This window comes from Mogibacterium kristiansenii (genome assembly GCF_009695905.1).
In the GTDB taxonomy this organism is placed as follows: Bacteria; Bacillota; Clostridia; order Peptostreptococcales; family Anaerovoracaceae; genus Mogibacterium_A; species Mogibacterium_A kristiansenii.
In genome coordinates this window covers 1-57,671 of sequence record NZ_VUNA01000011.1, presented here as the reverse complement: position 1 = coordinate 57,671, position 57,671 = coordinate 1, and the positions used below count along the sequence as shown (strand labels likewise).

General features: G+C 50.9%; 45 protein-coding genes and 1 tRNA gene (1 of these 46 running past the window's edge). 39 read left to right on the top strand and 7 right to left on the bottom strand.

Annotation, left to right across the window (positions count from 1 at the left end):
- From FYJ65_RS06595 to FYJ65_RS06540, 12 genes are all read left to right on the top strand, one after another.
- Positions 1-412, top strand: partial view of a Ppx/GppA phosphatase family protein gene (locus FYJ65_RS06595; protein WP_154554554.1) — the end only. 527 nt of this gene lie to the left of the window's left edge; 412 of the gene's 939 nt are visible here — the last part of the coding sequence; its start codon lies off the left edge, out of view; the stop codon is at positions 410-412.
- Between the two features lie 14 nt (positions 413-426).
- Positions 427-2,565: a polyphosphate kinase 1 gene (gene ppk1, locus FYJ65_RS06590; protein ID WP_154554553.1), complete on the top strand. Its 2,139-nt coding sequence runs from the start codon at positions 427-429 to the stop codon at positions 2,563-2,565.
- A gap of 334 nt (positions 2,566-2,899) precedes the next feature.
- A complete protein-coding gene (locus FYJ65_RS06585) occupies positions 2,900-3,748 on the top strand; it encodes an energy-coupling factor transporter ATPase (RefSeq protein WP_154554552.1) in 849 nt (282 codons plus the stop codon).
- Positions 3,733-4,593: an energy-coupling factor transporter ATPase gene (locus FYJ65_RS06580; RefSeq protein WP_154554551.1), complete on the top strand. Its 861-nt coding sequence runs from the start codon at positions 3,733-3,735 to the stop codon at positions 4,591-4,593. The genes FYJ65_RS06585 and FYJ65_RS06580 overlap by 16 nt, the downstream gene beginning before the upstream one ends.
- Positions 4,590-5,396 (top strand): energy-coupling factor transporter transmembrane component T family protein, encoded by an 807-nt coding sequence (locus FYJ65_RS06575; RefSeq protein WP_154554550.1) that lies wholly within the window; start codon positions 4,590-4,592, stop codon positions 5,394-5,396. The genes FYJ65_RS06580 and FYJ65_RS06575 overlap by 4 nt, the downstream gene beginning before the upstream one ends.
- Positions 5,397-5,450: 54 nt before the next feature.
- On the top strand, positions 5,451-7,346 hold the full coding sequence (gene trmB / locus FYJ65_RS06570; RefSeq protein WP_154554549.1) for a tRNA (guanosine(46)-N7)-methyltransferase TrmB: 1,896 nt from the start codon (positions 5,451-5,453) through the stop codon (positions 7,344-7,346).
- Between the two features lie 509 nt (positions 7,347-7,855).
- Positions 7,856-7,929: transfer RNA gene (locus tag FYJ65_RS06565), tRNA-Gly, on the top strand.
- 82 nt (positions 7,930-8,011) lie between these two features.
- Positions 8,012-8,893 carry an EamA family transporter gene (locus FYJ65_RS06560; RefSeq protein WP_154554548.1) on the top strand — a complete coding sequence of 294 codons (882 nt, stop codon included), beginning with the start codon at positions 8,012-8,014 and terminating at the stop codon, positions 8,891-8,893.
- A 93-nt stretch (positions 8,894-8,986) separates the two neighbouring features.
- Entirely contained in the window at positions 8,987-9,865 is an 879-nt protein-coding gene (locus FYJ65_RS06555; protein ID WP_154554547.1) for a DUF445 domain-containing protein, read from the top strand.
- 38 nt (positions 9,866-9,903) lie between these two features.
- A complete protein-coding gene (locus FYJ65_RS06550; RefSeq protein ID WP_154554546.1) occupies positions 9,904-10,317 on the top strand; it encodes a PaaI family thioesterase in 414 nt (137 codons plus the stop codon).
- Positions 10,318-10,363: 46 nt separating this feature from the next.
- A complete protein-coding gene (locus tag FYJ65_RS06545; protein WP_154554545.1) occupies positions 10,364-11,641 on the top strand; it encodes an L-cysteine desulfidase family protein in 1,278 nt (425 codons plus the stop codon).
- A 19-nt stretch (positions 11,642-11,660) separates the two neighbouring features.
- Positions 11,661-13,709, top strand: a complete 2,049-nt coding sequence (locus FYJ65_RS06540) for a SulP family inorganic anion transporter (RefSeq protein WP_235898221.1) — start codon at positions 11,661-11,663, stop codon at positions 13,707-13,709.
- Positions 13,710-13,767: 58 nt separating this feature from the next.
- Here the strand turns inward: FYJ65_RS06540 and alr are convergent, their stop codons facing one another.
- The gene (gene alr / locus FYJ65_RS06535; protein ID WP_154554544.1) at positions 13,768-14,937 is read right to left on the bottom strand and encodes an alanine racemase; all 1,170 of its coding nucleotides are present in this window, start codon (positions 14,935-14,937) and stop codon (positions 13,768-13,770) included.
- Between the two features lie 268 nt (positions 14,938-15,205).
- Between alr and feoB the strand changes: the two genes are divergently transcribed.
- The 5 genes from feoB (at position 15,206) to FYJ65_RS06510 (ending at position 20,915) form a co-directional block, all read left to right on the top strand.
- A complete protein-coding gene (gene feoB, locus FYJ65_RS06530) occupies positions 15,206-17,554 on the top strand; it encodes a ferrous iron transport protein B (RefSeq protein ID WP_154554543.1) in 2,349 nt (782 codons plus the stop codon).
- Positions 17,555-17,725: 171 nt separating this feature from the next.
- Entirely contained in the window at positions 17,726-18,373 is a 648-nt protein-coding gene (locus FYJ65_RS06525) for a phosphatase PAP2 family protein (RefSeq protein WP_154554542.1), read from the top strand.
- Positions 18,370-19,401 carry a lysylphosphatidylglycerol synthase transmembrane domain-containing protein gene (locus FYJ65_RS06520; RefSeq protein ID WP_154554541.1) on the top strand — a complete coding sequence of 344 codons (1,032 nt, stop codon included), beginning with the start codon at positions 18,370-18,372 and terminating at the stop codon, positions 19,399-19,401. The genes FYJ65_RS06525 and FYJ65_RS06520 overlap by 4 nt, the downstream gene beginning before the upstream one ends.
- Complete coding sequence (locus FYJ65_RS06515; protein ID WP_154554540.1) at positions 19,398-20,081, top strand: CDP-alcohol phosphatidyltransferase family protein; 684 nt, start codon at positions 19,398-19,400, stop codon at positions 20,079-20,081. Before FYJ65_RS06520 ends, FYJ65_RS06515 begins: the two co-directional genes overlap by 4 nt.
- Before the next feature lie 27 nt (positions 20,082-20,108).
- The gene (locus FYJ65_RS06510) at positions 20,109-20,915 is read left to right on the top strand and encodes a phosphatidylserine decarboxylase (RefSeq protein WP_154554539.1); all 807 of its coding nucleotides are present in this window, start codon (positions 20,109-20,111) and stop codon (positions 20,913-20,915) included.
- Between the two features lie 64 nt (positions 20,916-20,979).
- On the opposite strand, the gene FYJ65_RS06505 is transcribed toward FYJ65_RS06510, so the two are convergent.
- Positions 20,980-21,669, bottom strand: coding sequence for a helix-turn-helix domain-containing protein (locus FYJ65_RS06505; RefSeq protein WP_154554538.1), 690 nt, complete (start codon positions 21,667-21,669; stop codon positions 20,980-20,982).
- A gap of 245 nt (positions 21,670-21,914) precedes the next feature.
- On the opposite strand from FYJ65_RS06505, the gene FYJ65_RS06500 reads away from it, so the two are divergent.
- The 3 genes from FYJ65_RS06500 (at position 21,915) to FYJ65_RS06490 (ending at position 26,818) form a co-directional block, all read left to right on the top strand.
- On the top strand, positions 21,915-23,963 hold the full coding sequence (locus FYJ65_RS06500; RefSeq protein WP_154554537.1) for a CocE/NonD family hydrolase: 2,049 nt from the start codon (positions 21,915-21,917) through the stop codon (positions 23,961-23,963).
- A gap of 84 nt (positions 23,964-24,047) precedes the next feature.
- Entirely contained in the window at positions 24,048-25,508 is a 1,461-nt protein-coding gene (locus FYJ65_RS06495) for an APC family permease (protein WP_154554536.1), read from the top strand.
- A 38-nt stretch (positions 25,509-25,546) separates the two neighbouring features.
- Positions 25,547-26,818 carry an MFS transporter gene (locus FYJ65_RS06490; protein WP_154554535.1) on the top strand — a complete coding sequence of 424 codons (1,272 nt, stop codon included), beginning with the start codon at positions 25,547-25,549 and terminating at the stop codon, positions 26,816-26,818.
- Between the two features lie 97 nt (positions 26,819-26,915).
- Here the strand turns inward: FYJ65_RS06490 and FYJ65_RS06485 are convergent, their stop codons facing one another.
- Positions 26,916-27,605 carry a helix-turn-helix domain-containing protein gene (locus FYJ65_RS06485; RefSeq protein ID WP_206157343.1) on the bottom strand — a complete coding sequence of 230 codons (690 nt, stop codon included), beginning with the start codon at positions 27,603-27,605 and terminating at the stop codon, positions 26,916-26,918.
- A gap of 317 nt (positions 27,606-27,922) precedes the next feature.
- Between FYJ65_RS06485 and FYJ65_RS06480 the strand changes: the two genes are divergently transcribed.
- A complete protein-coding gene (locus FYJ65_RS06480) occupies positions 27,923-29,104 on the top strand; it encodes a metal-dependent hydrolase family protein (RefSeq protein WP_154554533.1) in 1,182 nt (393 codons plus the stop codon).
- Positions 29,105-29,116: 12 nt separating this feature from the next.
- Positions 29,117-29,371, top strand: coding sequence for a hypothetical protein (locus FYJ65_RS06475; protein ID WP_154554532.1), 255 nt, complete (start codon positions 29,117-29,119; stop codon positions 29,369-29,371).
- 90 nt (positions 29,372-29,461) lie between these two features.
- Here FYJ65_RS06475 and FYJ65_RS06470 read toward each other — a convergent pair whose 3' ends face one another.
- From FYJ65_RS06470 to FYJ65_RS06460, 3 genes are all read right to left on the bottom strand, one after another.
- Positions 29,462-30,193, bottom strand: a complete 732-nt coding sequence (locus FYJ65_RS06470) for a FadR/GntR family transcriptional regulator (RefSeq protein ID WP_154554531.1) — start codon at positions 30,191-30,193, stop codon at positions 29,462-29,464.
- A gap of 54 nt (positions 30,194-30,247) precedes the next feature.
- On the bottom strand, positions 30,248-31,156 hold the full coding sequence (locus FYJ65_RS06465) for an NAD(P)-binding domain-containing protein (protein ID WP_288796568.1): 909 nt from the start codon (positions 31,154-31,156) through the stop codon (positions 30,248-30,250).
- A 1,262-nt stretch (positions 31,157-32,418) separates the two neighbouring features.
- Positions 32,419-33,111 carry a response regulator transcription factor gene (locus FYJ65_RS06460; RefSeq protein ID WP_154554529.1) on the bottom strand — a complete coding sequence of 231 codons (693 nt, stop codon included), beginning with the start codon at positions 33,109-33,111 and terminating at the stop codon, positions 32,419-32,421.
- 779 nt (positions 33,112-33,890) lie between these two features.
- On the opposite strand from FYJ65_RS06460, the gene FYJ65_RS06455 reads away from it, so the two are divergent.
- The 16 genes from FYJ65_RS06455 to FYJ65_RS06380 all read left to right on the top strand — a co-directional run bounded on the left by FYJ65_RS06455 (position 33,891) and on the right by FYJ65_RS06380 (position 52,933).
- Positions 33,891-34,844 carry a glycosyltransferase family 2 protein gene (locus tag FYJ65_RS06455; protein ID WP_154554528.1) on the top strand — a complete coding sequence of 318 codons (954 nt, stop codon included), beginning with the start codon at positions 33,891-33,893 and terminating at the stop codon, positions 34,842-34,844.
- Between the two features lie 50 nt (positions 34,845-34,894).
- Entirely contained in the window at positions 34,895-37,546 is a 2,652-nt protein-coding gene (locus FYJ65_RS06450; protein ID WP_154554527.1) for a YfhO family protein, read from the top strand.
- 116 nt (positions 37,547-37,662) lie between these two features.
- Positions 37,663-39,192: an alanine/glycine:cation symporter family protein gene (locus FYJ65_RS06445; protein ID WP_154554526.1), complete on the top strand. Its 1,530-nt coding sequence runs from the start codon at positions 37,663-37,665 to the stop codon at positions 39,190-39,192.
- A 202-nt stretch (positions 39,193-39,394) separates the two neighbouring features.
- Positions 39,395-40,285, top strand: a complete 891-nt coding sequence (locus FYJ65_RS06440) for a Fic family protein (RefSeq protein ID WP_154554525.1) — start codon at positions 39,395-39,397, stop codon at positions 40,283-40,285.
- A gap of 302 nt (positions 40,286-40,587) precedes the next feature.
- A complete protein-coding gene (locus FYJ65_RS06435; protein WP_154554524.1) occupies positions 40,588-41,817 on the top strand; it encodes a class II D-tagatose-bisphosphate aldolase non-catalytic subunit in 1,230 nt (409 codons plus the stop codon).
- Positions 41,814-42,881: a galactitol-1-phosphate 5-dehydrogenase gene (locus tag FYJ65_RS06430; RefSeq protein ID WP_154554523.1), complete on the top strand. Its 1,068-nt coding sequence runs from the start codon at positions 41,814-41,816 to the stop codon at positions 42,879-42,881. Before FYJ65_RS06435 ends, FYJ65_RS06430 begins: the two co-directional genes overlap by 4 nt.
- Positions 42,882-42,900: 19 nt before the next feature.
- Positions 42,901-44,577, top strand: a complete 1,677-nt coding sequence (locus tag FYJ65_RS06425) for a LicD family protein (RefSeq protein ID WP_154554522.1) — start codon at positions 42,901-42,903, stop codon at positions 44,575-44,577.
- On the top strand, positions 44,570-45,313 hold the full coding sequence (locus tag FYJ65_RS06420; RefSeq protein ID WP_206157341.1) for an IspD/TarI family cytidylyltransferase: 744 nt from the start codon (positions 44,570-44,572) through the stop codon (positions 45,311-45,313). The genes FYJ65_RS06425 and FYJ65_RS06420 overlap by 8 nt, the downstream gene beginning before the upstream one ends.
- Positions 45,314-45,323: 10 nt before the next feature.
- Positions 45,324-46,460, top strand: coding sequence for a glycosyltransferase family protein (locus tag FYJ65_RS06415; protein WP_206157340.1), 1,137 nt, complete (start codon positions 45,324-45,326; stop codon positions 46,458-46,460).
- 70 nt (positions 46,461-46,530) lie between these two features.
- Positions 46,531-46,971: a C-GCAxxG-C-C family protein gene (locus FYJ65_RS06410; RefSeq protein WP_235898220.1), complete on the top strand. Its 441-nt coding sequence runs from the start codon at positions 46,531-46,533 to the stop codon at positions 46,969-46,971.
- A 4-nt stretch (positions 46,972-46,975) separates the two neighbouring features.
- Entirely contained in the window at positions 46,976-48,016 is a 1,041-nt protein-coding gene (locus tag FYJ65_RS06405; protein ID WP_331469440.1) for a phosphotransferase family protein, read from the top strand.
- Between the two features lie 54 nt (positions 48,017-48,070).
- The gene (locus FYJ65_RS06400) at positions 48,071-49,894 is read left to right on the top strand and encodes an ABC-F family ATP-binding cassette domain-containing protein (protein ID WP_154554519.1); all 1,824 of its coding nucleotides are present in this window, start codon (positions 48,071-48,073) and stop codon (positions 49,892-49,894) included.
- Positions 49,895-49,917: 23 nt separating this feature from the next.
- Positions 49,918-50,109 carry a hypothetical protein gene (locus FYJ65_RS06395; protein ID WP_154554518.1) on the top strand — a complete coding sequence of 64 codons (192 nt, stop codon included), beginning with the start codon at positions 49,918-49,920 and terminating at the stop codon, positions 50,107-50,109.
- 11 nt (positions 50,110-50,120) lie between these two features.
- Positions 50,121-51,101: a glutaminase A gene (gene glsA / locus FYJ65_RS06390; RefSeq protein WP_154554517.1), complete on the top strand. Its 981-nt coding sequence runs from the start codon at positions 50,121-50,123 to the stop codon at positions 51,099-51,101.
- Positions 51,102-51,131: 30 nt separating this feature from the next.
- On the top strand, positions 51,132-52,337 hold the full coding sequence (hydF, locus tag FYJ65_RS06385; RefSeq protein WP_154554516.1) for a [FeFe] hydrogenase H-cluster maturation GTPase HydF: 1,206 nt from the start codon (positions 51,132-51,134) through the stop codon (positions 52,335-52,337).
- A 26-nt stretch (positions 52,338-52,363) separates the two neighbouring features.
- Positions 52,364-52,933, top strand: a complete 570-nt coding sequence (locus FYJ65_RS06380) for a histidine phosphatase family protein (protein WP_154554515.1) — start codon at positions 52,364-52,366, stop codon at positions 52,931-52,933.
- 21 nt (positions 52,934-52,954) lie between these two features.
- Here FYJ65_RS06380 and FYJ65_RS06375 read toward each other — a convergent pair whose 3' ends face one another.
- The gene (locus FYJ65_RS06375; protein ID WP_154554514.1) at positions 52,955-54,247 is read right to left on the bottom strand and encodes a Gfo/Idh/MocA family protein; all 1,293 of its coding nucleotides are present in this window, start codon (positions 54,245-54,247) and stop codon (positions 52,955-52,957) included.
- Positions 54,248-54,418: 171 nt separating this feature from the next.
- Between FYJ65_RS06375 and FYJ65_RS06370 the strand changes: the two genes are divergently transcribed.
- On the top strand, positions 54,419-56,503 hold the full coding sequence (locus tag FYJ65_RS06370) for a CocE/NonD family hydrolase (protein ID WP_154554513.1): 2,085 nt from the start codon (positions 54,419-54,421) through the stop codon (positions 56,501-56,503).
- Positions 56,504-57,671 lie beyond the last annotated feature (1,168 nt).

Here is a 57,671-nt window from a genome sequence, read left to right as displayed (position 1 = left end):
GGAAATCGACCGTCTCATGCGGAAGCATTTCGAGAAAATCCAACTTCCGAAGCGCAGCTACCACCTGCCTCTCTGCGTGGAAGGCGGCGCCGGCCGAGCTTTTGTGAAGGTGCTTCAGCGGAAATATCCGGAAGCTGTGCATGACGGAAAGTATGGCCGAAAGTATTTACAGAAGATGCTGGATTTCTACAAAGAGAATCCGTCCCAGTTCTCGGACCTGATTCTTCGGTCCGCACCGGAGCGGATACACACTTTGCTTCCGGGAATGGCGGCGCTGAATGCGGCAGCCGATGTTTTCGGGGTAAAAGAAATCGTTACTGTGGAATACGGCGTCCGAGAGGGTTTCCTGATGGAAGAAATCCTGAAGAAAAAGGAAAACAAACCAAAATTAGAAGAGGAAACTGCAAAATAGGGGGATAGAGTAAAATGTTAAGTTGTACGCAGGAAGACCATGAAAGCGGAAGATACATGCAGAACCGGGAACTGTCCTGGCTTCAGTTCAACGAGCGATGCATGCGCCAGGCAAAGGATTCGAGCAATCCGTTGCTGGAACGGCTCCGCTTCCTATCGATTTTTACGTCTAATCTGGACGAATTCTTTATGGTCCGGGTGGGCAGCCTGATCGATATGCTGCCGCTGGGAAAGAAATACACCGATGATAAAACCGGAGAGACCGCGGAGGAGCAGCTGACAAAGATCTACGACCGGGTACGGATTCTGTACGCACAGCGAGATGCCATCTATCAGGAACTGGAGAAGGAATTCCGAATCAAAGGCGTTTTCCGTCTGAAGTATGAAGAAATGACCGCCTCCGAACAGGAATACGTGGAGAACTACTTCAGCAATTCCATCTTGCCGATGCTTTCCCCGATGCTGGTGGATCCCCAGCATCCTTTCCCGCACCTCAGCAACAAGGGCGTTGAAATCTGCGTGCGATTGCGGAAAAAGAAGGGCGAAGAATACTTTGCCTTCTTGCCGGTGCCGGTGGACCTGCCGCAGATTCTGTACCTGCCGGGTCCGGGGGTTCGGTACATCGGCATGGAAGACCTGCTTTTAGAACTGGCGGACGTGGTCTTTGACACCTACACGGTGGAAGAAAAGATTCAAATCTGCATCACCCGAAATGCGGATATCCACGCAGAAGATGAGGACTGCGAGAAAAATGAAGATTTCAGAAAAGTCATGCAGAAGCTGCTGAAGGATCGGCGCCGCTTGGCCCCTCTTCGCCTGGAAATGACCGACCATCCGAGCTCGAAAATGCTGAAGTTCCTGCAGAGCCGCCTGCGCCTCAGCGACAGTCAGATTTTCTATACCGGCGGTCCGTTGCAGATGAAGTATGCCTACAGGCTGGAAAACAAGCTGAACCCGGAGCAGAAGAAGGAGATGCTTTTTGAGCCGTACACTCCGAAAACTCCGGGGGAACTTGCCGGAAAAGAATCCATGTTTGATCGGATTCGTAAGCAGGATCGTCTGCTGTCCTATCCGTACGAAAGCATGAAGCCGTTCCTGCGCCTTCTAGAGGAATCGGCATCGGATCCGGATGTCCGTTCCATCCAGATTACCATTTACCGATTGGCGGGTAAAAGCAAGTTGGTCAAATACCTGTGCCGGGCGGCCGAAAACGGCAAGAAGGTCACGGTATTGATCGAACTCCGCGCTCGTTTCGATGAGCAGAACAACATTGACTGGTCCAAGGAATTTGAAAAATCCGGATGCACCATCATGTACGGCATGGCCAATTTCAAGGTGCACTCCAAGCTGTGCCTGATTACCCGAAATGAGGGGGGGACCCTTCGTCGGTACACCCAGATCGGAACCGGCAATTATAACGAAACCACCTCCAAGCTGTACACGGACTTTTCCCTGATGACCGCCGACCCGGGAATCGGAGAGGATGCGGCGTTGTTTTTCCGGAACATGGGAATCGGAAACCTGGAGGGAAGGTACGATCACCTGCTGGTGGCACCGTTAGAGCTGCAGGAGAAAGTCATTGCGGGAATCGAGCGGGAGATGCAGAAAGGCCCGGAGGGATACCTGTTCTTCAAGCTGAATTCCCTGACGGATCGCCGCATCATCGAAAAACTGCGGGACGCTTCCTGCGCCGGCGTGAAGATTCACATGATGGTGCGCGGTATCTGCTGCCTGGTTCCGGGCATTCCGGGGGAGACGGAGAACATCGAGGTTCGAAGCATCGTGGGCCGGTATCTGGAGCATTCACGGATTTATGTTTTTGGAAAGGGTTCGACGGAAAAGATGTACATCGCCTCGGCGGACTTTATGACACGAAATACTCGCCGAAGAGTGGAAGTGGGATGTCCGATTCTGGATCCGAACGTTCGGGCAAAAATATGGGAAGTCATCCATCTTCAGTGGTCCGACAATACGAAGGCCATGAAGCTGCTGCCGGAGTGTAAGTACGAGCCGGTGATTGGTGAGGACGGTGTGAACAGCCAGGAGGAGCAGATGAAGCTGGCAGAGGAATCCCGACGCAAGACAGAAGGCGGCGAGGAAAAGAAAGAGCCGCAGAAAAACCTGTGGCAGCGCATCATCCACTGGGGAAAATAATATGGGAACTGCGGGGGCCCCAATTGCACTTTCATTAAAACAATCAAAAATACCGTAAAAGTTTGTAATTAAATACAAAAGGATTATTGACATCCCATCATGGGATGAATATAATATTACCATCGAGTCGTAAAAGGGGATAATATAGAATCGATAGTCGGGAAAGGGGATTCCTGCAAACAGAAAGGTCGTTTGATCTGAAGTCAAAGAGTCGGAGCTTGCTCCGGCTCTTTGTTGTATGATGGAAGTTGGGAATCCCTTGTCGAAAAGGTGCTTTTCTTGAACACTACGGAATATCTGTGATATAATGAGCCGGTTAATGCGAGGAGGAAATATGGAACCGATTATCCGGGTGGAGAACCTGACATTTGAATACCGAAAAGTATCCCCGGAAGGACCGGCGACGTCTTTTCGTGCTGTCGACGGGGTGACTTTTGAGGTGCCGTCCGGTGAATTCGTGGCGGTTCTGGGGATGAACGGCTCCGGAAAGTCCACCTTGGCAAAGCATTTGAACGGCCTTCTCCTTCCCACTGAGGGAGATGTATGGATTGAAGGGATGAATACCCGGGAAGACGATCATATCTGGAATATCCGAAGCACGGTTGGAATGGTTTTTCAGAATCCGGACAATCAGATTGTGTCCTCCGTGGTGGAGGACGACGTGGCTTTCGGCCCGGAGAATTTGGGGGTGGACCCGATGGAGATTCGTCGGCGGGTGGACGAAGCCCTTCAAGCGGTAGGTATGTATGAGCAGCGGCTGAAAGCGCCCCACATGCTGTCCGGAGGACAGAAGCAGCGAATCGCCATTGCGGGAGCCATCGCCATGCGGCCGAAGTGCATTGTGTTCGATGAACCTACTGCCATGCTGGATCCCAAAGGGCGCCATCAGGTGATGGACATCATTCATCGCTTGCACGAAGCGGGAATCACGGTAATCCTCATCACTCATTTTATGGAAGAGGCGATGCAGGCGGACCGGCTGATTGTCATGAAGGACGGCCGGATCACTGACGATATGCCGCCGAGAGATTTTTTTGCAGATCGCGAGAGAATTCAGCGCGCCAGATTGGAAATGCCGGCCATCATTGCGCTGAGAGAAGAATTGATCCGGCAGGGATTGCCGGTGGATGCTTCGGTGCAGACCGAAGAGGAATTGATAGAGGCCATATGTCAATTACAGTAGAGAATCTTACATATACATATTCGAAGGGACTGCCCAACGAGACGCGGGCGCTGGAGAATGTCTCCTTTCAGTTGGAACCGGGGGAGTTTGCGGCGGTGATCGGCCACACCGGTTCCGGAAAATCCACGTTGATGCAGCAGCTGAACGGGTTGCTCCGTCCCGACTCCGGTAAAATCACGGTGGGGGAGGTGTGCATCACCGACCCGTCCACCAAGATGACGGAAGTGCGCCGGAAGGTGGGATTGGTATTTCAGTATCCGGAATACCAGCTGTTCGAGGAAACGGTGGCCAAGGACGTGGCTTTTGGCCCGAAGCAGGTCGGTATGACCGGCGAGAAACTGGACCGGGTGGTGGAGGAATCCATCCGTCTGACGGGACTGGATTACGAAGAAGTGAAAGAACGGTCGCCTTTCGAACTGTCCGGGGGACAGAAGCGGCGAGTGGCCATTGCGGGAGTGCTGGCCATGAAGCCGGAAATCCTGATTCTGGACGAACCCACCGCCGGGTTGGATCCTTCCGCCCATCGGGATGTTCTGGAGTTGATTCGGAGGATACATCGGAAGGAGCGCATGACCATTCTGCTGGTTTCTCATAACATGGGAGATGTTGCGGAGCTGGCGGACCGGGTGCTGGTGATGAATCGGGGGAAGCTGGTGATGAACGGAACGCCGGCGGAGGTGTTTTCTCGAGGAGAACCGCTTTGGGAAATGGGCCTGGGGCTGCCCCCGGCCACGGAATTTATGGAGCGGCTAAAGGATCGGATGCCGGGAATCGATACGGCACAGTTGAGTATTGAAGATGCGGCGAAGGAAATCTGCCGGTATCTGAAAGGCAGGAAGAAATGATTCGGGATATCACGTTAGGACAATATTATCCGGAACAGTCGGTGATTCACCGGCTGGATGCCCGAACGAAGATTCTGGGAACCCTGCTGTATATCATTGAGCTTTTTTTGGTGAATTCCTTTGCGGGGTTTGGCCTGGTGATTCTGGCACTGGGGGTGCTCATCGGAATCTCAAAAGTGCCGGTGCGATTTATTTTCAGGGGATTGAAGGCGGTGGTCTTCATCATTCTGCTGACCTTTTTGCTGAACCTGTTCATGTTCGACGGAACGGTACTGTGGCATTGGAAATTTCTCACCATCACCTATGAAGGGCTGTATCGGTCCTGCTTTATGGCGCTGCGGCTGATCCTTCTGATTATCGGGACCTCCATGCTGACCCTGACCACCAAACCCATGGAACTCACCGACGGTCTGGAGAAATTACTGAAACCGTTTAACCGGTTCGGGTTGCCCAGCCACGAGATTGCACTGATGATGAGCATCGCCCTGCGTTTTATTCCGACTCTCTTGGAGGAGACGGATAAAATCATGAAGGCCCAGCAGGCCCGGGGGGCGGACTTCGAATCCGGGAATCTGATTCAGCGGGTGAAGAACATGATACCGATTCTGATTCCCCTGTTCGTGGGATCCTTTCGGATTGCACAGGATTTGGCGCTGGCCATGGAGGCACGGTGCTACCATGGGGGTGTCGGACGCACCCGCATGAAGGAAATTGTTTTTAGCCGAAGAGATGGGGTGGCCGGAGTTTTGCTGGCGGTCTTTCTGGGAATCGTAATCGCATCCCGGTGGATGCCGCTGCCTTAGAGGAATGTTATTGTTTTTATTAAAATTTAAATTATAGAATAGAGAGAGAACGGCGTGAGACAGAGAAAAGTTAAAAATCTGGAAGAGAAATATGCAAAGTATGAGGAGTTTCTGGTGTACCATCCGGAGGCTTGCAAGGGAAATTGGCAGGAACGGGTGCGGAAAGCGGGATGCACCGGGTTGTATCTGGAAGTGGGCTGCGGAAAGGGCAAGTTCATTTCGGAGATGGCGGAGCGGCATCCGGAGAATTTCTACATCGCGGTGGAAGGCAACCGCAGCGTGCTTCTTCGGGCCATGGAGAAGATTCGGGAGAAGGGGTTGACCAACGTGGTGTTCGTGCCGGATTTCATCGTGGATCTCACGGACTGGTTCCGGGACGAGGAAGTGGACGGCATCTATCTGAATTTCAGCGATCCGCTGCCGAAGAATTACAGTGCGAAGAAGCGACTGACCCATCGGTCCAAGCTGGTGCAGTACGAGCGAATTCTGAAGGACGACGGCATCGTGACGTTCAAAACCGACAACACCGGGCTATTCGAGTTCACCATTCAGGAGATTCTGGCCAACGACATGAAGATCCATGAGCTGACCCGGGACCTGCATCACTGCGAATACAACGAAGACAACATCATGACAGAGTATGAAGCCAAATTCAGCACTCTGGGTGAAAATATTAAAAGGGTAAAATTCGGAAGAAGAGAAGGGAGAAAGAAAATGGCAGACACGAGTTTTGCAGCGTATAACGGAAGAACGGTTCCGAAGGAGGACAAGATCTTTGGAATCAGCGGAAGAGCGAAGGCGGCCATCGCCGCAAAGGGAAAGGAGAACGTAATCAACGCCACCATCGGCGCCCTGCTGGACGATGAAGGTAAGCTGATTGTGCTCTCTTCGGTGGACGAAGCGGTAAAATCCCTCACCCCGGCGGAGTATGCGGAGTATGCACCGATTGCCGGAACGCCGGCATTTAAGGAGGCTATCGTAAAAGCAGCTCTGGGTGATTATCAGCCGAAGGGTTATGTGGGCGTTGTGGCATCGCCGGGCGGTACCGGCTCCCTGAGAAATGCCATTGCCAACTATTCCTGCCCGGGCGATAAGTTCCTGACCCACGATTGGCACTGGACTACCTACAAGAACATCGCCATGGAAATGGGCCGGGATGAAGAGACCTTCGATATGTTCGACGCAGAAGGAAACTTCAATCTGGAAGACTTCGAATACAAGGTAAATAAACTTCTGCGGATTCAGGACCGCCTGGTAATCATCATCAACACACCGGCCAACAATCCGACGGGATATTCCCTGTCCGGCGAAGACTGGGACGGCGTGGTTCGCGTGCTGAACAGCACCGACCCGGCCAAGAAGGTGGCTTTAGTTGCGGACGTAGCCTACATCGATTTCGCAGGAGATGAAAAGGAAGTCCGTTCCTTCCTGCCGAAGCTGGAGGAACTGAACAGCAATATCCTGCCGATGCTGGCCTACAGCGCATCCAAGACCTTCACTTTCTACGGATGCCGCTGTGCAGCAACCATCTGCCTGGCAAAAACCGAGGAAGTTCGGGACGAATTCGTTCGGGTCCTGTCCTTCTCCGCACGGGCAAGCTGGTCCAACTGTCCGAGAGGACCGCAGGAAGTTATCGCAAAAATTTACAATAATCCGGAACTCCTGGCCAGAGTGGACGAGGAGAGAGCCGGGTTCCGGAACATGCTTCTCAGCAGAGGCCACGCTTTCGAGGAAGAAGCGGCAAAGGTGGGACTGAAGATGGTTCCGTTCCGCGGCGGATTCTTCTGCTCTGTTCCTTGTGAGGACCCGGATGCGGTAAGCAAGAAGCTGGAAGAAGCGGATGTCTTCGTAGTACCGTTCACCAAGGGCGTTCGGGTATCCATCGCCTCCATTTCCGAAGCGAAGTGCCGCAAGCTACCAAAGCTGATTCTGGAAGCACTGGAAGCGTAAGGAATTAAAGGCACGCTTATCGGTTGAATGGAATGGTGGGACACTCCGTCAGGTTATTCCATCCGGTTGCTCCGTTAGGTGGTTCTGAAAATTAGAACTATTTTCACAGAATAAATTAAATATGCCTAGATTCTTCGGGCGACTTCACGCTAATTTGACAATTTTCGGTGATTAGCGTGAATGGATTTCCGTCCATGTCCAGTTTCGTTGTGAGATTACTCGTATGCAAAAAAAACTGATGAAAAAAGTTCACGCTTTTTGAAAGGAAAGGCTCTTTCAGCGTGAACGGATGGCGGTAAGTGACGCTGCAAAATTAGAATTCCGCAAAAGCGGCGAATTGCATTCACGCTAAATCGTCGTTTGCTGGCAAAAAGCGTGAATCGCCTTCGAAATTCTAGGCATATGAGATTTTATATGAAAGCTGGACGAATTAATTAGACCTGTGCAGCCGTCAAACCAAAAGGTTTGACGGTTGTTCGTAATTGGAGTATAATAAGCGAGTAAGTTTTGCGGGTGTAGTTTAATGGCAAAACTCGAGCTTCCCAAGCTCGCGTCGAGGGTTCGATTCCCTTCACCCGCTCCATAGGAAAAGGCGGTGCGCGGCACCGCCTTTTTAAATAAGCTGACTGAAGCGACGACAGGATAAAACAATTTGGAGGACCCCCATGATAAATCTGATTCTGGCGATAATCTGCAGCAGCGGAAATTCGCTGATTATGAAATTCCATGAGAAGCACAGCGAGAACCGGGTGGCACTGTTACTGATGAATTATGTGATGGCGGTGATTTTCGGAGGGGCACTTGTGGTGAAAGAAATTGCCCACCTGAATTTTCACCGGATGGGCATGACGCCTCTCCTGGGAATGGTGAACGGATTCTTTTACGTGTCGGCTTTTCTTTTATTGCAGCTGAGCATTCGGAAAAACGGAGCGACGGTGTCCGCGTCACTGAGCCATATGGGCTTGCTGATTCCGGTACTGCTGTCCATCGTGCTTTTTCGGGAGTATCCGGGAAGCACTCAGTGGGGCGGCGTGATTCTGGCGGTGGCTTCCCTGACGGTGGTTTCCATCCCAACCGGCGGATTTTCTGTCGGCAAGGGAAGCCGGGCGATCGGCGCATCGTCCGCAGAGGGCACTTCCTACCGGTGGCTGCTGATTCCCATGCTGGTGTGCAGCGGGATGGCGGATACCATGTCTAAGGTGTTCGAAGCCTTCTGTCCCCATGAGATGGAGGACTTCTTCATTTCCATCACCTTTGCGATGGCGTTGGTTCTGTGCATCCTGGCGTACTTCTTTAGTCACGAGCACATGAATCGGGTGGATCTGGTGTGCGGAATGCTCCTGGGAATCTCCAACTACCTGTCCACCAAATTCCTGATTCGGGCAATCTACGACATCCCGGCATTTATTTCCTACATCGTGTTCGGGCTGGGCGTGGCGCTGTTCATCAACTGCATCAATTGGACAGTGCTGCACGAGAAACTGACTCGCCGGGATTATATCGGAATGGCATTATCCATGGGGGCAATTGTGCTGCTGAATCTGTGACGAGATACTGTTCAGATTAACAATTGAAATTCTCCACCTCATGGAGTATTATACTTAGGTGTATTTTTGTTAAAGAAAAGGAGACTTATAAATATGTGGCATTACATTATACCGCCGCTGATCGGTGCGGTAATCGGATACTGCACGAATTACATCGCCGTGAAAATGCTTTTCCGGCCGAGAAACGAAATCAAGGTGCTGGGGCACACACTGCCTTTCACCCCGGGTGCCATCCCGAAGAACAAGCCGCGCCTGGCAAAAGCCATCGGTGAAGTGGTGGAAACCACTTTCTTCGGAGAAGAGACCATCTCCGCCCAGTTCCTTTCCGGGGAAGCGGAGGACAACGCGGTGGCGCAGATGGTGCGGGGGATGGACCGCCCTATTTCAGATCTGGGTATCAGTGTTCTGGGTTCCGAAGAGAAATACGAGAAAGGGCTGGATCGGCTGAGTGAAATCCTCTCTCAGCAGCTTCTGCAGAGCCTGCGCAGCGGGGAAACCATTCGAATGGTTTCCGACACCGTCATCGACAAGCTGGTGAACCAGTTCCGGGGCGGCATGCTGGGAATGTTCATCACCGACAGTTTCGTGGAATCGGCGAAACAGATGGTGGAGGCTGGAATCCAAGGTGAAATAGAGGATAAAGGGGAGGAGTTCCTGAATCGGATGGTTCGCAGCCAGATGGATACCTGGAGCCGCGACACACTGTCGGAAATTGCCTTTGAAGCAGGATATTCCGACGAGCGCGTGGAGCGAATTCTGCGGAAGGCCTATCGCGGTGCGGTAAAGTCCGCGGTTCCGGCGCTGATTGACCGCATCAACGTATCGGGAATGATTGAAGAGAAGGTCAACGACATGTCCAACGAACAGCTGGAAGAGTTGGTACTTTCCGTGATGAAACGCGAGCTGAACCTGATTGTCAATCTGGGCGCACTGATCGGATTGATTCTGGGATGCTTGAATCTGCTCTTCTAATAAAAAAAGAAAAACGACAAGGATAAAGGAGACCGAAAATGACATACGAAGAAATAAGGGATTACTTAAACCATAAGAATCCTTTTCCCAACAAGTTGGGTGTGGTGATTACGGAGATTCGGGAAGGATATGCCACCGCAGAGGTGCCGGTACAGGACTATATGACCAACGGCGCATCCTCGGTGCACGGCGGAATGCTTTTCACCCTGTGCGATACCACCTGCGGTGCGGCCGCCGCTTCTTATCAGTATAAGACGACAACCGTGGATACTTCTTTTTATTACCTGCGGCCGGCGCTGCACTGCAGCAAGCTGCGGGCGGTGGCAAAGGAAGTCAAGCACGGAAAGCGGATTATGGTATTCGATTTGGAAGTGTTCGACGACGAGGACACGCTGCTGTGCAAGGGAACTTTCACCATGATGCAGCTGAAGTTCCCAATCGTGAACGAATAGAAGGTTAAAAACTGTAAGGTAAGGATTGGATTAATGGTGAATTACAATGAACAGAGAAGACATTAAGTATCAGGCCTACGTGCAGATTCTGAAGGAGGAGCTGGTTCCGGCTATGGGATGTACGGAACCGATTGCGCTGGCCTATGCGGCGGCTAAAGCTCGGGAGGTGCTGGGCAAAATGCCGGAGCGGGTGCGCATCGGTGCCAGCGGCAGCATTATCAAGAACGTAAAGAGCGTCATCGTGCCCCACACCAATCATCTGAAGGGAATCCCGGCAGCGGCTTCCGCCGGCATCGTGGCGGGCGACGCCTCCCGGGAACTGGAAGTGATCGCGGACGTGTCGGAAGAGCAGGCGGCGGAAATTGCGGCATACCTGGGACAGACGGAATTTACGGTGGAGCACGTGGACAACGGATGCGTGTTCGACATCATCGTGGATGTTTTTGCGGGAGGAGATTCCGCCAAGGTTCGAATTGCCAACTACCACACCAATATCGTGCGCATCGAAAAAAATGGCGAAATTCTCCACTACGTACCGGTGGAGGCAGACTCGGAAGAGGGCTTGACGGACCGGACACTGCTGGACGTGCAGTCCATTTGGGATTTTGCCACTACCGTGGACGTGGAGGATATCCGGGAGGTCATCGGCCGGCAGATTGAATACAACACGGCGATTGCCAAGGAAGGTCTGGCGGGAAACTACGGCGCCAACATCGGCAGCGTGCTTTTGGCCTGCTACGGAACAGACGTGCGCACCCGAGCGAAAGCCATGGCGGCGGCGGGTTCCGATGCCCGGATGAACGGCTGTGAACTTCCGGTTGTCATCAATGCGGGAAGCGGAAATCAGGGAATGACCTGTTCCCTTCCGGTGCTGGAATATGCCAAGGAACGAAAGGCGACGGAAGAGGAGACCTACCGGGCGCTGGCGCTGTCCAACCTGATTGCCATCCACCAGAAGACCGGAATCGGCCGACTCTCCGCATACTGCGGTGCGGTGAGTGCCGGAGCGGCAGCGGGTGCGGGAATCGCTTACCTTTGCGGTGGCGGTTACAAGGAAGTAATTCACACCGTGGTCAATGCGCTGGCCATCGTGTCCGGTATCATCTGTGACGGTGCTAAGGCTTCCTGCGCGGCCAAAATCGCATCTGCCGTGGATGCGGGAATCCTGGGATATAACATGTACCTGAATGGGCAGGAATTCTATGCGGGAGACGGAATCGTCACCCGAGGAATCGAGGCCACCATTCACAACGTAGGCCGTCTGGGAAGAGACGGCATGCGGGAGACCAATGAAGAAATCATCAAAATGATGATTGACGAATAGTATGAACCCTGAAAAACGAATGGAAGAAGCCGAAAAGGAGGTGGATATGTTCCTGAAAAATTACAACTGGATGAATCTCCGGAAAGATATTCCGGCGGGAATCATTATTGCGCTGGTATCCATCCCGATATCCATGGGCTATTCCCAGATTGCCGGACTACCGGCCATCTACGGATTGTACGGATCGGTTCTGCCGATTCTCCTTTTCGGATTGTGCTCCTCCTCGCCGCAGTTCGTCTTCGGCGTGGACGCCGCACCGGCCGCACTGGTGGGGGGAATGCTCGCCACCTTCGGAATCGCCGGTGGAACCAAGGAAGCCATGGCCTTCGTGCCGGTGGTCACCCTGATGGTCACCCTGTGGCTCCTGCTGTTCGCACTGCTGCGGGCGGGACGCTTCACCAACTTCATCTCCACTCCGGTTATGGGCGGTTTTATCAGCGGCATCGGCTGCGAAATCATTCTGATGCAAGTCCCAAAACTCTTTGGCGGGACGGCTTCCACCGGAGAGCTGTTCGAGCTGTTGCACCACATCCTCCGGGAAGCGATGCAGCACTTCAACCTGCTGTCCTTCGTTCTGGGGATGTGCGCCATCGCCCTCATCCGTTTTTGCGGAAAGCGCTGGCCCAAAGTCCCGATGCCGGTGATCCTCATGTTTGCCGGAGCGCTGATGTCCTATTTCCTTCCGCTAAAAAAATACGGCGTCACGATGCTGCCGCCGGTGGAGCCGGGGCTTCCGTCCTTCTCCGTTCCGGATTGGGGTGTCTTGATGAGCGTGGACCGGCACATGGTGCTGGCCAGCATGACCATCGCCCTGGTGATTGTGGCGGAAACCCTTCTGGCCACCAATAACTTTGCCATGAAAAACAATTACAAGGTGAACAACGACCGGGAATTATGGGCCTACATGCTGGGCAACTTGGCGGCGGCTTTTACCGGCTGCTGCCCGATGAACGGCAGCGTGTCCCGAACGGGAATCGCCGCCCAATTCGGGGGAAAATCTCAGATGATGTCCTTGGCAGCATCGGGAACCATGGTGCTGATTCTCTTGTTCTGCACCGGGTTTATCGGATACCTTCCGGTGCCGATTCTCTGCGCCATCGTCATCTGTGCCCTGATGGGCATCCTGGAATTCGATCTTGCGGCAAAACTTCGGAAAACCAATCGGGCGGAGTTTATTATTTTTATGGCGGCATTCTTAGGCGTACTGCTTCTGGGCACCATTTACGGGGTTGTGATCGGCGTCATCTTGTCCTTTATCGATGTGTTCGTTCGGGCGGTGGTTCCGCCGAGAGCTTACCTGGGGTGCATTCCGGGAAAGGATGGATTCTACGCCTTGGATCGGAACCGGAATGCCCGGCGAATCCAGCACACGGTCATCTATCGGTTCAGCGGAACCCTGTTCTTCGCTAATGTGGGCACCTTCCAGGAGGATATCGAACGGGCGGTAACGCCGGATATTCGGCAGGTTATCGTGGACGGAAGAGGCATTGGCAGCATCGATATCACGGCGGCGGAACGGCTGCCGGTAATCTACCGAAACCTGGAAAAGAACGGAGTTCGCTTCTACATGACGGAGCATCCCGGCGTGGTGAATGACCTCCTGTATAAATACGATGACGAAAAACTCCTGGAGGCGGGTATGTGCCGCCGCCACGTGGAGGATGCTTTGGCGGAATGCGGGCTGGTGCGCCCGTACCCGATTGTGGCTCACGAAGGGGATGAGCAACGGATTCAGATTCCGTACATCGACGAGAAGGTGGCGGAATACGAGTGGATCTTCGGAGAAGCCGCTAACGGAAAGCTGATTGAGGCGGCGGAAGAAATTGCGGAAGCGATTGTGGAACTGGGCACTTTTGATGAACACCAAATGCTTCGGGGTCTGAGAAAACAGGCGGCGGGAAACTGGGACGAGGTGAACGACCGGGAAATCCTGCACCATGTGGCAGAGGTGCTGCACCGACTGGCAGAGGAGTCCCGGGAAATGCATCGGGATGCCCACGGCATAGAGGAACTTCAGCACGAGGTAGAGGAAAGCCTGGAAGAACACCTGCGTCATCCAAAAGAATAAAAAAACCTGCATCCGGGAGGCAATCTTGGCTTGCCGACCGCATGCAGGTTTTCTTTTTTTACATTCTTAACAGCAGTTCCTTGGAAACCACCTGCCCGTTCTCGATGAAGAGACGGGGAACCCGCTTGCTCACGCTGCAGGTCAGCTCGTACGGGATGGTGCCCGCCATTTCCGCCATGTGCTCCAGGGAATTGTCCGGTCCGAAGATGGTCACCTCGTCGCCCACATCCACACCGGGTGCATCGGAAAGATCAATCATGCACATGTCCATGCAGATTTTGCCCCGTACCGGTGCCGGACCTTCTGCCGTCATCAGAGCGTAGCGGTTGGAAAGGCAGCGCAGGAAGCCGTCCGCATATCCGTAAGGCACCACGCCGATTCGCGTGGAATGGGTAGTCTCGAAAATTCCGCCGTAGCTGATATGGGTGCCGGCCGGGTAGATTTTGATGGTGCTGACAACGGTCTTCAGGGACATTACCGGACGGAGTCCCAGCTGCTTCGCATAGTCTCCGTATCCGTACAGCAGCAGGCCCGGGCGAACCATGTCCAGATAGGTTTCCGGATATTTTGCCGTGGCTCCGGTATTGGCACAGTGGCGAATCCGGAACTCATGCCCCCATTGTTCTTCCGCGCTCCGAATCACATCGGTGAACAGCTGAAACTGGTGCCGGGTGTATTCCAGCTCATCCGCACCTTCTTCATCCGCCACCGCAAAATGAGTAAAGATGCCTTCCGCATCCAGGCCCGGAAGGTTGCAGGCATGAACGATGCCGTTTACGCCGTGCTGAAAATAATCCCCCTCGCAGAGGTATCCCAGCCGGGACATGCCCGTATCCACCTTGATATGAACCTTCAGGGTGCCGCCGTATTTCACCGCCTCCTCGCTGTACTCCAGCGCCTTGGCCTCACAGGTCACCGCCTGGGTGATATTAAAGCAGATCAGCCGATCCACCTGTTCCTTCGGCGTGTGTCCCAGAATCAGAATCGGCATGGTGATGCCGTTGAAGCGAAGCTCCAAAGCCTCGTCGATGCTGCTCACCGCCAGGTAATCCGCCCCCAGCTCCTGCAGCTTTGTGGCCACCTGCAGGGAGCCGTGGCCGTAGGCATCCGCCTTCACCACGCCCAGGAAGCGCACATCCGGCCCAATGTGTTTCCGAATCGTGTGATAATTATATGTGAGGGCGTCCAGATCGATTTCCGCCCACGTCCGTTTCAATGTTGATTTCATATTTTTGCTCCTGTGAATCATATAAAAAAATATTCTTTTCGCCAGGGCACTTCCGATTGTTTCCACAGATCGGGAGCACTCAACAACAAAATATTTTAGCACGGGAATACCGGGGCTTCAAGGGACGTGATGAAAAACCTGCGTCCGGTCCGCAACCGCTTGCCGATAGGAAGAAAAACAAAGTTTCATTGGGATAAAAGACACGATTTGACGGAAAATGTGGTATTATAGGGGAAGTGTTTTTAGTGTAAAGTAGGAGGAAGATTGTATGACGATTTGCGATTTAGAAATCGGACAGTCTGCAGTAATATCGGCTGTGGGAGGCGAAGGAGCCCTTCGGCAGCATTTTTTGGATATGGGATTGATTCCCGGAATTGAAGTCACCCTGATTAAATACGCGCCCATGGGCGATCCTATGGAACTGATGGTATCCGGCTATTCCTTGACCCTGCGTCTGGCGGATGCGGCGCAGATTGACATCACTAACGTGCACGAACATCCCGGCGGCCGGGGAGAAGTGCTGGAACCCATTCAACCCAGCAAGGACATTCCTCACCCGGGAATCGGTGAAGAGGGCAGAGGAAGAGAACGAGACCGAGATGTATCGGAAGATCATATCGTTTTCGCATTGGCGGGAAATCAGAATTGCGGCAAAACCACCCTGTTCAACCAACTGACCGGGTCCAATCAGCACGTCGGAAACTTTCCGGGGGTAACAGTGGATCGAAAGAGCGGGATGATCAAAGGATATCCCGGCACGGAAGTAGTGGATTTGCCGGGCATCTACTCCCTTTCCCCGTACACCAGCGAGGAAATCGTCTCCCGGCAGTTTATTCTGGAAGAGAAACCATCGGCGATCATCAACATCATCGATGCTACCAACATTGAGCGAAACCTGTATCTCACCATGCAGCTGCTGGAGCTGAACGTTCCCATCGTCATCGCCCTGAACATGATGGATGAGATGACGGGAAACGGCGGCTCGGTGCTGATCAATGAGATGGAAGAAATCCTTCAGGTGCCGGTCATTCCAACCTCGGCGGCGAAAAACCAAGGGGTGGAGGAGCTGGCCGAGCACGCCGTGCGCATTGCGCGTCTGGGTGAGACTCACGGCCGGGTGGATTTCTGCAATCCGAAGGATCACAACGGTGCCGTGCACCGGGCGATTCACGGAATCATGAGTCTGGTGGGCGATCACGCAGAGGCGGCCGGCATTCCGGTTCGGTTTGCGGTCACGAAGCTGATTGAAGGGGACCCGCTGGTAACGAAGGCGCTGGCGCTTACAGAGAATGAAGAGGAAATGGTGGAGAAAATCACTTGCCAGATGGAAGAGGAGTGCGGCATGGACCGCAGCGCCGCCATGGCGGATATGCGATATACCTTTATTCGCCGGCTGTGCCATCAGACGGTGATTAAACCGAAGGAAAGTAAGGAGCGGATTCGAAGCCAGAAACTGGACCGCTTCCTCACCGGCAAGTGGACCGCCATTCCGGCTTTCGTGGCCATCATGGGATTGGTGTTCTGGCTCACCTTTAACGTCATCGGGGCCTTCTTCCAGAACCTGCTGGATGAAGGGATCCAAATAATCACCCACTGGACGGATCAGTGGCTCACCGCCATGGACGTGGCGACGCCGATTCATTCGCTGATCATCGATGGCGTTTTTACCGGCGTAGGTTCGGTGTTGTCCTTTGTGCCGATTGTTGTGGTGTTGTACCTGTTCCTGTCCCTGCTGGAAGACAGCGGGTACATGGCGCGGGTAGCATTCTTTATGGATAAACTCCTGCGCCGGGTGGGACTCTCCGGGCGCAGTATCGTGCCGATGCTGGTGGGCTTCGGCTGCAGCGTTCCCGCAATCATGTCTTCCCGCACCCTGCCGTCGGAGCGGGACCGGAAGATGACGCTGCTGCTGATTCCTTTTATGAGCTGTTCCGCAAAGATGCCAATTTACGCATTCTTTGCCAACACGTTCTTCCCGAAGTACGCGGCGCCGGTGATGATTTCGATGTATTTTATCGGAATTCTCATGGCTATATTAATTGCCCTCATCGGCAAAAACACGGTGTTCAAAGGGGAGGCGGTTCCTTTCGTCATGGAGCTGCCGAACTACCGGATGCCGGGGGCGAAGAGCGTTCTGCAGCTCATGTGGGACAAGGCGAAGGACTTCCTGCAGCGGGCGTTCTCCGTCATCTTTATCGGCACTATCGTGGTGTGGTTCCTGCAGAACTTCAACTTCTCCATGAACATGGTTTCGGACCCGCAGTCCAGCATGCTGGCGGCACTGGCGGGATTCCTGGCACCGCTGTTCATCCCGCTGGGCTTCGGAAACTGGCAGATGGTAACTGCCTTGATTTCCGGTTTCCTGGCGAAGGAAAGCGTGGTATCCATGATGGCGGTGGTATACGGCGGAACCGCAGCCGTTCGTTCGGCCATCACTCCGCTGGCGGCGTTCACTTTCATGGTGTTCTGCCTGCTGTACACCCCGTGCATTGCGGCGGTAGCCACCATTCGGAAGGAGCAGGGCCGAGGAGCCGCCATCCTCATGGTCATCTTCCAGTGCATCGTGGCCTGGCTCGTTGCGTGGGCGGTGCACCTGATTGGAAGCATTCTTCTGTAAAAACAAAAAAACACTCACCGGCAGCGTCCGGTGAGTTTTAGATAGTGGGAAAAAACGGAATTTCTTAATAATTATTAAGATTTCTTTAGGATTTGCGGGAATGGTTGAAACAAAAGCGGATTATATATATAATTACATCATTGCGGAAAAGTAATTCTGAAGATATTTGTCATGATAAAAGAGAAACTGAAAAAAATTGCGCCGGAGTACTCCTGGGGATTGCTGACGGCGGTGGTTATTTTAAACTGCATAACGTATTTCGGAACTCGCCTGTTCACCTCCGGGATGAAACACCATTCCATCCAGCTGGCGGTGGATCGGATGATTCCATTCTGCCCGCACTGGATTGTAGTTTACTTTTTGGCGTTCCCCTTCTGGGTCTGTGGATTTATTCTCATTGCCCGGGAGAGCCGGGAGATGTGCCGCATTTATCTGATCGGAGAGATGATTGCGAAAACAATTTGCCTGATCTGTTTCGTGGTGTTTCCCACCACCCTGGTGCGGCCGGTCATCGATGCCGACGGGTCCTTCTGGGAACAGTTGGTGGCGATGCTGTACCGAATCGATTCGCCGGACAATTTGTTTCCGTCCATCCACTGCCTGGAAAGCTGGATTTGCTTTCGCAGTGCACGGAAGATGAAGAAGGCGCCGCCCCGGTATCGGAATGTGGCGGCGGTGGCAACGATAATGATTTTCGCGTCCACCCAGCTGCTGAAACAGCACGTGCTGCTGGACGTGGCGGGCGCAATTGCCGCAGGAGAAATGGGGCTCCTGCTGGCGCATAAATTGTATGTTCAAAGAGAGGGTGCGACTGTATGAACAAAAAGAAAGCAGTGTGGGGTTTCCTTTCTCTGGGAATTGCCATACTGACGATAATGATGATTGCATCGGGAAGCAAGGAGTTTTCCTTGGATACCATGATGGCGTATCTGAGCCGGGCGAACAAGCTGTGGCTGGCGGCCGGCTTGCTGTGCATGTTCGGCTACATCTGGTTTGAAGGATATGCACTGGTGCACATCTGTCGGACGCTGGGATACCAAAGTGCGAAACGGCAGGGGACGGTGTACGGGGCGGCGGACGTCTTTTTTTCCGCCATCACTCCTTCCGCCTCCGGCGGACAGCCGGCCAGCATGTTCTTTATGCTTCGGGATGGAATGAACATCCCGGCATGTACCACCGCATTGCTGATTAATTTGGTAATGTACACCTTGGCGACGCTGACCATCGGCAGCCTGTCCGTGCTGTTTCACTTCAATCTGTTTCGCAGAATGTCCCTGTTCTCCAGAATTTTAATCGTGGTGGGCTGCTTCATCATGACGGGACTGTCCCTGCTGTTCTACATGCTGCTTCGCCGGGGAGAGATCTTGTACCGGCTCTGTGACCGGGTGATGGAGATGCTGGGAAAGCGAAAGCTCCTGAGCAACCTCACGAAGAAGCAGGCGAAGCTGAAAAAGAAAATGGCGGAATACCAACAGTGTTCCGATGAAATCGCCGGACACGGGTGGATGCTGATTCGTATTTTTATCATCAATCTGCTGCAGCGGCTGTCCCAGATCGGCGTGACATTTACGATTTTTATGGCGCTGGGAGAAGGGCTTCGAACTTCCGTGGAAGGATTTGTGGTTCAGGCCTTTACCGCGCTGGGATCCAACAGCATCCCGATTCCGGGCGGAATGGGCGGTGCGGACTACCTGATGCTGGACGGATTCGGAGAGATTCTGGGCCGGGATGCGGCATCCATCGAGATGCTGTGCCGGGGCTGTTCCTTCTACGTATGCATTATTACCAGTGCACTGATTGTGCTGGCAGGGTATTTTATGGGAAGAAAAAGGAGTTTGAGAAAATGATAGGATTTTACAATTACACGGTGTGGCTGACATACCTGTCCCTGATTTCGGCCGGGACGGGAATTATGATTTCTCTGTACAGCCACGCCCATCCCTTCATAGGCGTGTTCTTTCTGCTGGTCAGCGGACTGTGTGATGCCTTCGACGGAAAGGTGGCTCGGAGCAAGAAGAACCGCACGGAGATGGAGAAGAAATTCGGAATTCAGATTGATTCCCTGGCGGATATGGTGAGCTTCGGCGTGCTTCCGGCCTGCATCGGCAGCGCCATGATGCGTGTCGTTCTGCAGAATTATGAAGCGGGGGATCCCACTAGTGCGGACAAACTGCTGAGTCACCCGTACTTCTTCATCTGCTATGCGGTGATGATTCTGTACATTTTGGCTGCCCTGATTCGCTTGGCTTATTTTAACGTGGCCGAAGAAGAACGGCAGAAGACGGAGGGGGGCGTTCGCAAATATTACGAAGGACTTCCGGTCACTTCCGCAGCGCTGATTTTCCCGACGGTACTGCTGTTCCAGCTCGTGCTGCCGAAGGACATCACCTGGATCTATTTTCTGACCATGGCCGTTACGGGATTCCTGTTCATTTCCAAAATCCCGGTGAGAAAGCCGGATACCAAGGGCATTCTGGCAATGGTAGGAATCGGTGCCATCGAATTCATCATCCTGATTGCTACATAGATGTATTACGAGGGGTAGAAAAGAGATATGCTGAAATTCTTATATCAGACGATGCCGGGACGATGCATCCTGAAGCTGCTGACCCGCCCGGGCTTATCCCGCTTCGTGGGCCGCTTCATGGATTCTGCCATTTCCCGTCCCATTATTCCTCGCTTCATCCGCAAAAATAACATCGATATGAACGATTATCTGGACGAGGAGTACGGCTGTTTCAATGACTTTTTCTGTCGCCGGATCCGTCCGGAGCTTCGGCCCATGGATATGGATGAGGCAGTGCTTCCGTCACCTTGCGACGGGCTCCTTAGCGCCTATCCCATTACGGACTCCCTGGTGATTCCCGTAAAAGGAAGCCGGTATTCCATCCGGGATCTGGTTCGGGACGAGGAGTTGGCACAAAAATACGAGAACGGCACCTGTCTGGTCTTCCGGCTGTGCGTGCATCATTACCACCGCTACGCCTATCCGGACAACGGCCGCAAAACGAAAAATACTTTTATCCCGGGCGTGCTGCATACGGTCCGTCCGGTGGCACTTCGGGAACTTCCCGTATTTACGGAAAATGCGCGGGAGTATACGGTCATCCGCAGCGAGAACTTCGGCGATGTGCTTCAGATGGAAGTGGGCGCCATGCTGGTGGGGAAAATTGACAACTACCATCAGGAGGCGGATGTCCGGAGAGGACAGGAGAAGGGGCGTTTCCTTTACGGCGGCTCTACTATCATCCTGCTCCTGGAGCCGGGAACCGTTGCGGTAACGGAGAAATTCTTCAAAGCCACTCGGGCCGGTGAAGAGACGGAAGTGAAGATGGGGGAAGCCATCGGCAGAAGGGAATAGCCGGAAACGGACAATAAAGCGAAAGCGCACGGGAATCCGAAGAGGGTTCTCGTGCGCTATTTTTCTATTTAATAATCAACATGTTGGTGCGTTTCAACTCCTTGATTTCCTCCGGGGTCATCAGCAGTTCGTTGCGAATCTCGTCGGTGACGGTAAGGGGTTCACGGGAGACCAGAATTTTCAAGGTAATCCCCTGGTAGTATAGGGAGATGCAGGACATGATGCCCTTTTGGCGGCGTCCCTTTTGGAAAAGGAGCGGCATGCGGATGAACACCTTGTCAAAGGGCGGCGCTTCGTTGGTGTAGTAGAAGGTAATGCTGGTATCGGAATAGGATACGGTTCCATGGTAGATGAAATCCGATTGATATTCCGAATTCTCGGCATCCGTCACAAAGTAAATCTTGGATTTCATGGACGGATGGGAGTTTTCAATCATGGCGTTCTTCACCCTCTTCTCCTCTCCGTTGTACCAATAGATGTATAACCGGTCAATCAGATGTTTTTCGTATTTCAGGATATCCGCATTTTTCAGGTCCACGTACGTGGCCGGAAGGAGTTCCGAGATGTCCACATTTAAAGCGGTACAGATTTCCACCAGAGCATCGATGGCGATGTTGACTTCACCGTTTTCGTATTTGGACAGGGACGCGGGGCTGCGATGGACGGCCTCCGCAAGTTCCGCCAATGTAATTCCTTTCATTTTTCGGCTGGCTTTCAGTTTCTGCCCCAGGGTTTTGTAGAATGATTCCTGCATAGATGTCTCCCCTATTTATTTTAAAAACTGAGACTTTCACTTTTGGAAAGAAAGTCATGAATATTTGTGATACTTTAAAATACTTTTTGGAATATTATACCACAGGACAATATTTTTTTCACACTATGAAAAAAAATACCCGCCAATTTTGAATTTAAAGCGAGTGGGCACATTTGAACCTCCGAAAACATTTTGTTATTCTTTAGACAATCAAGGAAGAGATTATTCATAGGAGGTACATAACTATGGCTAAACAGGAATTTAAACAGAAAAGAGTAATGTCCCGGGAAGAGTTCCCGTATGAGTGGGAAGTCATTGAAAATATCTGGGTACCGATGTCCGACGGATGCAGATGTTCGGCACGTATGTGGAAACCAAAGTCCGACAAACCGCTGCCAACCATCTTCGAAACCCAGCCATACCGTAAGAGAGACGGTATGAGAGGCAGAGACGAACCGATGTACGGATACTTCGCAGGAATGGGATACAACGTTGTCCGCGTGGACATGCGCGGTGCCGGCGAATCCGACGACTGCTTCTACGATGAGTATCTGAAGCAGGAACAGGATGATGCCATCGATGCCATCAACTGGATTGCTGCACAGCCATGGTGCGACGGAAACGTCGGTATGCAGGGCAAGTCCTGGTCCGGATTCAACTCCCTCCAGGTTGCCGCAAGAAGACCGGCGCCGCTGAAGGCCATCATCTGTATCGGCTTCGTAGACGATCGGTACACACAGGATATCCACTACAAGGGCGGATGCCTCCTGAACGACAACTTCTGGTGGGGCAACATCATGCTGGCATATATGTGCCGTCCGATTGATAAAGAAATTAAGCCGGATACATGGTATGAAGAATCCATCAAGAGACTGGAAGAGATGCCGCTGTGGCCGGAAAACTGGCTGAAACATCAGACCAGAGACGACTACTGGAAGCACGGTTCCGTCAGCGTGAACTACGACGACATTCAGGTTCCGGTATTTGCACTGGACGGATATGCCGATTCCTACACCAACAGCGTATGCACTCTGATGGAAGGCCTGTCCGTTCCAAGAAAAGCCATCATCGGACCGTGGGCGCACGTATTCCAGCACGACGGAATGCCGCAGCCGGCAATGGACTACCTGGGCGAAGCAACCAAATGGTGGGATAAGTGGCTGAAGGGCATCGACAACGATACCTTGGATTGCCCACAGATCACCGTATGGATGGAAGACAGCATGAAGCCGGAAACCGTACACCCAATCTCCGACGGACGCTGGGTTGCTGTAGAAAGCTGGCCGTCCGCTGACGTAAACGATAAGACACTGCACATGACCTATGGCCACCTGCAGGATGAGAAGAATGAGAAGGAAGAAATCGTAGACCTCAGCACCGTTCAGAACCACGGACTGTTCGCCAACGAGTGGATGGGCGCCGGCGTTCTGGGTGAAAGCCCGGCAGATATGAGATGCGATGACGGAATGGCAATGACCTTCGATTCCGACGTAATCGAAGAGGACTTCGAGATCTTCGGATATCCGACATTCACCGTAGAGTTCACCGCAGACAAGCCAAACGCATTCCTGTATGCAGAACTGTGCGACATTCATCCGGATGGCGCAGCAACCAGAGTATCTTACGGTCTCATGAACCTGACACACCTGGAAGGACACGAGAAGGTGACATACCTGGAGCCGGGCAAGAAATACAAGGCAACCGTTACACTGGACGTATGCGGACACGTATTCCCGAAGGGACACAGAGTTCGTCTGGCAGTAGCAAACTCCTTCTGGCCGATGATCTGGCCGTCTCCGGAGAAGGTAACTCTGAAGCTGGATCTCTCCACCGCAGAGTTCACACTGCCAATCTTCACCGGTAAGGATACCGAAGGCCCGAACATGGAAGCGAAGTGCGCTCCGCTGACACCGATGACCGTCCTGAAGGAAGGCGTGGTAAACCGTCAGATTACCTACGATCTGCTTACCGACTCCTGGACATCCATCACCGATGGTGTAGGCGGCGTATTCGGCGAAGGAATCTATCGCTTCGATGATATCGGCACCGTAGTAGAGCACAACCTGAAGAGAATCCTGACCGTAAGCAACTCCGATCCGTCGGATGCAAGATACGAAATCATTCAGAAGATGAAGAACGGTCGTCCGGGCTGGGAAATCGACTGCGACATCGATGTGGTACAGACCGCTGACAAAGAGAACTTCTACATTACCGGATTCATGGATGCTTCCATCAACGGAGAGCATGCATTCCACAGGGATTACGATGTAACCGTTCCTCGTAACGGACTCTAGAAAACGGCTTGCATAGGGGGGGCGGACTCCGGCCTCCCCTATGCTTTATAAAGAATAAGAGATAGACAAAAAAGGAGAGGGGCTATGAAAAACAAGAAAATCACATTTTGGGAACTGGTTATGCTGAACATTTCCGCTCTGTACGGAATTCGTTGGATTGCCAGATCCACATCGGATGCGTATCTGGGACTGGGTGCGATTCCGATGTGGGTAATACTGATGTTCCTGTTCTTCGTACCGCAGGCACTGATGTGCGCGGAAATGGCAGCATCCTATCCGCACGATGGCGGGCTGGCCTATTGGGTGAAGGTGGCCTTCGGAACCAAATACGGATTCCTGGTGTCCTGGATGCACTGGACGGCTTTAATTTTCTGGTTTGCATCCTTCCTCACCTTCTTTTCGGTAAATGCCACCTACATGGTGGGACGTCCGGAACTGGCCAACAACAAATTGTTGGTGTTGGTGATGTCCATCGCCATCATTTGGATTCTGTCCATCGCCAGCATGAAAGGCATGGAATTCGGAAAGTATTTTACCAGTGTGGGATCTCTGGGATCTACGGTGCCGACGGTATGCCTGATTGTACTGAGCTTTGTGGCAATCGTTTTCCTGAAGAAGGCGCCGAGTGCTTCCGTATTCACCGTTGCGACGCTGACGCCGAAGCTGAACATGAACTCCCTGGTAGCGATTTCCAGCATTATGTTTGCCTACACCGGTGCTCAGCTGGCCGCCAACTTCATCTCGGAGATGGAGAATCCGCAGAAAAATTATCCGCGGGCAATCTGCACCGCAGCGGCGATTATCGGCGTGCTGTACGCCATCGGTTCCATCGCCATGACCATGCTGCTGCCGACCTCGGAGATTCAGTCTTCTACCGGAACGCTGGATGCACTGCTTCGTGCCTGTGAACTTCTGGGAATTCCAACCTTGTTCGTTCAGGTCATCGCACTGGGAATCGCACTGTCCGTATTGGGGGCATTGGTTCTGTACATCGCACAGCCGACCAAGATGCTCTTCGGGTTCGTGGAACCGGGCGTATTCTCGGAACGGATTACCAAGGTGAATGAGCACGGAATTCCGACCAAAGCGATTGTTTTCCAGGCCACCCTGATCTCCGTCCTGCTGATTGGCGTGTCCTACCTGCCGGGAGTGGAGGCAATCTACAACATGCTGGTGACCATGACAGCGTTGACCACGCTGTTCCCGTACGTATTCCTGTTCTTGGCATACGGAAAGATTAAGCGGGAAAAAGAAGATTTGGATGGGCTTTATGTGATGACGAAGAACAAGAAGCTGGCATCCACCGTTACATATGCCGTAACCGCATTGTGCGTATTTGCCATCATCTGCTCTGCACTTCCGATTATGGGAAACACGCAGGAAAACATCATCTATGAAGCAGAACTGATTGGCGGAAGTATATTGATTATCGTATCCGGCCTGCTGATCTGGAAGAAATCCGGATTGGAGAACAAGGTGATTCCGGTGAGAGACGTGAAACAGACCGTTCCGGAATCGGAGCCGGAAACCTCAGGGGAAAAGTAATTATTTTTAGCGACAATTAAATAAATGAGGAGAGTATTATGGGAACACAATCAAAACTGAAGAAAAACATGCTCCGGCTAATCCTGATTTCCATCGCCGGAACCATGATCTACGGATTGCCGTATTTTAGATCGTACTACTACGATGCGTATTTGCAGACCTACGGGTTGACCAACGCTCAGATGGGTATGTTCGGTTCCATTTTCGGAATCATGGGCGCCTGCTCCTATCTGTTCGGCGGCGTGGTGGCGGATATTTTCACACCGAAAAAACTGATGTCCGTCTCCATGGTCCTCACCGGCTTGGGTGGTTTGCTGCACCTGCTGCACCCGAATTATCTGATGCTGGTATTCATCTATCTGCTCTGGGGCTTCACCTCCCTGTTCGCATTCTGGCCGGCACTGCTGAAGGTGCTGCGTTCTCTGGCGAATGAGGATGAGCAGAGCAAGGCATACGGCTTTATGGATGCGACAAGAGGTGTCACCAATGCGGTTCAGCTGGCGGTAACTCTGGCCATCTTCAATGCGCTGAGCAAGAAAGCCAGCGACCTGGCAGGCCTGAACGGCGTGGTAATTTTCTACTCCGCCATCTGCATCGTAATGGGCATTGGATTGTACTTCGTACTGGATGAAAGAAAGTTCGAAACCGAAAAGAAAGATGATGTCAAAGCGGAAGACGAAGAGAGCAAGTTCTCCTTTGCCATTGTAAAACAGGTGCTGAAGATGCCGGTGGTATGGATGCTGTCCCTGGTAGTATGCTGTTCTTACACCATGAACATCCTGTTCTACTACTTCACTCCGTATGCAACCGCAAACCTGAGCATGACTGCCGCTGCCGGCGCCATGGTTACCATGCTGGCGCAGTACGTTCGTCCGGTGGCTTGCGTGGTCGGCGGCGTGGCGGCAGACCGAATCGGAAGAGCAAACGTAATGTACGGAACGCTGGGCATCATGCTGGCGTCCACGCTGGTGCTGATCTTTGCGGGCTCTATGACCAGCAAGGTGTTCATCGGTATCTGCGTATGCATCTACTTCGGCATGTATGCGGCATATTCTCTGGCGTTCTCCATGTTTGATGAATGCGGAATTCCGAAGCACATGTCCGGAACCGCCATCGGTTTGATCTGCACCATCGGTTATATGCCGGAATTCATCTGCCCACTGCTGGCCGGAAAAGTTCTGGATTCGTACGGGAATGCGGGATACCATATCCTGTTCGTATTCTTAGCAGTCATGATGGTAATCGGTCTGGTGATTCTCACCGTTTACAAGCGCTACATCAAGAAGATGCACGCAAAGGGTGCGCTTTAATTCAGACAATTATATTTGAATATTCTAAGTGACCATATCAGAATATAAGCCGAAAGGCCCCCGTCGATTTTCGACGGGGTCCTTTCATTTGGTGTTTCTATTTTATAATCAGCATGTTGCTGCGTTTCAGTTCCTTAATTTCTTCCGGAGAGATGAAGAGCTCCTTCGTAAGCTCCGGGGTAAAGGTGAGGGGTTTCTTGGATACCATGATTTTGGCGGTAACCCCCTGGTAGAACAGGGAGATGCAGGACATGATTCCCATCTGAGGATGGTCCTTATGGAAGAGAAGAGGCATCCGAATAAAGATCTTATCAAACGGCGGTTCCTCATTGGTGTAGTAGAACATGATGCAGGTATCGGAGTAAGTGACCTCGCCGTGATAGATGAAATCCGACTGATACTCCATATGCTTCGTATCCGTGTCGAAATACAGCACGGACTTCATGGACGGATGAGAGTTCTCGATGAGTGCACTCTTTACCTTTTTTGCGTCTCCGCTGTACCAGTAGATGTACAGTTGATCCACAAAATGCTTTTTGTACTTCAGGATATCCACATTGTCCGGATCGCTGTAGGTGGCCGGCAGAAATTCCGCAATATCTACATTTAACGCGGTGCAGATTTCCACCAGAGCGTCGAGGGCGATGTTCACATTCCCGCTCTCATATTTGGAAAGGGAGGCGGGACTCCGATGAATGGTGTCCGCCAATTCCGTCAATGTGATGCCCTTCGCCTTCCGGCAGGCTTTTATTTTTTGACCGAGGGTTCTGTAAAATGATGGCTGCATAGATGTCTCCCTTCTGATGTCGATCCAAACTTTCGCTTTTGGAAAGAATTTCATGAATAAATGTGATGTATGCAAATTACTAAGGACAACTATAACACATTTACAAATTTTTTTCATCATATGAAAAAAATAATCGAAGCATTTTTGAAAACCGTGAATGCGACCGAATTTGAGCCGGGATTTTCTCTTTGTTATTATATAGACAAGTTAAGGCGAGAGTGCTTGTTTAGGAGGTAAGGATATTATTCCGGTGACAGAAGCCGGAAACCTTAGACCGCAGAGCAAATTGATTTTACGGAAGAAAGGAGCCGATAAAGATGCTTGTATTGAGAAACGCGAGAATCATCCCGGAGCTGACCGAGGGATACGATTCGGATAGAGCGGATATCGTTATAGATAATGAAATTATTCAGGAAATTAAAGCACCGAAAACTGCAGATGCCGGTGAGGTTTTGGACATGACCGATATGACCGTGATTCCGGGATTAATCGAAGCGCATCTGCACTTAGACCTGAAGGGTACCAACACCTTCGAGGAAAACGTTCAGCCGGATGCATACCGCAGCATGACCGCGCTGAAGCTGGCACAGGATAACCTGCGTCAGGGGTACACCACCGTTCGGGATGTGGGCGACCGAAACAATATTGTAATCGACATCGCCAGAGCGGTTCGGGAAGGCGCGGTGGTAGCACCGGACATCCTGGCCAGCGGAAAGATCATCTCGCCGACAGAGAAGGGAAACGACTTCTTCGGTACCATGTATCTGGAAGCGGATTCTCCGGAAGAGTTCCGGAAAGCGATTCGAAAACAGTACCAGAGAGGCGCTGACTGGATTAAGATTATGGGCACCGGAGCAATTATGAATCCGGGTGCGGAGCCGGGTCTTCCGATTATTACCGAAGAGGAATTGAAGGCTGCTTGCGATATGGCAGACTTCTTGAAGATGCCGGTATCCGTGCACTGCCACGGAACGGACGGCATCAAGATGTGCATTCGCAATGGCGTTCGTACCATTGAGCATTCCACTATTTTGGACGATGAGTGCTTGCGGATGTACAAGGCATCGAATCGGAGCTTTATGATGCCGACACTGAGCGCACCGCACTCTTTCCTGGATTGGCCGGAAGGAATGCCGAAGCACTACGTGGAGAAATCCAAGAAAATCGTCAAGGTTCTGGATGAAGGAATGAGAGAGGCCTACCTGCAGGGAATCAAGATGGGTTGGGCGACCGATGCGGGTGTCTACGAAGGCAGCCACGGCAACGGAATCTACGAGTTCCGGATTCGTGTGAACAAGCTGGGAATGGACCCGAAGGATACGTTGATTCAGGCGACCAAGTACAATGCGGAAATCCTGATGATTGACGATCGGGTGGGCACCATAAAAGCAGGAAAGAAAGCGAATTTGGCAGTATTCCGGGGAAATCCGGATGAAGATATTGAAAAATTGAATGATGTTGCACTGGTCATCAAGGACGGCAAGAAGGTTCTTGTATAACCGGGAAGAGTTATGGATGCAACCAGAGGTGTCACCAACGCAGTGCTGCTGGCTGTAACCCTGGCCATCTTCAATGCACTGAGCAAGAAGGCCAGCGATCTGGCAGGTCTGAACGGCGCAGTTATCTTCTGCCCGCTGCTGGCCGGAAAAGTTCTGGATACATACGGAAATGCGGGATACCACATCCTGTTTATCTTCTTGGCTGTTATGATGGTAATTGGTCTCATTCTTCTGACCTTCTACAAGCGTCTCGTGAAAAAGATGTAATATACCAAGTGATAATATAATAATATAATTACCCAAAAAACCCCATCGAAATCGATGGGGCTTTTCATGTACGGTTGTATTTGTTTGGTGTTATTCTTCTTCCATTTGCAGGTTGGCCCAGCAGCTGTAGCTTCGCTTCAGGGTGTGGGCGATGGCATCCGTGTCCCGCTCTTCCAGAATCTTTAAGATTTCAAAATGGATGTCCACCAGATACTTCCGGTCATGCTCCCGAATGCACTGCTCGATGGTGCGGATTCGGGATCCGTAGGTCAGCTTGGACAGCATTTCGTTCACGGTGACAATCAGGTCGTTTCGGGTCGCCTTCGCGATGGCATCGTGGAAGGCGATGTCCGTCCGGCAGATTAATTTCGGATCCGGATTGGGTTCGTCCAGTTCCCGCTCGATGGAGACCGCAATTTGTCGCAGGTTCTCCGCATCCTCCGTATTGAGACCTTGATCCATGATAACCTGCAAGGTACCGAACTCGATGCATTGCCGGAGACCGATAAGGTCTTGGTAGGATTCTTTTTTCTGGAGAATCATACTGTAGATCAACGGATTGATGGTCTGCGGTTTGAAGGTTCGACATACAAAAGTACCTTCGGGACGGCGAATCTCCAGAATGCCGTACGCAACCAGGGTTCGTACCGCCTCCCGTACCGTGTTCCGTCCGACGCAGAAGCTGGAGGCCAGCTCCGGCTCAGTGGGAATCTTGTCTCCCGGATTAATCTGCCCGTCGATGATGGCTTCCGTCAATCGTTCCACCACGATATCGGAAGCGGATTTCATGCGAATGGGCTTCATAAAATCTGAAGCAGTCATTAATTTTCCTTTCTGTGCAGCAGTGCTGCGTTTCGCGGCAGAGGGAGAAAGAAATTAATTCTTCTTCTCTACGATGGTGTCTGCCAGCGTCTCAAAATATTTAACGTAAGCGGCGTGGTCTTCTTCCATGTGACCGTGCGCCTTCATGGTCTGCTGGATTTCATAGAGCTGAGCGGTGTAAGGAATCGGGCAATCAATGGCGTGGGCCGTGTTGATTACGTTGGTGATATCCTTGTGGTTGACTTTGATGGTTCCGCCCGGGGTGAAGTTCCGTTCCACCATCATCGGCGCCTTATCTTCCAGAGCGTAGCTTCGCGCAGCACCGCCTTCGATGGCTTTGTATACCTTCTCCGGATCCACGCCGGCTTTGGCCGCAAAGGTGAGGGCTTCCGCTACGATGGCGATGTTGTTGTTTACGATAATCTGATTGGCCAGCTTGCAGATGCTTCCGGAGCCGGAATCGCCAATCAGGGTTGCCTGAGAACTGTAGGTGTCAAAGATCGGCGCGCAGGTGTTGAAATTCTTCTCGTCGCCGCCCACCATGATGGCCAGCGTGCCGGCCTTGGCGCCGCTCTCTCCGCCGGATACCGGCGCATCTAAGAATCCGATGCCTTTCTCCTGCAGCTTCTCATAGCATTCTCTGGAATCGTTGGCGGTGACGGAGCTGTGATCTACCACAATCTGTCCGGCCTTCATGTAATCCATCAGGCCGCCTTCGCCGAAAATGACGTTCTTAACGATGGATGCGTTCGGGAGAATCATCTCCACCACATCGCACTGTTCCGCCAGATCCTTATTGCTTCCGGCGGTCGCACCTTCGGCCACCAGTTCCGCAACGATCTTCTCGTTCAGGTCGGATACCATGACATCCAGACCTGCTTTTACCATGTGTTCTGCCATGGGACGTCCCATGATTCCCAGTCCAATAAATCCTACTTTCATTGTGTGTTTCCTCCTGTTGATGTTTCGTGTTTTGGATTAAAAAAACAGTACCGCCTGCAGCCATAAACCGAATTGTGTTCAACATAGGATGTTTAACACTTCAATACTAATGAAAAATTCATGCAAAGTCAATTGGAATTCTGCTTTATTTTAGAAGATGGGTTTGTTGCCTGAAACAAATTTTTCGACAAAATATTGTTTATTGTTGACTTTAGCGTAAAATGTTCGTAAAATAAAATCAACATCCTATGATAGTATGAACTAATGATGGGGTGATACCCGGGTTCGCGCCCGGAAACCGAAATCATTGGCTTTGCGGGGAGGCGAGCGCAAACTGGGAGCCGGGCAAAATGAATAAGTCAGACCATGCATCAGAAATCGAATTATATTATCTTGCTACAGAACAATGTATCTCATATGCCTAGAATTTCGAGGGCGATTCACGCTGTTTGACACAAAAATAAGAATTAGCGTGAACGAAATTCGCCGGAATTGCGAAAATCTAATTTTGAAGCGACCGGCTGATGACTATTGTTCACGCTGAAAAAGGAATTTGCTTCAAAAAGCGTGAACTGTTTTCAAAAGGGTGACTTGTACAGAGGAACTTCCATGGAGAAAGCGGAAATCAATTCACGCTAATCAGCAGTAAATGTAAAATTAGCGTGAAGTCATGTAAAAATTCTAGGCATATTGAACTTATGATATTAAAATAATTCTAATTGTCAAATTGGCATTGAAGAAAAAGGATAACACAATGGCCTTGGAGTGACCTAATTTTCAATGAGCCATATTAACTCGTATACAAGAAAGAAGCTGGGCAACCAGTCACCATACCATTTGTTCAGATCCTTCCGTCTAAATTTCAATAACAAATTCAGAAAATGTTAATTTGAGTAATAATTCTGAAACATTTTATTGGTATAATACGCATGAGAGATGCTCATGTAAAAATTGCAAAGTATTGATTGGAGAAGCCTATGAAAATGTATTCGAAAAATATCGTCCGCTGTATCAGTATGCTCGAAGACATCTATGTTATTGTATTTGCTGTTATTTCACTTATGGGAACTGTTGATAGAGTTTCTACAACGGTAACTTATTTACTGTTGCTGCTCTCCTTGTGTGGAGTTGTGTTCCTGGTGGTCGCATCAATAAAGAATAATAAGTTTGAAGGATACGTACGAGCCACTTGCTTTTTGGTAATAATGACGAATCTGTATTTGTGGATAAAACCGTGGTAAACACAAAATATCGGACAGTCCTGTTGCTGTCCGATATTTTTGTTATGAAGAAATTGTTAGAATATATCCACACCCTCTCCGTGAAAGAAGGCTTAGATTTGAAGAGATGGCAATTAATTTTTTGCGAATAATAGAGATTCGAACATCGATGGACCGATCCGAAACATCATAATTCTGTGCGTTATTAATGTTCAGTGATTCTGCTCTAGATATAATGCATTGAGGCTGTTCGAAAAAAGCGTGTAGAATTTTAGATTCATATGAAGTAAGGTCGATTGTTCCTTTAGGTGTAGTTAGCGTTCCCAAGGAAAAATGCAATAATGTATTTCCGTACCAAAGCATGTCCTTACGTTCTTCATGAGTCAGAAGCTGCTTAATTCGAAGTAACAGCTCTGGGTAATTAATCGGTTTTATCAGAAAGTCATCAAAGAAAACCTCATCAAAGAAAAGGCGCGGAGAAGTTGATGTTTGATTATCTATATCTTCTGATGAAAAAAGAAATAAAAATTTACCATGATAAAACTGATTTGAAAAAGAAATTTGACCGTGCCATTCTAATTCAAAAGTTTCATAATCAAGAATTGTTAAATCGGTAGGGCTCTCAATGAACGCATCAGAAAAAGAGCCTTTGACAATAACATCATTGATGAGTTTCTCCTTCTGCAGGAATTCTTTCAAACTGTTTGCAAAAGCGAAATCCCGTGAGACGATAGCAATTCGATTTTCGAAAGACATATTCTATCTCCTGCATTGAAATGGGCATAAAATTACAATAACAAATTGAGCACTACATGCCCTGATATTACGAGCGTAATATCAGGGCATGTACAATCTGATTCCACCTTTTAGAAAAATCCGATTATGAAATAAACATTCCAAATTGCCGCCAGTCCGCTTCCATCATGCAGTTCTCCGTTTTTTCCTTTCATACAGCAGCCACAGTAGTATAAGCAAAACGGCGATTCCAATCGTTGCGAGGATTCCCTTATGTTCCGAGAGGAACGAGGCCGATTCTTCCTGCGTCCCCACATCGTACACCCGAACGAAGGATCCTTCGTTTTCGATTTCGTCTCCCCGGCAATTTCTTTTATCGCCTTATCTTGGATTTTATCCCGAACGGATTGATCGACTTCGATAGATCCGGTATAGCCCTTTAAATCGTAGGATTTATATTGAACCTCATCGTCCGCATTTGCAAAAGAAGTGAAGATAAAAATAGTCACGACAATGCAGAGTATTCCGGTGAGAGTTCGAAGTCCGTTGCGATGTGTACACATCTCTTTGTTCCTTTCTTGAAAATGTTGCTTTAACGAATGGAATCCAACTTCTGCATCGGGTATCACCTCATTTCACGCTCATGCTTGGCTCTGTCTGCATTGTACCAAAGATTTGCTGCAAAAAGTCTTAAGATTTCTTAATATTCAACTTATATTAATGGGATGGAATTAGTGCCTTGACAAATTCCAATAAGGAAGGGTAAAATAAATTGGATAAGCTAAATTAGGAGTAAATATATGGATCGAATTGCGGTGCTGATACCCTGTTTCAATGAAGAAAGAACCATCAGAAAGGTGGTAACGGATTTCAAGAAAACGCTGCCGGATGCAGCAGTATATGTATACGACAACAATTCGAATGATCGGACGGCAGCAGTGGCTCGTGATGCCGGTGCCATTGTGCGTAAGGAAACCCTTCAAGGCAAGGGAAATGTGATTCGTCGGATGTTTCGGGAAGTGGATGCAGAGTGTTATATTATGGCGGATGGAGATGATACCTATCCGGCGGAGGCTGCCATTGAAATGGTGAAGCGGGTATTGGAAGATCAGGCCGATATGGTGGTGGGAGATCGGCTTTCATCTACATATTTCGATGAAAACAAACGGCATTTCCACAATTTTGGAAATGCATTGGTCCGAAAAAGCATCAATAAACTGTTCAAAAGCAACATCCGAGATATCATGACCGGATATCGTGCGTTCAGTTATCAGTTCGTAAAAACGTTTCCGGTTTTATCCAAGGGGTTCGAGATTGAAACGGAAATGAGCATTCACGCGATTGACAAGAATATGAACGTGGCAAACGTTGTCGTGGAATACCGAGACCGACCGGATGGAAGTTCATCGAAATTGAATACATTTTCGGACGGTGCAAAGGTGATTCGGACAATTGTGAGCCTATTCGAAACGTATAAACCGCGCGCCTTTTTTAGCGGGATTGCGCTGGTATTGTTTTTGTTGGCGGCCGTGTTTTTTATCCCGATATTCATTAATTACCGGAAGACGGGGCTTGTGCCGAATTTTCCTACTTTAATCGTATGCGGATTTACGGTTATTGCGGGACTGCAGTCTTTTTTTTCCGGAATAATATTACATACATTGCGGAAGAAAGATCGCCAGGATTTTGAGAAGGACTTGATTCGCTGTCAGGAGCGATATACTGAATTGACGAAAAGGAATGAGAGAAATTGAACATAAGAGCATCGTGGTGGGAGAAATACAAATCGTACATTCTGTATGCAGTGCTGTTAATCATTCCAATCTTTGTGATGGATTCGTATTTTAGCAGTGGAAAAATATCTTACGCACAGAATACGGATGGATTGGGTCAGCATTATGCAGCACTGCAGTACATTCGAGAATATCAGCATAAGATTGTGAATGGCATTGCAAATGGGACGCTATTTCAGATACCTCATTTCTGTTATACCTTGGGGCAAGGGGCAGATCCGTTGACAACCTTGAATGCCTATGATTTCCTGGATCCGATCTGTTGGATTTCCGTCGCTCTGTTTCCCAATCGATTGACAAGAAGTTATAAGCTGATGATATGGATAAAGGTTTTCCTTTCCGGGGAAGCCTTTTGTCTGTATTCAAATTATATAAGGAAGACGGATGGATGGCGAACCGCCATGGGTGGATTGCTGTACTCCTTTTTTAATATTGAATATTTTTTCTACTTTCCGAATTTCATGCATGGGTGTTATCTTTTTCCGGTAATACTATGGTCGATTGAGGTACTGATGAAGGAGAATCGGAAGGCCCCGTTGGCTGCGGTTACATTCTATTCGTTCTTAACCAATTATTATTTCTTTTACAGCAATGTGATTCTAAGCATGGTGTACCTGTGTATCCGGTTGCTGTGTAAGAAAAGTACGGTCAGCGAGAACATTCAAATCTGCAAAAATGTATGTGCAGCCTATTTGGTGGGGGGATTGTTATCCGGAGTTGTCCTATTTCCGACAGTACATGCATTTTTAAATAATTATAGAATCGGATTGACCACCGGATATATCGAATCACCGTTTCTGTATCCGATGAATTTTTATAAGCAGCTGTTTGTTCATTTGGGAAAATTCCATGGTATGTTTGCTTATCTAACCGTTATAGACGGAATTCCCCTTGGATTGATATGCTTGTTTCTCCTAATAATGCAAAAAGGAAATCAATGGAAAATCATGAAAATTGCCACCGTGAGCAGCTTGCTCATTATGTGCATCCCATTATGTGGTCGTGTTTTAAACGGTTTTGCTTATGCAGCAAATCGGTGGAGTTATCCATTTGCTCTGGCTGTTGCAATGGTATATGTGGGACTTGTAGATAAGCTGTGCAAATTAGAAAAGAAACAGTTAATTGTTTTGACGATGATGGTCACCATCTATATGTGCATCGCTCATTCTATAGGTGGAAATTCATCCGACGGGTATTCGTATGACGTACTGCTTCTTCTAACGGTGCTCGTTTTGTGGGCAGTAAATACAGTACCGCTTTTCAAAGCACATGGAAACCTGATTCTTGGAGAAGTAACGATTCTGTCCGTAATCGTTGGCATTTGCGTAATTTGCTCACCGGCATATGGAAATTATATTAAGGAGTTTATGAGTGTAGATGATTTAAATGCGTATTATACGACGCCGTCTATTTCAAAGGTTAGAGGTTCTGCAAATCAGAAAGAATTCTATCGGGTGGAGAAACGGGAAACGAATCTGAATATAGAGTGTGCCAATCAAGTGCGAGGAACCACTTTTTGGTGGAGCATCATGGATAAGAGCTTCCAGCGTTATTGCACAGATCTGCAATTGAACACCCTGGCAATGAATTGTGAATTGCGTGGATTGGATGGACGACGAGCATTGCTGGACCTAGCAGCTGTGAAATACTACACGACGAATTCGCCGGATAACGAAGAAGTGCCGGTCGGATATAAGAAAATTGAAGATGGATTGTATGGGAATACACATTATTTAGGCAGTGCTTTCTTATATAAGAATAGCATATTGAGGAAAGATGCCCTAAAGATGAACCCGCTGAACCGCCAAGAAGCGATGCTGCAAGGGGTCATGACGGATGCAAAAATCCATAACATCAAAACGATAAAACCAAAGAAACGAATGACCGCCCTTCCGTACAAAGTGGAAACGAAGGATGTGGACTTAACGCAAAAGAGAATATCGGTGAAGAAAGAAAAAGGTGCACTGATATTGCACTTTAAAAAGCCGATGAAAGGGGAGTTGTATCTGTGGCTGAATGGGTTGAAGATAAAGGAAGCCGATAAATCCATGTGTTCGCTTATCTTTGGAACGAGTTCAGACATTTGGTGCCGCGGACAAAAGAAAGGAGATCTTCGCATTTCGGATTATGAAAAGAAATCAACCGAACAGTCACCGTATTCTTTCTGGTATGCACCAAGGGATGGCGTGACCTATTATTTGGGGAAAAGTGAGGAAGGATACGATTCCATTAAAATTGTATTCGCAAAGCCGGCGGAATATACGTATAAAAGCATCAGTGTATATGAAAACGATACCGCAAAATACATGGAGGATATTTCAAAACTCACACCATGCAGGAACATTTCAATCGGAAATGATACTGTTTCCGGATCGGTTGAATGTTCCGAAAACGAGGTTCTGTTCCTTTCGATTCCGTATTCAACGGGGTGGTCTGCGAAAGTGGACGGAGAGAAAACTTCAATAGTAAAAGCAAACGGAATGTATATGGCGATTCCGCTGACCCCGGGAAAGCATCATATTCAATTAAAGTATTCGACACCGTGGCTCCGTGCCGGAATACTGACATCATTGATGACTATTTCTGGCATATTAATTTATCAAGTCATTCGAATAAAGCGCAGGTCGAAATCAGCGGAACACGAAACGCAAATACGATTGTAAAAAGAGTATACGCAGTTATAGGTTTTCCTTATAACTGCGTATATTCTTTTTTAATTTTCTCTATCCGTCCTCTTATGCTAAAATAGTGCAGATGTAACAAAGGAGAATGCGAAATTATGGAATTATTTACAAAAATTATAACTGTCGTGAATGACATCGTCTGGCATCCGGCGTGTCTGTTTTTCCTGGGAGGCGCGGCCATCTGGTTTACCCTTCGCCTGAAGGGATTGCAGTTCACCGGACTTCCGTCCATGTTTCACTATATGTTCGAAAAGGAATCGGATGAGCTGGGCGAAGCCAAAGGATTGAGTGCATTCCAGGCGCTGGCCACTACCGTCGGGGGACGAGTGGGAACCGGAAATATCGCCGGAACGGCCACCGCAATTTTCATGGGGGGACCGGGAGCCCTCTTCTGGATGTGGATGGCGGCACTGCTGGGAGCATCCACCGGAATGGTGGAGTGCATTCTGGGTCAGGCCTACAAGACCAAGAACCTGGGAGAACTGACCGGCGGTCCGTACTATTATATGGAAAAGGGTTTTAAGAATAAAAAAGTGGGTAAAATCATCGCGGTGCTGTTCTGCATTGCGGTATTTATCGGACCGGGATTCCTGCTGCCATCTATGCAGACGCAGACGGCGGCAACAGCTATGAGCAACGCCTTCGGAATTCCTGCCATCGTCACCGGTGTGGGACTGGTGCTTCTGGTGGGAATCGTCACCATGGGCGGCGTAAAGCGCGTGGGCCAGGTTGCGGAGCTGATTGCACCGGCAATGTGTGCCATCTACTTATTGATTACCATCGCCGTCATGGCGTTGAATGCGGGCCGGATACCGGGGATGTTCGCCGATATTTTTACCGGAGCATTCGGAAGACATTCCATCTACGGCGGAATCATGGGCGCCTGCGTATCCTGGGGGATTAAGCGCGGCTTCTTCTCCAACGATGCAGGCAACGGCATGAGCCCAATTATTTCCTCCACCACCAACACCTCTCATCCGGTGAAGCAGGGTCTGGTGCAGGGACTGTCCGTCTACGTGGATACCATTCTGGTGTGCACCTGCACGGGCCTGTCCATCCTCTGTGCGGGCACATACAACGTTTCCGCGGACGGAGGCGCGACTGCAAAGACTTTAGTATCTTTCGCACCGGGCGTGGAATACGGTGTATCCTACATGCAGGAGGCCATCAAGACCATCGCCGGACAGTTCGGCGTGATTATCCTGGCCATCATGATTACGGTATTCATCTACACCACCATGCTGTCCTACGGCGTGCAGCTGGAGTCGGTGTGCCGCTACCTGTTCAAGGCGGACAAAAGAGTGGTTGCCTTCATCCGAATCCTCTACCTGCTGTTCGTCCTGTCCGGCGTGCTGATTGACGGAACCATCATCTGGCCGATGGGCGATATCGGTGTGGGCTGCATGCTTTGGATCAACACTTTTGCGGTGCTGTGCATGACGCCAATGGTGCTGCGGATTGTGAAGGACTTCAAGAAGCAGAAGGATCTGGGACTGGATCCGATTTTCGATCCGAAAACCGTGGGCATCGAAGACGAGGAAGGTGTCTGGGACGGCTATGCGGAGCTGAAGAGAAAGCGCGGGGATTATGAGAACGAAGCGCTGGGATACAAGCTTGAAAAATAGTCGATTGAGAATAGTATTGTAAAAGAAATTAAATGTATGCGGAGTCCACCGAGGGGGTGTGGGCTCCGTTTGTTTTAGATGCAGTTGTATTTAATCGGCAAAAAGTATTTGCTTGGTTGCCGCTATGGATAGATTTTTTGCCGAACGCATGATATACTAAACCACATCCCATTTAAGTTGCAAAATGGTAGGAGGTGAACGAATGAAGTATCTTTCGGTTTCAGAAATTGCAGAGAAATGGAAGGTGTCCGATCGGAGCGTACGAAATTACTGTGCGAAGGGACGTGTAGTGGGTGCATTTCGCTCCGGAAAGACATGGAATATCCCGGAAAATGCAGAAAAGCCGGAACGTTCCAATAAGAAAACTGTACAGAAGAATGATTTGTTAGATATACTTCGAAACGAAAAAGCACGAAAATATTCCGGCGGAATCTACCATAAAACGCAGATTGACTTGACATATAACTCCAATCATATGGAGGGGAGTCGTCTCACTCATGATCAGACCCGATACATTTTTGAGACGAATACAGTCGGTGTAGAGAAAGAAGTACTGAACGTAGACGATGTGATTGAAACGGCAAATCATTTCCGCTGCATTGATATGATTATCGACCATGCAAAAGCATCTTTGACAGAACGGTTCATTAAAGAATTACATCGGACATTGAAAAATGGTACCAGCGATTCTCGAATGGAGTGGTTTAACGTGGGCGATTACAAGAAGGTGCCGAATGAAGTAGGGGGGATGGATACGGCTCTGCCGGAGGAAGTTGCAGAGCGGATGAAGGAATTGATATCCGAGTATAACGGCAAAAAGATGAAGTCTTTAGAGGATATTCTGGATTTTCACGTACGGTTCGAACGGATTCACCCCTTTCAAGATGGAAATGGGCGAGTCGGCCGTCTAATCATGTTCAAAGAATGTTTGAAATACAACATAGTTCCATTCATCATTGAAGAGGATTTGAAATTGTATTATTACCGTGGACTCAAGGAATGGGATAATTTGCAAGGCTATCTGACGGATACCTGCTTGACAGCGCAGGATCGATATAAGGCGAACCTCGATTATTTCCGAATTGAGTACTAGTGAAGTATTGGAAAAACTATACGTTAAAGAAAGTAAATGAATGCGGAGTCCACCGAGAGGGTGTGGGCTCCGCGATTTTTATACTGAGAACTTAGGTGTAAATGCACCCAAGTTTCCAGTGTGTGCTTGCTTGATTCAAAAAGAGAATTATTAAGGTTGAGAGAATCGGTTGTCTTGAAGGAGACGACCGGTTTTTTTGTTTTTGGATAGAAAAATACATGAAATGAAACTTGTAGTATAAAAAATATCTATAGAAAAGCATAGATGTGAATATATTGACTTAATATAATGTATAATAAATTATGTATGAACAGAAAAAGGAGTATGAAATGGGGCGGGATCAATTTCTGAATTGTGTAAAAAACAACGGTATAGTGTCATTTTGCACAGCAGATTTATATGCGATTCATACCGTGCTTCAAGAAATAGAACAGAGAAACGGATATGCGGTAATTGAGGTCACTTCCAATCAGGTGAACCCGGAAGGTGGGTATACCGGGATGAATGCGATGGATTTTCGCAACCTGTTAGCGTCGATGGCAAGGCATGTAGGATTGGAAGAGAATAAGTTAATCCTGGGTGGCGATCATTTAGGTCCTCTTCCGTGGGCGAACCTTCCGCCGACACAGGCTATGGAAAAAGCGGAGATTCTTATCCGAGAAAGTGTTCGAGCCGGATTCCAAAAGCTTCACATCGATACAACCATGCCATTGGGGGATGAAATATCTCCACCGGATGAAGAGGTTATTACGGATCGGTGGATTCGGCTGTATCAAATCGCAGAGGAAGAAGCGTCCTTAATGGCGGAACAGGACCCGGATTATGAAAAACCTGTCTACGTAATCGGAAACGAAGTGCCGGTTGCCGGCGGGAATCCGGTAGGAAGGGAAGAAATTCCACAGATTACAAATCCTGAAAGTCTGAAGAAGACCCTTTGCCTGTATCGGGAGAAATTCTGCAAAATCGGAATCCCTGATGCCTTTGAGAATATTATCGCCGTCGTGGGGGATTTCGGAATCGGTTATTCCAATCGAGAAATCTGCGAGTATCCGAGAGGAAAAGCCCGAAAATTGACGGAAGTATTACAGGCATATCCACATCTGGTGTTAGAAGCTCACTCCACGGATTTTCAAAGCCCGGAAAGCCTACAGGCGATGAAAAAGGATGGGATACGTATCTTCAAAGTGGGACCGGAACTGTCCTATGCTCATCGGGAAGCACTGCTTGCGCTCACAAGGGCAGAACGAAAGTTCCTTCCGCGTGAGTGCTGGGCAAATTTCCCGGAGATGCTGGAGCAAGCGATGGAGAACAACCCCACATACTGGGAGAATTGGTACCACGGAACCGAAGCGGAACAGCGGAATATGAGGATGCACAGTCGCCTGAACCGGGATCGATACTACATGAATTTACCGGAAGTGAAATCCGCAGAGGAGAAACTTCTGAACAATTTAGGCGGGGAAGAGGTGCTCCCATTTGTGTTCAATGGAATCGGTGAGGTTGCTGAAAAATACCTGGAGGTGTTGGAATGAAAGCGGCGATGGCCTACGGTCCGGCGGATATACGATGGGAAGAAGTGGATACTCCGGAGCCCAAGGCAGGCGAGGTGAGAGTTCGCGTGTCCGCCTGCGGGGTATGCGGCTCTGATATTCCAAGGATATTAAATGGAACCGCACATTACTATCCGATTGTACTTGGACATGAATTTGCCGGAACGGTAGATGCAATCGGAGCGGAAGTGGAAGGATTCTGTCCAGGTAATCGAGTTGCCGTAATTCCGCTGATTCCCTGTATGGAATGTGCCGCTTGCAGAAAGGGACAATATTCCCTTTGTAGCAAGTACAGTTTCGTTGGAAGTCGGCGTTCCGGCGGATATGCGGAATATGCGGTGCTTCCGGCGGAGAATTTGCTGAGACTCCAGGAAAGCACCGATCTGATGAATGCCGCCTTGCTGGAACCGGCGACAGTGGCACTTCACGGAATCCGAAAAAGCGGGTTTTCACGAAATCACACCGCTTGTGTGGTAGGCGGAGGGACTGTGGGCACTTTCTGCACTCAGTGGCTCCGAATTGAAGGGGCTTCCGAGATTACCGTAATCGGTCGAAATCAGAATCGATTAGATTTGAATCAGCGATTGGGAGCAGATGCAGTATTTACTTCCTTGGCTGAAGATTATATAAAAAAAGCATTGGCGGCCGCAGAGATTTCCGGTTCTTCGAAAGACGGTGGCTACGAGTATGTCTTTGAATGTGGGGGAACCCCGGAAACAGTACGAATCGCCCTTCAAATGGCAGCACCGCAAGGCACGGTATGCTTACTTGGAACGATTAACAACGAAATTACTTTTACAAAGGCGGAATGGGAACAGATTCTTCGGAAAGAGTTAAAGCTGTGCGGTTCCTGGATGAGCGGAGGCCGTCCGTATCCGGGAGAAGATTGGGTTCGAACGGTGGAATGCTATGAAAACGGAAGTCTCCAAGTGGATCCGAAGATGATTTCTCTCAAGTTGCCGTTATCGGAAGCGGAACGGCTTCCGGCAATTCTGCAGGACAAAGAATACAGAACAGGACGAATTATTCTGGATTGTAGAAAGTAATATAATAGAAAGAGGCTTAATGAATAATTTTAAAAAATCCGTGACGGATGAGTTGGAAGTGGAGATATCTTCGGAGAAGATTACGGAGATTATCTGTGAACTCCTTCGAATTGTTGAGAAAATCTGCGAGAAAGAGAATCTGGAATACTTTGCGTATTCCAGACTTTTGGTGTATGCGATTCACTATCACAAGCTCTCTCCGTATAGTTGGAAATATAATTTCGATATTGGCATGGTGCGCTCCGATTATGAAAAATTTCGCAAGGTGGTGAAAACGTATGAGCGTAAATTGAATTTTTGTGTTCAGCTCCATCCAACCTACGATGTAACCGGAGAGTACATGGCTCACTACCTTTACATTACAAAGGAAGTACGGCTGGAAGAGGAAGGAATTTCGGTAAGCGATAAATTCCGGCTGCGAGTGGCTCCCTTCGATAAGGTACCGGAAGCGGAAGATACTCGTCGTGGATTCTATCGGGGGATGAAGCGAGTGAACAAAATTCATCGGCGCACCATCGATACCCGGATGTATTTGAAGAGTTCTGGAAAGTCTTTTCGTAAGTTTTTAAAGCAACAATTGATTTACGGAAATCTGGATTCCCGTAGAACTTTTGCGGTGATGAATAGAACTGCTCAGAAGTATAACAATACAGACAGTCATATTTATCAGCGGGTGATAGGGAAGCGATCCAAACCGATTCTGGCGGAACAGCTTTTTCCGCTGCAGCGGACTTCTTTCGGAAATATGACGGTTTCCATACCGAAGGATCCGACGCCATGGACGCAGCCGGACCTTCGTTACTTCGATGAGCGGAATAAAGCCATACAGAAAGTGGACCTGGAAATCCTTCGTGAATTCGACCGGGTATGCCGGGAAATCGGCGTCGGATATTTCTTGTGCGGCGGAACCATGCTGGGGTACGTAAGGGATGATGGTTTTATCCCTTGGGATGACGATATCGATTGCGGCATGTTGCGGAAAGATTATAAGCGTTTTTTGGAAGAGGCGGATCGGTATATCGACCATGAGCGATTCTTTTTACAGACCCGAAAAAGCGATCCGTCCATTCCGTTTCTTTTTTCAAAATTGAGGAGAAAGGATACCCTTTACGTAACGGAATACAATGAGAGACGTCCGTATCATAAAGGAATTTGTCTGGATATTTTTCCGTTTGACTATGTACCGAACGATCCGGAGGAGCGGGAACTTCACTACCGAAAGGCGAAGAAACAGGCACGCCGACATCACTTCATGGTGAATCGGGCGAAAGGAGATCCGCCGAAAGGAGAGAATCTCCAATCCGCAGCGGATTATTGGTTCCGACTTCTCGGGACGGTGCATCGGAAGCTGTTTCGAAGCTTTCCTCTGGAAATCACTCAGCGGAATTACGATCGGTTTGTGCAGCAATATAACAGCCGAGCGAAGGAGTTGGATCTTCACACGGTGGCCAGCTTCGTGCCGACCTACACCTGGGCGGATCTGGAGACATTGCTCCCCTATCGCGACACGGAGTTTGAAGGGGTTCCGGCGATGGTTGCCAATAAGCCGGAGGTTTTCTTGGAAATGCAGTACGGTGACTATAAATCCAGACCGCTTCCTCACAAGCAGCTGGGACACGATCTGGTGGAATGGAGCGTGGACGTGAAGGAACGGATTCATACGGATGCGGACATCGGAGAAGGAGATCATGAATAAAAATATTCTCATGCTGATGATGGGCGGCACCGGAAGCCGACTGGGAGCGGATTGCCCGAAACAGTTTATTGAAATAGATGGGATTCCTATTTTCGCCTATATTCTGGAGAGTTACGGTAGGATGCCGGAAATCCATCACCTGATGCCGATTGTGCACCCGGAATGGCGGGAGTATACGGAATATTGGGTGGAACGGTTGGCGCTGAAAGACTGCACCACAATTGTGGAAGGAGGAGAAGATCGTTCCTTCTCCGTGCGAAACGGTATGAGGCGACTGGAAAGGATGAGTGAAGCGGAAGATTTAGTCTTGATTCACGATGCCACTCATCCGTATGTGGACTTGGAAGGCGTTCGCCGGGTTATCGATGGTGTTCGGCGGACCGGAGCGGCTACCTTGGTTCAAGGGGAATACGATACCGTGTATCGGAGGAAGGAGAACGGAATTCTGGAAGAGGTGATACCAAGGCGGGAGGTAGTATCCGGTGCAAGCCCGGAGGCCTTTCGTGTAGGAGATATTGCGAAGATTTATGGGGATGCCACGGAGGCGGAGCTTAGCACCATGACCAGTGCCGGTGCTATTGCCTTGCATTTCGGAATGAAGATGGAGGTCGTGGAAGGGAATTTCCTGAATTTGAAGATCACATATCCTCGTGATTTACACCTGCTGGAACACTTGATTCATACGTATTTCTTCCCGGGAGCGAAAGAAAGGATTCAGAATAGTGGGAATCAATGATTTTTTGAATATGAATAGAGCGCTGGAGGTTATTAAGAGCAGGGTGAGCCTTGGAAACCAACGATTGGAGGAAGTACAGGAACGGTTAAGCGATGCGGAGCAGCAGATTCGGAAACAGAACCGAAGGATTGGAGAGCTGGAGAAAACAATTCTGAAGGAATTTCAGCGTCGGGATCAATGGGAGAAACGGGCTGCGGAAATTCAATATCTGGCACAAGGGAGACCAATCTGGAGCATCAAGTGTCCGGCACCGGATTCCGAACTTCGCTATCATGGCGGAAAGTACGGAGATTATGCGTACTGCCTGACTATTCGTCGGCAACTGGAATTGATGGGCTATTATGCTTATGTGGATTGCTATGAAGATTGGGATTGTCCGGTGGAAGCAGATGTAGTTCTGGTAATCCGCGGAGTACACGAGTACCACCCAGATCGTCGGAGCACGAAGACGTGTTATGTGTTATGGATGGTGAGCCATCCGGAATTAATCACTTGCGAGGAATTGGAACGATATGACCTGGTGTTGGTAGACTCGAAATCCTATGCGGAGAAGTTGCAACAGCAGGTTTCCGTGCCGGTACGACCGTTCTATGTGCTGACGGATACGGAGATGTTCTATCGGAGTGAAAAAAACAATCTCACTCCGAAATACAATCGGGTGTTCATTGGAAATACTCGCGGCGTATTGAGAAACTGCGTTCGCTGGTGCAACGATAATCAGATTGAGGTTGATGTATGGGGCGCTGAATGGGAGAAATTCTATCCCGACAGCATGTACGTGCACCTGCACGGCCAGATAGAGTATCACCAGATTTCGGAAGTATATCGGAACTCCCGGTTCGTGATTAACGATCATTATCCGGAGATGATAGAGACCGAAATGATGAACAACCGGTTCCCGGAAGTCCTCTTGTCCGGAATTCCTATGGTCTGTGACTGGGCAGAGTCCTTCGAGCGGAACTACGGCGACATGGTGCTGTTCTACCGAAATGAAGAGGAATTCGTGCAGTGCATGAAGGAGATGGAGGAGCGGTACGACGAGCTTCGGGCCAACGTGATGAAGAATCAGGACAAGCTTAAAGAAGAGTTTGACTTCCGCCGGGGCATTGAGCGGATGAAAGCGTTGATAGACGACATCTCCCAATGATATAATAATGGCGAACATGAAAATGAAATAATTCCAATAATATAAGTTGCAACGAAATGAGGAGAATGAGATGATGACCAAAGAGACAGTAGCGGAGAATTTCAAGAACGGAATCGATTGCGGACAGGTGGTGGCCGGACAGTTCGAAGAGGAAACCGGATATTCCCTTTCCCAGCTTCGGAAGATGAGCGCTTGCTATGCGGCCGGAATGATGCGGGGCGAGACCTGCGGCGCGGTGCTGGCGGCATATAACGTGATCGGCCTGATTTACGGCCACGACGAAGAGGGGGACGATGTGCAGAAGGGACAGATGCTTCAGAAGATGCTTCGGTTCAACGAGCTCTTCGGTGAGAAGTATTCCCAGGGCTTCCAGTGCAAGGAACTGCTGGGTGCGGACATCTCCACCCCGGAAGGCGGCAAGAAGATCAACGAAGAGAACCTGCTGTTCAACCTATGTCCGGCAATCTGCTGCGATGTGGTGGAGGTTTTGAAGAAAGTGATTTCGGAGTAATATAATGGATAAAAATAATTCGATGACCATCGATACGATTCCGGGCTTGCGTGCGCTCACGTTAAGCCCGGATTATCGTAATGCGCTAAAACTGCCGGAGGAACCGGCGGAAGAATATGAAATGCTGGCCCAGGGAGAGTACAATATCAACTTCCGGTTCCGGCATCCGGTGACCGGAGAGCAGCTGGTGCTGCGGGTGAATTCCGAGAGCCAGATGCATCTGGAGAATCAGATTGAATATGAAGGAAATGCCCTGAAGCTGCTGGAGAACTCCGGCCGAACTCCGATTTTGAAATACATCTATCCCGGAGATGAACAGCTGACCCGGGGGGCGCTGGTGATGTCCTTCCTGCCGGGCCGGGCGCTGGATTACAGCCGGGCTTCCGAACTGAAAGAAACCGCGAAATGCTTGGCAGAAATCCACAGCATTCCCGTCGATGCGACATGCGGCTTAATTGAACCGGAGGCACCCATCCGCGCCATTCTGGAGGAGTGCGAGGTGATGTTCGCCACCTATTGGAATTCGGAGCTGGGCGCGCCGGACGTAAAGAACCGGATTCGCCGGCTGCTGGACGAGGGCTGGAAGCGGATTCAGGACGGCGGGGACTACACCGGCTATAAGTGCTGCGTGAACACGGAGCTGAACAACACCAACTTCCTGGTGGAAGAGGAAACCGGAACGGTCCGGCTGGTGGACTGGGAAAAGCCGCTGTACTCGGACCCGGCCCAGGATCTGGGACACTTCCTGGCACCTACCACCACCTTCTGGAAGACCGACGTGATTTTCGAAAACGAAACGATTGAGAAATTTATCGATACATATATTGAATCTGTGGGGAACAGATATGATACAATAGGACTCAGAGCGCGAACGATGGAATTCATCGTCATCACCTGCTTGCGGGGACTGACCTGGTGCGCGATGGCCTGGGTGCAGTATCGTCAAAATGGCAAGGGGCTGACCAATGAGAGCACCCGCATTAAGCTGGATGCGTATCTGACGGACGAATTCCTGCGCCGCATTGAAGCGATTTACGGAATCTAGGGGAACGGCCGGATTCCGTTGCAGAACGAATTTTATTTTTGGAGCGGAAAGAGCATGGTATTACTGACAGCAAAACACATACAGAAGCGTTTTTCGGAGAAGCAGCTGCTGGAGGACATCAACCTCAGCATCCATTTGGGGGACAAAATCGGCCTGGTGGGGGTGAACGGCAGCGGCAAATCCACCCTCCTTCAGATTATCGCCGGTGCGATGGAAGAGGATGGCGGAGAGATTCTGCGGAGCAACGAACTTCGCATCGGGTATCTGCCACAGAATCCGGATTTTGAGCCGAAGGCCACGGTGCTGGAGCAGGCCATGGAGTACGTCCAAGGGGCGGTGCCGGAATACGTGGTGAAAACCCTGCTTACCAAGCTTCGGATGAATATGTTCGACCGGAAGATGAAGGAACTGTCCGGCGGACAGCGGAAGCGGGTGGCCATGGCTGCGGTGATGTGCCGGGATACCAACCTGCTGATTCTGGACGAGCCCACCAACCACATGGACAACGATATCATCGAGTGGCTGGAGGAGCAGCTGGAGAATTACAAGGGCTCTGTGCTGATGATTACTCACGACCGGTACTTCCTGGAGCGAGTGACCAATCACATCTGCGAGATTGAGAAGGGAGCGCTGGTTTCTTATGAAGGAAACTACGAAGCCTACCTGATTGCCAAGGAGGAGCGGCTGGAGCAGGCCAAAGCCAACGAGCGGAAGCGGGCGAACCTGTACCGGAAGGAGCTTCGATGGATTCGCTGGACCGCGCCGGCTCGAACCACCAAATCCCGCAGCCGGGTACAGCGTTTTCAGGAGATTGAAGCGGCCAAGGAAACCTTTGACGACCCGCGGATGGAAATCGGCACTGTCAGCTCCCGGCTGGGCAAGAAGATCATCGAGCTGAAGGACATCGGGAAATCCTACGGTGGTTTGGAGTACATTCATGATTTCAGCTACAATATTCTTCGAAACGATCGAATCGGCATCGTAGGCAACAACGGATGCGGCAAAACCACCCTGCTTCGGATTATCATGGGGCAGGTAACGCCGGACACCGGTTCCGTGGAAATCGGGGAGACGGTGCGAATCGGATACTTCTCTCAGGAGTCGGAGGAGATGGACCCGAACCTGCGGGTGATCAAATACGTGGAGGAAATCGCCCGGAACGTGAAGACGAAGGACGGATACCTCTCCGCCTCTCAGATGCTGGAGAAATTCCTGTTCCCGTCCTACATGCATTCCGTGCGGATTGAAAAGCTTTCCGGCGGCGAGCGTCGCCGACTGTATTTGCTGGCGGTGCTGATGCGGGCGCCGAATGTGCTGATTCTGGATGAACCCACCAACGACCTGGACATCGACACCCTGACGGTGCTGGAAGATTATCTGGACGATTTTCCGGGGGCGGTGCTCATCGTCTCCCACGACCGGTACTTCCTGGACCGGCTGGTGATTCGGACCTTCGCCTTCGAAGAGGGCGGGGAAATTCGGGAGTACACCGGCGGCTACAGCAAGTACATGAACGAGAAGGAGGCTCGAGAGGAGGCGCTTTCCGGGGTAAAAACAAATTCTGCCGAGGACGGGGCGGCCGTTTCCCGCAGCAGTGACGGACGAAATCAGCGGGCGCCGAAGCTTCGTTTTACCTATAAAGAACAGAAGGAATTTGACACCATCGACGAGGACATTGAAACGCTGGAAGAGAAGATCGGAAATCTGGAGAAGGAGATGATGCAGAACGGCACCGACTCCTTCCTGCTGGCGGACCTGTCACAGCAGAAGACCGCTTTGGAGGCGGAATTGGACGAGAAGATGGAGCGCTGGGAATATCTGCACGAATTGGCGGAACGGATTGAGCGGGGCGAACGCACCGACGGCACGGTGGATTAATTGCGGAAAAGGAGGCAGCGGCGATGCTGGAAATGTTGCTGATGCAGTACGAAGATCAATTCGGGGAAGCATTTCCCCTGGCGGATCTTCAGGAAAAAAGTGAAATAGAAGTAATCAACATTCTGTACGACTGCGTGCAGAACAACACCCCGTATGAAGCGGGGATGGAAGTATTAGAAAACCGGTTCGGTGATGCACCGGGAATGAGCAAATAGAAAGGACGAGTATGGGAATTGCAAACGGAAAAGAAATATCGACGAAGCAATTGTGCGACATTATGGAGGAAGCCTATCGCCGGGGAAAGGAGGTGCTGCCACAGGGAAAGGTGGCCACGTACATTCCGGAGCTGGGAAAGGCCGATCCCGGAGCGCTGGGAATCAGCCTGTGCGCGAGAGACGGATGGCATTTCAACATCGGAGATACGAACCGCCGCTTCACCATCCAGAGTATTTCTAAAGTAATCTCCCTGGCGCTGGCGCTGGAGCTGCTGGGAATGGACAAAGTGTTCGAGAGGGTGGATATGGAGCCATCGGGAGAAGCGTTCAATTCTCTGATTGACCTGGACTTGATCAGCAACCACCCGATGAACCCCATGATCAACTCCGGGGCCATCACGGTGGCGAACATGCTGCTGGGCAAAATGAGCTTTGAGGAAATTCAGGATGTGTTCCGAAAAGTCTGCGAGGATCCGGAAATGGAGAGCAATGAGGCGGTTTTTCGGTCGGAGATGCAGAACCTGTCCCGGAACCGGGCTATCGCCTATCTCCTTCAGAGCAAAGGGATTCTGGACGACCGGGTGGAGGAGACATTGGAACTGTACACTCGTCTCTGTTCCCTGCAGGTCACCGCGGTATCCTTGGCCAGCATGGGAATGACCATCGCCATGGACGGAAAATTGGGAAACGGCGAATCTGTTTTTACCGGCCGCACTATGGAAATCTGTAAAACCATCATGCTGACCTGCGGGATGTACGACCGCTCCGGGCGTTTTGCGGTGAAGGTGGGACTTCCCACCAAGAGTGGCGTGGGCGGCGGACTGGTGTCCGTTGCCGATAATCACGTGGGCATCGGCATTTACGGACCGGCGCTGGATGATAAAGGGAACTGTGTGGCCGGCGGGCCGATTCTGGAATATCTTTCCAGAGAGCTGCAGATTCACCTGTTCCAGAAAAACACCTACGTGGACCGCATGATGGAACAGCGGTAAGGAAATATTCGAAAAAAGGGAGGTATTCAAATGGGGATGAATGACACACCGTCCTCGGAACGCATGCACATTGCGTTCTTTGGATTGAGAAATGCAGGGAAGTCCAGTCTGGTGAACGCCGTGACCGGGCAGAACATGGCCATCGTATCGGACGTGCGGGGAACCACCACGGATCCGGTGTATAAATCCATGGAGCTCCTGCCCATGGGACCGGTGGTCATCATCGACACCCCGGGCATTGACGACGAAGGGAATCTGGGAGAGATGCGGGTTCGGAAGACGAAGGAAGTGCTGACCCGTACGGATGTGGCGGTGCTGGTCACCGACGGCTCTCGGGAGCGTCAGCCGGAAGAGGAGGCGTTGCTGGCCCTGTTCCGGGAAAAGGCCATTCCATACGTCATTGCGGAGAATAAAAAAGACCTAGTAAAAACAGATTTCCTTCCGGCAGAGGATCGGTCCGTGCGCACCAGTGCCGTGACCGGCGAAGGCATCCGGGAGCTGAAGGAACGCATCGCCCATATCGGGCAGAAGGAAGGACCGAAGGAAAAACCGATTGCCGCAGACCTGGTTCAGCCGCTGGACCCGGTGGTACTGGTAATTCCAATCGATGCCTCCGCGCCGAAGGGCCGCCTGATCCTCCCTCAGCAGCAGGTGATTCGGGACCTGCTGGAGGCCGGTGCCGTGCCGGTGTGCGTCAAGGAAACCGAGCTGGCGGGCCTCCTGGCAAAACCGGGATTCAAACCGGCCCTGGTGATTACCGACAGCCAGGCATTCCGGTTGGTATCGGAAATCGTTCCGGAAGATATTCCGCTGACTTCCTTTTCCATCCTGATGGCTCGGTACAAGGGCTTCCTGGAAACTGCGGTGCAGGGGGCTTTTGCCATCGATGAGGTGAAGCCGGGGGACACCATCCTGATTTCCGAGGGATGTACCCACCATCGCCAGTGCGAGGACATCGGAACGGTGAAACTGCCGAAGCTCCTGCGGAAGCATTTGGGCTTTGACGTGAACATCGAAACCTCTTCCGGCCGGGAGTTTCCGGAGAACTTGTCGGACTACCGCCTGGTGATTCACTGCGGCGGCTGCATGCTGAACGGAAGAGAGATGCAAAGCCGGATGAACCGTGCGGTTTCCGGCGGACTTCCTTTTACCAACTACGGCATCGCCATCGCGTACATGCGGGGCATCCTAAAACGGAGCATAGCCATGCTTCCGGGAATCGGGGACGAGGAATAATATAGTAAGAAAGTGAGAACGAATCGATGAAAATCTGGATTACCCGTCACGGGCAGACGAAATACAACAAAATGAAATTGATGCAGGGCCGGACGGACGAGCCTCTGAACGAGACGGGGATCGCCCAGGCAAAGGCGGCGCGGGAGCGCATCGGCGACGTGCATTTCGATGCGGTGTACGCCAGTCCCCTGGACCGTGCGATTGTGACCGGCGCCATCATCGGCGGCGTTTCCCGGGACGAGGTGATCATCGACGAGCGGATCATCGAAACGGATTTCGGAAAATACGAGCTGCACAAATACTCCGGCTTGGGACCGAGAATGTCCCTGTACTGGGCATTGCCGGAGGTTTTTCCCGCACCGCCTACGGTGGAAACCGTGGCATCCATGGTGCAGCGCAGCCGGGAGTTTCTGCAGGAGCTGGAGCAAAAGGATTACGAGAACGTGCTGGTATCCTGCCACGGGGGAATCATCCGAGCCCTGACCGGATACATGATGGACCGGAAGAACGGCATCTGCTGGCGGCCAAAACCCCACAACTGTGAAATCCGGGTGTTCGAGTCGGTGGACGGAAAGCACCGCCGTATCGAGGAATAAGTAGAAAATCCGGACCTGCCATTAGCAGTGGGTCCGGATTTCGTCTTTATAGGAATTCATATATACCGTTTCGCCGGTGAGGCGGGATTCCTCCGCCGCATTGGCAATCAGGTGGCTTTCGATGGAGCGGGAAATCTCGGAATCGCCGGATGGAATCTCCCCGTTGGGGGTGCCGGCAACTCTCGGCCGTTCGGATGTTTTTTTTGTCAAAGCCTGCACGAAGGCATCTACCAATCCGATGTCTCCGCCCCCGTGTCTGCCTCGGTACGGATGGAGCGCGATTTCCTCCGGTGGAGTGGGTACATCGGCGAAGGAGCCGAAGCGGGTGATGGTGAGGTGGTTCTCCGCATCGTCACCGCGGATGGAGCCGTGTTCGCACATGATTTTGATTCGGCGGTGCATGTGGTCGGAGAAGGCGCTCATCTGGAAAGCCGCGGTCACGCCGTTTTCGAACTGGATGGCGGTGGTCTGCTGGTCGCACACGTCGTTGTCGCAGTGGAAAACGCAGCTGCCGTAGGGACCCTCATCCAGGGCGCGGCGCATGCCTTCCTCCGTCATATCGTCGGTGACGTCTACGGCGCGCCATTTGCCGATCATGGGCAGGTAGGTGCGGTAGGCGTTGAAGCGGCAGCGTTCTCCCAGAGTGCAGTCCTTGCAGCGAAGGGCGCTTCCCTCCGGCGCGTTTTCCGGGCGAAAGTAGGACAGGTTCCCAAAGGAGGAGACTTTGGCGGCGCGGCAGCCCACCAGCCAGGTGAGGATGTCCATGTCGTGGCAGGATTTCTGCAGGATGATGGGACTGCTGGTGTCCGTGCGGTTCCACTTGCCCCGCACGAAGGAGTGAGCCATGTGGAAGTTGCCCATGTACTCTGCGTATTCGATGGTTTGAATTCGACCCAGCTCGCCGGAGTCGATGATGTCCTTGATGCGGGTGAAGAACTCCGTGTAGCGCAGCACGTGGCACACCATAACCAGAAGGCCTCGGGCATCGGCGGCTTCCTGAATTCGGAGGCATTCTTCGGAATCCGGTGAGATGGGTTTCTCCAGGAGCAGATGGTAGCCCGCCTTCAGAAGGGGCATGGCGCAGCGAAAGTGATCCCGGTCCATGGTGGCCACCACCGCCGCATCGGCGATGCGTCCCTGCGCCAGAAAATCTTCCAGACAGGAAAAAGCCTGTGGAATATCGTAATCTTCCACGGCGCGGTTTCGCCGGGACGCAATGGGTTCCACGACGGCGCTGATTTCAATTCCTTTTTCCCGGAGGTAGGCGGCGTAGATGCTGCCCCGCTGTCCGGCTCCGATGAGTGCAATTCGCATATGGGGTCTCCCTGTTTGTGAAAATATACACTCCATTATAGAGGGTAGCGCGGATTTTTACAAATACAAAGAAACTATAGCGGGAAAAAGTTGTAGTTTGGAAAGACTTTTTTTAATGCTCGGGGGATAGTATAATCAAAGGAACTGAAGTGAATCATAGGAGGAAATGATATGACGATGAACAGCAAGAAACTCATGCCGGTGTTCGAGAACGGCATGGCACAGCCGGTATTCCCTTTTACTGACGGAAAGACCGGAGACGCGTACGATGCGAAAACGTCCGATATTGTTCGGTTCTGCGTGTATGTGGAGGCGAATTTCGATACGAACGGAGATGGCAAAGGCGATCTGATTAAGGCGTTCGTCCAGGTTCCGAGAAGTGCGGCGGAGGGCAACTACAAAGCCGCTTCCGTGTTCGAGGCGCGTCCGTACTGCGCCGGCGTAAATGCCGACGGCTACGACCACATGAAAGAGGTGGAAGGAAACGCTTGTCCGGGACCGGATTCTATGAAAATCAACTATTCTCCGGAACCGGGAAATCCGAGCAAGTACATCAGCACGATGGAAGCGGCGGAGAAGGCCGACCCGGCGGATTGGCGCTTCCCGGACCACGGAAACGGCGATGCAATGTGCTATGAGAACATCGATACCTATAACTATTACCTGGTAAGAGGTTTTGCGGTGGTTCTCAGTGCCGGCGTGGGTACGCTGGGTTCCGACGGTTTTGAATATACCGGATCCGACTGCGAACGGGATTCTTTCCGCTGCATCGTGGAATGGCTCCACGGCGACAGAATCGCTTATGCGGACCGGAACCGGGAAGAAGCCATTCGGGCAGACTGGTCCAACGGAAAGGTGGCAATGACCGGAAGATCTTACGCGGGAACCATGCCGTTCGCCGTGGCAACTACCGGAGTTGCAGGTCTGGAGACCATCGTGCCGGTAGCGGGAATCAGTGACTGGTACAGCTTCCTGAATCAGCAAGGTGCGCAGCGGTACTGGCCGGCGGAAATGCTCATGAGCTTCCTGGCATACTTTTGCGCCAGCCGTTACAACGATCCGGCACTGACGGAAGAACAACGTCAGGCGATTCTGGACTTCCATCAGTATTTTTCCTATGAACAGATGAAGACCGGATTCGACTACAGCGATTTCTGGAAGGAAGGAAATTACACACTGAAGGCGGACGGCATCCGCTGCAGCGCACTTATCATTCACGGTCTGAACGACGAGAACGTGTCTACCAAGCAGTTCGAGATGATGCTCCACTCCTTTGAGGAAGCCGATCGGACGGTAAAAGTAATCCTCCACCAGGGCCCGCATATTACGCCGACCATGGCCAACAAGGGGTATGGAATTTCCATAAACGGCCGGAATTACGATGATATCGTCAACAAGTGGATTTCCCACTATCTGTACGATGTGGAGAACGATGCAGAGAATATGCCGGCGGTGCTGGTGCAGAACAACGTGGACCAGGATCAGTGGGATGAAGTGGATTCCTGGGAGACCGAACGCGATTACGAATTCTGCAGCAGCCTCACCGGAACAACGGTAATCGATACGGATTGGGAAAAAGCCGGAATCAACAAGGAGAACTTCGACGAAAGAATGAGCCTGCTGGATTCCAACATGAACCAACGCTACTTCAGCAACAAAGCCGCGGACGATCTGACCATTCAGGGCTCCGTTTGCGTAAAGTTCGATGCCGCGCTGAAGGACGGCGATGCATCCAAGAACTTCGAGCCGGAGAACATCAACGATGTGGACCGTCTGAGCTTTGAGCTGGGCAGCGCCTCCGGCAAGATGGATGATGTAAAACTGACGGTGCTGCTGTGCGACGTGGCGGACGAGGAGTTCCCGAGCATTCAGACTGTCGATCCGGAACGAAATGTGATTCCGGTAGTGGTTCGAAACAAGGGCGGAATTCACAACGGCGGAGATCTGCCGGACTTCGATCAGTCCGTTTTCGAAACCGTGAACCGGAAGTACTGCGTCATCACCCGGGCGTACATCGACCTGTGCAATCCGGAATCCGGTTATGCACCGGAGACTTCCGAGAACAGCATTGAGCTGGTTCCGGGGGAAAAGCACTCCTACAACGTATACCTGAATCCGGCCAGATATACCGTGGAAGCGGGACACCGCCTGGCAGTGGTCATCGGAACCGAGGATCCGGTGAACTGCCTGATTCACAAAAAATATTCTGTCGAGATCGACAACGCTTCCGTAAAAGCAGATATTCCGATGGTATAAAGATGCCGAAGCGCTTTCACGGCGTTCGCAGCGGTTCGCAGCGGAAAACGGCATTTTTGGCGAGAGAAAGGCTTTCTGACGGAAAAATTGGGTAAAAAAGTTCCCATTTGGGACGATTGAACTATGCCGACCTTTTCATGCCGAGAAAAGAATGTTACAATCTCTGTGAGATGTGGAGCTAGGTGTAGAGCATATCACGCATCTTCAATGGGGGAAGGCAAAGGGCCGCCGCACAACTGTGCGGCGGCCCGATTCTTGTTTTTTTGGGTTTTTCAATTCCATGGAGAGAGCCTTTCCATATGGAGAAAGCTTTTCTGTCCGGCCCAATCCGGTCCGAGCCTCCGGCGACCCGGACGTGGTGCTTCACTGCCCGCAAAGCCTTATTTCTTCGTCCGGAAGCACCACGCCACCTGGTCCGATTGAGCATCCGGCGGCTGGGGCGTGGTGCTTCACCGTCCGCAAAGCCTTATTTCTCCGTTCGGAAGCACCACGTCTATCGTCCGGTCCGAGCCTCCGGCGACCCGGACGTGGTGCTTCACCATCCGCAAAGCCTTATTTCTTCGTCCGGAGGCACCACGTCCTTAGACCCGAACGGACTTTCCTCCGGCCGGACGTGGTGCCTCACCCTCCGCAAAGCCTTATTTCTTCGTTCGGAAGCACCACGTCTATCGGCCGGTCCGAGCCTCCGGCGACCCGGACGTGGTGCTTCACTGCCAGCAAATCCTTATTCCTTCGTCCGGAGGCACCACGTCCTTAGGCCCGAACGGACTTTCCTCCGGCCGGACGTGGTGCCTCACCCTCCGCAAAGCCTTATTTCTTCGTTCGGAAGCACCACGCCTATCGGCCGGTCCGAGCCTCCGGCGACCCGGACGTGGTGCTTCACCGTCCGCAAAGCCTTATTTCTTCGTTCGGAAGCACCACGCCTATCGGCCGGTCCGAGCCTCCGGCGACCCGGACGTGGTGCTTCACCGTCCGCAAAGCCTGTTATGAAGTGACCGTTGTCAAGAGGCGATTACAAGAAAGTTTCATCTCCCGGCATGTCACATTTGTATTTTCTTGACAGCATCTGGAAAGAGCTTTGATTTAACAGTTCCCGGCATGTGGCCACTCTGTTATTCGTGGATTGGTTACCTACAGGCTAATGGTCCGCCGTGAGCCCTGCGATCTT

Bases quoted from the DNA above. Each gene is read 5' to 3' on its own strand.
- FYJ65_RS06400 (WP_154554519.1), top strand. From the start codon at position 48,071: ATGGTATTACTGACAGCAAAACACATACAGAAGCGTTTTTCGGAGAAG.
- FYJ65_RS06375 (WP_154554514.1), bottom strand. From the start codon at position 54,247: ATGCGAATTGCACTCATCGGAGCCGGACAGCGGGGCAGCATCTACGCC.
- FYJ65_RS06560 (WP_154554548.1), top strand. From the start codon at position 8,012: ATGATAAATCTGATTCTGGCGATAATCTGCAGCAGCGGAAATTCGCTG.
- FYJ65_RS06445 (WP_154554526.1), top strand. From the start codon at position 37,663: ATGGAATTATTTACAAAAATTATAACTGTCGTGAATGACATCGTCTGG.
- FYJ65_RS06495 (WP_154554536.1), top strand. From the start codon at position 24,048: ATGAAAAACAAGAAAATCACATTTTGGGAACTGGTTATGCTGAACATT.
- FYJ65_RS06440 (WP_154554525.1), top strand. From the start codon at position 39,395: ATGAAGTATCTTTCGGTTTCAGAAATTGCAGAGAAATGGAAGGTGTCC.
- FYJ65_RS06455 (WP_154554528.1), top strand. From the start codon at position 33,891: ATGGATCGAATTGCGGTGCTGATACCCTGTTTCAATGAAGAAAGAACC.
- FYJ65_RS06405 (WP_331469440.1), top strand. From the start codon at position 46,976: ATGGATAAAAATAATTCGATGACCATCGATACGATTCCGGGCTTGCGT.
- FYJ65_RS06475 (WP_154554532.1), top strand. From the start codon at position 29,117: ATGGATGCAACCAGAGGTGTCACCAACGCAGTGCTGCTGGCTGTAACC.
- FYJ65_RS06490 (WP_154554535.1), top strand. From the start codon at position 25,547: ATGGGAACACAATCAAAACTGAAGAAAAACATGCTCCGGCTAATCCTG.
- FYJ65_RS06425 (WP_154554522.1), top strand. From the start codon at position 42,901: ATGAATAATTTTAAAAAATCCGTGACGGATGAGTTGGAAGTGGAGATA.
- FYJ65_RS06470 (WP_154554531.1), bottom strand. From the start codon at position 30,193: ATGACTGCTTCAGATTTTATGAAGCCCATTCGCATGAAATCCGCTTCC.
- FYJ65_RS06520 (WP_154554541.1), top strand. From the start codon at position 18,370: ATGAACAAAAAGAAAGCAGTGTGGGGTTTCCTTTCTCTGGGAATTGCC.
- FYJ65_RS06395 (WP_154554518.1), top strand. From the start codon at position 49,918: ATGCTGGAAATGTTGCTGATGCAGTACGAAGATCAATTCGGGGAAGCA.
- FYJ65_RS06515 (WP_154554540.1), top strand. From the start codon at position 19,398: ATGATAGGATTTTACAATTACACGGTGTGGCTGACATACCTGTCCCTG.
- FYJ65_RS06575 (WP_154554550.1), top strand. From the start codon at position 4,590: ATGATTCGGGATATCACGTTAGGACAATATTATCCGGAACAGTCGGTG.
- FYJ65_RS06580 (WP_154554551.1), top strand. From the start codon at position 3,733: ATGTCAATTACAGTAGAGAATCTTACATATACATATTCGAAGGGACTG.
- FYJ65_RS06370 (WP_154554513.1), top strand. From the start codon at position 54,419: ATGACGATGAACAGCAAGAAACTCATGCCGGTGTTCGAGAACGGCATG.
- FYJ65_RS06525 (WP_154554542.1), top strand. From the start codon at position 17,726: ATGATAAAAGAGAAACTGAAAAAAATTGCGCCGGAGTACTCCTGGGGA.
- feoB (WP_154554543.1), top strand. From the start codon at position 15,206: ATGACGATTTGCGATTTAGAAATCGGACAGTCTGCAGTAATATCGGCT.
- FYJ65_RS06485 (WP_206157343.1), bottom strand. From the start codon at position 27,605: ATGCAGCCATCATTTTACAGAACCCTCGGTCAAAAAATAAAAGCCTGC.
- FYJ65_RS06415 (WP_206157340.1), top strand. From the start codon at position 45,324: ATGAATAGAGCGCTGGAGGTTATTAAGAGCAGGGTGAGCCTTGGAAAC.
- FYJ65_RS06480 (WP_154554533.1), top strand. From the start codon at position 27,923: ATGCTTGTATTGAGAAACGCGAGAATCATCCCGGAGCTGACCGAGGGA.
- glsA (WP_154554517.1), top strand. From the start codon at position 50,121: ATGGGAATTGCAAACGGAAAAGAAATATCGACGAAGCAATTGTGCGAC.
- FYJ65_RS06510 (WP_154554539.1), top strand. From the start codon at position 20,109: ATGCTGAAATTCTTATATCAGACGATGCCGGGACGATGCATCCTGAAG.
- FYJ65_RS06505 (WP_154554538.1), bottom strand. From the start codon at position 21,669: ATGCAGGAATCATTCTACAAAACCCTGGGGCAGAAACTGAAAGCCAGC.
- FYJ65_RS06550 (WP_154554546.1), top strand. From the start codon at position 9,904: ATGACATACGAAGAAATAAGGGATTACTTAAACCATAAGAATCCTTTT.
- hydF (WP_154554516.1), top strand. From the start codon at position 51,132: ATGGGGATGAATGACACACCGTCCTCGGAACGCATGCACATTGCGTTC.
- FYJ65_RS06435 (WP_154554524.1), top strand. From the start codon at position 40,588: ATGTATGAACAGAAAAAGGAGTATGAAATGGGGCGGGATCAATTTCTG.
- FYJ65_RS06430 (WP_154554523.1), top strand. From the start codon at position 41,814: ATGAAAGCGGCGATGGCCTACGGTCCGGCGGATATACGATGGGAAGAA.
- FYJ65_RS06585 (WP_154554552.1), top strand. From the start codon at position 2,900: ATGGAACCGATTATCCGGGTGGAGAACCTGACATTTGAATACCGAAAA.
- FYJ65_RS06555 (WP_154554547.1), top strand. From the start codon at position 8,987: ATGTGGCATTACATTATACCGCCGCTGATCGGTGCGGTAATCGGATAC.
- FYJ65_RS06500 (WP_154554537.1), top strand. From the start codon at position 21,915: ATGGCTAAACAGGAATTTAAACAGAAAAGAGTAATGTCCCGGGAAGAG.
- alr (WP_154554544.1), bottom strand. From the start codon at position 14,937: ATGAAATCAACATTGAAACGGACGTGGGCGGAAATCGATCTGGACGCC.
- FYJ65_RS06460 (WP_154554529.1), bottom strand. From the start codon at position 33,111: ATGTCTTTCGAAAATCGAATTGCTATCGTCTCACGGGATTTCGCTTTT.
- ppk1 (WP_154554553.1), top strand. From the start codon at position 427: ATGTTAAGTTGTACGCAGGAAGACCATGAAAGCGGAAGATACATGCAG.
- FYJ65_RS06410 (WP_235898220.1), top strand. From the start codon at position 46,531: ATGATGACCAAAGAGACAGTAGCGGAGAATTTCAAGAACGGAATCGAT.
- FYJ65_RS06545 (WP_154554545.1), top strand. From the start codon at position 10,364: ATGAACAGAGAAGACATTAAGTATCAGGCCTACGTGCAGATTCTGAAG.
- FYJ65_RS06420 (WP_206157341.1), top strand. From the start codon at position 44,570: ATGAATAAAAATATTCTCATGCTGATGATGGGCGGCACCGGAAGCCGA.
- FYJ65_RS06540 (WP_235898221.1), top strand. From the start codon at position 11,661: ATGGAAGAAGCCGAAAAGGAGGTGGATATGTTCCTGAAAAATTACAAC.
- FYJ65_RS06380 (WP_154554515.1), top strand. From the start codon at position 52,364: ATGAAAATCTGGATTACCCGTCACGGGCAGACGAAATACAACAAAATG.